Annotated in this window: 45 protein-coding genes (1 of these 45 running past the window's edge); 27 read left to right on the top strand and 18 right to left on the bottom strand. The window is 62.6% G+C overall.

Translation table 11 applies throughout. From position 1 onward, the window contains the following. Window positions 1-63: 63 nt before the first annotated feature. Entirely contained in the window at window positions 64-2,520 is a 2,457-nt protein-coding gene (locus RQ865_RS05810; protein ID WP_311478176.1) for an FtsX-like permease family protein, read from the bottom strand. Beyond that, window positions 2,517-3,272 carry an ABC transporter ATP-binding protein gene (locus RQ865_RS05815; RefSeq protein ID WP_311478177.1) on the bottom strand — a complete coding sequence of 252 codons (756 nt, stop codon included), beginning with the start codon at window positions 3,270-3,272 and terminating at the stop codon, window positions 2,517-2,519. The genes RQ865_RS05810 and RQ865_RS05815 overlap by 4 nt, the downstream gene beginning before the upstream one ends. A 234-nt stretch (window positions 3,273-3,506) precedes the next feature. Here RQ865_RS05815 and RQ865_RS05820 point away from each other — a divergent pair, with 234 nt between their 5' ends. Both RQ865_RS05820 and RQ865_RS05825 read left to right on the top strand, forming a co-directional pair. After that, window positions 3,507-4,751, top strand: coding sequence for a sensor histidine kinase (locus RQ865_RS05820; RefSeq protein ID WP_201612646.1), 1,245 nt, complete (start codon window positions 3,507-3,509; stop codon window positions 4,749-4,751). A 63-nt stretch (window positions 4,752-4,814) separates the two neighbouring features. Then, window positions 4,815-5,519 (top strand): response regulator transcription factor, encoded by a 705-nt coding sequence (locus tag RQ865_RS05825; protein ID WP_311478178.1) that lies wholly within the window; start codon window positions 4,815-4,817, stop codon window positions 5,517-5,519. On the opposite strand, the gene RQ865_RS05830 is transcribed toward RQ865_RS05825, so the two are convergent. Continuing rightward, window positions 5,491-7,368, bottom strand: a complete 1,878-nt coding sequence (locus tag RQ865_RS05830) for a heavy metal translocating P-type ATPase (protein WP_311478179.1) — start codon at window positions 7,366-7,368, stop codon at window positions 5,491-5,493. The two genes, RQ865_RS05825 and RQ865_RS05830, sit on opposite strands and share 29 nt — an antisense overlap. Window positions 7,369-7,468: 100 nt before the next feature. On the opposite strand from RQ865_RS05830, the gene RQ865_RS05835 reads away from it, so the two are divergent. Together RQ865_RS05835 and RQ865_RS05840 are read left to right on the top strand one after the other, a co-directional pair. Next, the gene (locus tag RQ865_RS05835) at window positions 7,469-7,966 is read left to right on the top strand and encodes a carbonic anhydrase (protein ID WP_201517720.1); all 498 of its coding nucleotides are present in this window, start codon (window positions 7,469-7,471) and stop codon (window positions 7,964-7,966) included. A gap of 22 nt (window positions 7,967-7,988) precedes the next feature. Beyond that, window positions 7,989-8,726, top strand: coding sequence for a triacylglycerol lipase (locus RQ865_RS05840; RefSeq protein WP_201612643.1), 738 nt, complete (start codon window positions 7,989-7,991; stop codon window positions 8,724-8,726). Here the strand turns inward: RQ865_RS05840 and RQ865_RS05845 are convergent. The 4 genes from RQ865_RS05845 to RQ865_RS05860 all read right to left on the bottom strand — a co-directional run bounded on the left by RQ865_RS05845 (window position 8,671) and on the right by RQ865_RS05860 (window position 14,586). Beyond that, the gene (locus tag RQ865_RS05845) at window positions 8,671-12,180 is read right to left on the bottom strand and encodes a DNA polymerase III subunit alpha (RefSeq protein WP_311478180.1); all 3,510 of its coding nucleotides are present in this window, start codon (window positions 12,178-12,180) and stop codon (window positions 8,671-8,673) included. The genes RQ865_RS05840 and RQ865_RS05845 overlap by 56 nt on opposite strands. Continuing rightward, the gene (locus tag RQ865_RS05850; RefSeq protein ID WP_311478181.1) at window positions 12,149-12,463 is read right to left on the bottom strand and encodes a DUF6504 family protein; all 315 of its coding nucleotides are present in this window, start codon (window positions 12,461-12,463) and stop codon (window positions 12,149-12,151) included. The genes RQ865_RS05845 and RQ865_RS05850 overlap by 32 nt, the downstream gene beginning before the upstream one ends. 145 nt (window positions 12,464-12,608) lie before the next feature. Next, window positions 12,609-13,820, bottom strand: a complete 1,212-nt coding sequence (locus tag RQ865_RS05855) for a phosphatase domain-containing protein (protein WP_311478182.1) — start codon at window positions 13,818-13,820, stop codon at window positions 12,609-12,611. A gap of 61 nt (window positions 13,821-13,881) precedes the next feature. Beyond that, on the bottom strand, window positions 13,882-14,586 hold the full coding sequence (locus RQ865_RS05860) for an SOS response-associated peptidase (protein WP_311478183.1): 705 nt from the start codon (window positions 14,584-14,586) through the stop codon (window positions 13,882-13,884). A 49-nt stretch (window positions 14,587-14,635) separates the two neighbouring features. On the opposite strand from RQ865_RS05860, the gene RQ865_RS05865 reads away from it, so the two are divergent. The 9 genes from RQ865_RS05865 to holA all read left to right on the top strand — a co-directional run bounded on the left by RQ865_RS05865 (window position 14,636) and on the right by holA (window position 28,622). After that, window positions 14,636-15,271 carry a DedA family protein gene (locus RQ865_RS05865; RefSeq protein ID WP_311478184.1) on the top strand — a complete coding sequence of 212 codons (636 nt, stop codon included), beginning with the start codon at window positions 14,636-14,638 and terminating at the stop codon, window positions 15,269-15,271. Between the two features lie 310 nt (window positions 15,272-15,581). After that, the gene (locus RQ865_RS05870) at window positions 15,582-17,003 is read left to right on the top strand and encodes a cytochrome ubiquinol oxidase subunit I (RefSeq protein ID WP_311478185.1); all 1,422 of its coding nucleotides are present in this window, start codon (window positions 15,582-15,584) and stop codon (window positions 17,001-17,003) included. Next, window positions 17,003-18,100 (top strand): cytochrome d ubiquinol oxidase subunit II, encoded by a 1,098-nt coding sequence (gene cydB, locus RQ865_RS05875; protein WP_311478186.1) that lies wholly within the window; start codon window positions 17,003-17,005, stop codon window positions 18,098-18,100. Before RQ865_RS05870 ends, cydB begins: the two co-directional genes overlap by 1 nt. A 138-nt stretch (window positions 18,101-18,238) precedes the next feature. Further along, window positions 18,239-19,885, top strand: coding sequence for a thiol reductant ABC exporter subunit CydD (gene cydD, locus RQ865_RS05880; RefSeq protein ID WP_311478187.1), 1,647 nt, complete (start codon window positions 18,239-18,241; stop codon window positions 19,883-19,885). Continuing rightward, entirely contained in the window at window positions 19,882-21,570 is a 1,689-nt protein-coding gene (gene cydC, locus RQ865_RS05885) for a thiol reductant ABC exporter subunit CydC (protein ID WP_311478188.1), read from the top strand. Before cydD ends, cydC begins: the two co-directional genes overlap by 4 nt. 96 nt (window positions 21,571-21,666) lie before the next feature. Then, on the top strand, window positions 21,667-24,201 hold the full coding sequence (gene leuS / locus RQ865_RS05890; protein ID WP_311478250.1) for a leucine--tRNA ligase: 2,535 nt from the start codon (window positions 21,667-21,669) through the stop codon (window positions 24,199-24,201). A 182-nt stretch (window positions 24,202-24,383) separates the two neighbouring features. Further along, a complete protein-coding gene (locus RQ865_RS05895; RefSeq protein ID WP_311478189.1) occupies window positions 24,384-25,157 on the top strand; it encodes a ComEA family DNA-binding protein in 774 nt (257 codons plus the stop codon). Next, window positions 25,154-27,520 (top strand): DNA internalization-related competence protein ComEC/Rec2, encoded by a 2,367-nt coding sequence (locus tag RQ865_RS05900; RefSeq protein ID WP_311478190.1) that lies wholly within the window; start codon window positions 25,154-25,156, stop codon window positions 27,518-27,520. The genes RQ865_RS05895 and RQ865_RS05900 overlap by 4 nt, the downstream gene beginning before the upstream one ends. Window positions 27,521-27,599: 79 nt before the next feature. Beyond that, entirely contained in the window at window positions 27,600-28,622 is a 1,023-nt protein-coding gene (gene holA, locus RQ865_RS05905) for a DNA polymerase III subunit delta (protein WP_311478191.1), read from the top strand. Between the two features lie 17 nt (window positions 28,623-28,639). Here the strand turns inward: holA and RQ865_RS05910 are convergent, their stop codons facing one another. The 5 genes from RQ865_RS05910 to RQ865_RS05930 form a co-directional block, all read right to left on the bottom strand. Beyond that, window positions 28,640-29,668 carry an agmatine deiminase family protein gene (locus RQ865_RS05910; protein WP_311478192.1) on the bottom strand — a complete coding sequence of 343 codons (1,029 nt, stop codon included), beginning with the start codon at window positions 29,666-29,668 and terminating at the stop codon, window positions 28,640-28,642. A gap of 174 nt (window positions 29,669-29,842) precedes the next feature. After that, entirely contained in the window at window positions 29,843-30,109 is a 267-nt protein-coding gene (gene rpsT, locus RQ865_RS05915; RefSeq protein WP_201517709.1) for a 30S ribosomal protein S20, read from the bottom strand. A 226-nt stretch (window positions 30,110-30,335) separates the two neighbouring features. Next, a complete protein-coding gene (locus RQ865_RS05920; protein WP_311478193.1) occupies window positions 30,336-31,904 on the bottom strand; it encodes a PTS ascorbate transporter subunit IIC in 1,569 nt (522 codons plus the stop codon). Window positions 31,905-32,006: 102 nt separating this feature from the next. Next, window positions 32,007-32,282 (bottom strand): PTS sugar transporter subunit IIB, encoded by a 276-nt coding sequence (locus RQ865_RS05925; RefSeq protein WP_201517707.1) that lies wholly within the window; start codon window positions 32,280-32,282, stop codon window positions 32,007-32,009. A 25-nt stretch (window positions 32,283-32,307) separates the two neighbouring features. After that, window positions 32,308-32,748: a PTS sugar transporter subunit IIA gene (locus RQ865_RS05930; RefSeq protein ID WP_311478194.1), complete on the bottom strand. Its 441-nt coding sequence runs from the start codon at window positions 32,746-32,748 to the stop codon at window positions 32,308-32,310. 236 nt (window positions 32,749-32,984) lie between these two features. Here RQ865_RS05930 and lepA point away from each other — a divergent pair, with 236 nt between their 5' ends. Beyond that, a complete protein-coding gene (lepA, locus tag RQ865_RS05935; RefSeq protein ID WP_311478195.1) occupies window positions 32,985-34,829 on the top strand; it encodes a translation elongation factor 4 in 1,845 nt (614 codons plus the stop codon). Between the two features lie 96 nt (window positions 34,830-34,925). Here the strand turns inward: lepA and RQ865_RS05940 are convergent, their stop codons facing one another. Beyond that, entirely contained in the window at window positions 34,926-35,786 is an 861-nt protein-coding gene (locus RQ865_RS05940; RefSeq protein WP_311478196.1) for a 3-hydroxyacyl-CoA dehydrogenase, read from the bottom strand. Between the two features lie 156 nt (window positions 35,787-35,942). Here RQ865_RS05940 and RQ865_RS05945 point away from each other — a divergent pair, with 156 nt between their 5' ends. The 3 genes from RQ865_RS05945 (at window position 35,943) to RQ865_RS05955 (ending at window position 40,776) form a co-directional block, all read left to right on the top strand. Then, window positions 35,943-37,448 (top strand): Hsp70 family protein, encoded by a 1,506-nt coding sequence (locus tag RQ865_RS05945; protein WP_311478197.1) that lies wholly within the window; start codon window positions 35,943-35,945, stop codon window positions 37,446-37,448. A gap of 60 nt (window positions 37,449-37,508) precedes the next feature. Then, window positions 37,509-39,890, top strand: a complete 2,382-nt coding sequence (locus RQ865_RS05950; RefSeq protein WP_311478198.1) for an ABC transporter permease — start codon at window positions 37,509-37,511, stop codon at window positions 39,888-39,890. Between the two features lie 100 nt (window positions 39,891-39,990). Beyond that, a complete protein-coding gene (locus RQ865_RS05955; RefSeq protein WP_311478199.1) occupies window positions 39,991-40,776 on the top strand; it encodes an ABC transporter ATP-binding protein in 786 nt (261 codons plus the stop codon). A 38-nt stretch (window positions 40,777-40,814) separates the two neighbouring features. Here RQ865_RS05955 and RQ865_RS05960 read toward each other — a convergent pair whose 3' ends face one another. Continuing rightward, window positions 40,815-41,717 carry a tRNA (guanine(46)-N(7))-methyltransferase TrmB gene (locus tag RQ865_RS05960; protein WP_311478200.1) on the bottom strand — a complete coding sequence of 301 codons (903 nt, stop codon included), beginning with the start codon at window positions 41,715-41,717 and terminating at the stop codon, window positions 40,815-40,817. 414 nt (window positions 41,718-42,131) lie between these two features. Here RQ865_RS05960 and dapA point away from each other — a divergent pair, with 414 nt between their 5' ends. The 9 genes from dapA to RQ865_RS06005 all read left to right on the top strand — a co-directional run bounded on the left by dapA (window position 42,132) and on the right by RQ865_RS06005 (window position 51,988). Then, on the top strand, window positions 42,132-43,106 hold the full coding sequence (dapA, locus tag RQ865_RS05965; RefSeq protein WP_311478201.1) for a 4-hydroxy-tetrahydrodipicolinate synthase: 975 nt from the start codon (window positions 42,132-42,134) through the stop codon (window positions 43,104-43,106). A gap of 63 nt (window positions 43,107-43,169) precedes the next feature. Next, window positions 43,170-44,903 carry a ribonuclease J gene (locus RQ865_RS05970; RefSeq protein ID WP_311478202.1) on the top strand — a complete coding sequence of 578 codons (1,734 nt, stop codon included), beginning with the start codon at window positions 43,170-43,172 and terminating at the stop codon, window positions 44,901-44,903. Window positions 44,904-44,990: 87 nt separating this feature from the next. Beyond that, window positions 44,991-47,840 (top strand): DNA translocase FtsK, encoded by a 2,850-nt coding sequence (locus RQ865_RS05975; RefSeq protein WP_311478203.1) that lies wholly within the window; start codon window positions 44,991-44,993, stop codon window positions 47,838-47,840. Then, window positions 47,833-48,486 carry a CDP-diacylglycerol--glycerol-3-phosphate 3-phosphatidyltransferase gene (pgsA, locus tag RQ865_RS05980; RefSeq protein WP_311478204.1) on the top strand — a complete coding sequence of 218 codons (654 nt, stop codon included), beginning with the start codon at window positions 47,833-47,835 and terminating at the stop codon, window positions 48,484-48,486. Before RQ865_RS05975 ends, pgsA begins: the two co-directional genes overlap by 8 nt. Further along, complete coding sequence (locus RQ865_RS05985; protein ID WP_311478205.1) at window positions 48,483-49,142, top strand: CinA family protein; 660 nt, start codon at window positions 48,483-48,485, stop codon at window positions 49,140-49,142. Before pgsA ends, RQ865_RS05985 begins: the two co-directional genes overlap by 4 nt. A 141-nt stretch (window positions 49,143-49,283) precedes the next feature. Next, window positions 49,284-49,604 carry a helix-turn-helix transcriptional regulator gene (locus RQ865_RS05990; protein ID WP_311478206.1) on the top strand — a complete coding sequence of 107 codons (321 nt, stop codon included), beginning with the start codon at window positions 49,284-49,286 and terminating at the stop codon, window positions 49,602-49,604. Between the two features lie 61 nt (window positions 49,605-49,665). Next, entirely contained in the window at window positions 49,666-49,896 is a 231-nt protein-coding gene (locus RQ865_RS05995; RefSeq protein ID WP_311478207.1) for a DUF3046 domain-containing protein, read from the top strand. Between the two features lie 259 nt (window positions 49,897-50,155). Then, window positions 50,156-51,220, top strand: coding sequence for a recombinase RecA (gene recA, locus RQ865_RS06000; protein WP_311478208.1), 1,065 nt, complete (start codon window positions 50,156-50,158; stop codon window positions 51,218-51,220). Window positions 51,221-51,355: 135 nt separating this feature from the next. Then, entirely contained in the window at window positions 51,356-51,988 is a 633-nt protein-coding gene (locus RQ865_RS06005; RefSeq protein WP_311478209.1) for a regulatory protein RecX, read from the top strand. Between the two features lie 34 nt (window positions 51,989-52,022). On the opposite strand, the gene RQ865_RS06010 is transcribed toward RQ865_RS06005, so the two are convergent. After that, entirely contained in the window at window positions 52,023-53,366 is a 1,344-nt protein-coding gene (locus RQ865_RS06010; RefSeq protein ID WP_311478210.1) for an aminotransferase class III-fold pyridoxal phosphate-dependent enzyme, read from the bottom strand. A gap of 31 nt (window positions 53,367-53,397) precedes the next feature. Here RQ865_RS06010 and RQ865_RS06015 point away from each other — a divergent pair, with 31 nt between their 5' ends. Further along, a complete protein-coding gene (locus tag RQ865_RS06015; protein WP_311478211.1) occupies window positions 53,398-54,255 on the top strand; it encodes a MurR/RpiR family transcriptional regulator in 858 nt (285 codons plus the stop codon). Here the strand turns inward: RQ865_RS06015 and RQ865_RS06020 are convergent. The 3 genes in view from RQ865_RS06020 to RQ865_RS06030 are tightly spaced (at most 37 nt apart) and all read right to left on the bottom strand, a layout consistent with a single transcriptional unit that may run on beyond the window. Next, the gene (locus RQ865_RS06020) at window positions 54,252-55,469 is read right to left on the bottom strand and encodes an amidohydrolase (protein WP_311478212.1); all 1,218 of its coding nucleotides are present in this window, start codon (window positions 55,467-55,469) and stop codon (window positions 54,252-54,254) included. The genes RQ865_RS06015 and RQ865_RS06020 overlap by 4 nt on opposite strands. Before the next feature lie 37 nt (window positions 55,470-55,506). After that, window positions 55,507-56,649, bottom strand: coding sequence for an amidohydrolase family protein (locus tag RQ865_RS06025; RefSeq protein ID WP_311478213.1), 1,143 nt, complete (start codon window positions 56,647-56,649; stop codon window positions 55,507-55,509). Further along, a protein-coding gene (locus RQ865_RS06030) for a glutamine synthetase family protein (protein ID WP_311478214.1) crosses the window boundary here: on the bottom strand, window positions 56,639-57,671 show its 3' portion. 281 nt of this gene lie beyond the right edge of the window; only the last 1,033 of its 1,314 coding nucleotides appear in the window; the start codon falls outside the window, past its right edge; the stop codon is at window positions 56,639-56,641. Before RQ865_RS06030 ends, RQ865_RS06025 begins: the two co-directional genes overlap by 11 nt.

Raw genomic sequence — 57,671 nt, forward strand, 5'->3', positions numbered from 1 at the left:
GTGCCAGCAAGTTGAAACTTGCTGGCACCCCGCAAACGCGGTTTGGGAAGAGCCTGCCCCCGACTAGTCGATTCGGGCAAGTGCCTGAGCTGGCGCCGTGTGAGCAGCTCGCCGTGCTGGGCCAATCGCCGCGATCATGCCAATCAGCAGCGCAGCAAGCACCAGGATCGCGACTCCGGCCCACGGAATGGCGATAATGGGCGCCACTGAATCGCTGGCAAGCAGGGAGCAGAACGCCGCGACACCCAGCGGAAGACCGATCACAATCGAAATCACCGTGCCGATGAGTGCCAGCGCGATCGACTCAATGAACACCATGCCGTGCACGCCGCGACGCTGCACACCCAGGGCGCGCAGGAGCGCGATTTCGCGGCTGCGTTCGGTAACCGAAAGCGCAATCACACTCGCCAAACCAACCGCCGAGATCACAACGGTGAGCGCCATCATCGCCAGCACAAACGCCGTCATAAACGTGGTCACCTGTTCGTAGAGCGCACGCGTCTGTACCGTGCCGCCAAAAGTGAGCGAGGGGTCGGTTTTGACGAGCTCATGCAGTTCTTCGGCCAACCGGGTGGCATTATTGCCCTCCATATCAAGCCACAGCTGCACTGGCTTCGCAGCCTGATCAAACCGGTTCAGCGCACTGCTCGAAACCACCGCGGTACTCGCCCCGCTATCGGTTTGCACCGATGCGCCCTCAGCGATCGGGTCGGGGTAGACCCGCAGCGTGAGCGCACTGCCATCGGGACGGACCACTTCTACGCTTTCGCCTTCGCGCAGATCGAGCGTGTCTTCAAACCGGCTCGGTGACAGCAGCATGACATCGTCATTGAGATGCTCGACAGTGCGGTCGGCCATCGAGTCTGGCAGCGCCACCAGATAGTCGACCTGCGATTGCGAGTTTTGCTCTGCATCCAGCCGCACTCCCGACACCGGCGTAACACCGGTGGCGTGCTGCAGGCCCCGCACCCGTTCGATTTGCGCCTCGCTGAGTGGTGAACCATCGACGGTCGTAACCACTGCATCCACCGGATACTTGCTGTCGAGCTCTGCAATCGAGGTTTGAGCGCCCGAGCTGATGGCGGTCAGCATGGCAATAACCAGGCTGCCGCCCAGTGCGATCGAGAGTACGACTGTGCCCGATCGACGCGCGGTGCGCACGAGGTTGTCACCCGCGAGCTTGGCTGTCGTGCCCATCGGCGCCAGGATGCGCGCGACCAGCGGTGAGATCACGCGCACCAGCAGCGGCACCAAAATAATGAGTCCGATTGCCGCGACCACTCCGGCTGCGAGCGCAATGAGCAGATCGTGCAGCAGCGCCGCCGCGGTGAGCCCCGCAGCACCGATGCCGGTGAGTATCGTGCCGACAATCCAACCGGCACGATTGCTCCGTACGGAGCCGCGCTCGGTGGTTGCTGACGCGCTGAGCGCCGCAATCGGCGGCAGCTTCCGCACGCTCACCGCCGGCGCCCACGCCGCAACCAGCGTCATCACGGTGGTGGCCGTGAACGCGGCGATAGCCCAGGTTGCCGGAACCGACAGACCGGCACCGCTCATCCCCACTAGCGTCGCCACCAAATAACCGACGCCGATACCGGCCGCAATACCAACCAGAGCCCCGGCCGCACCGGTGAGTAGCGCTTCGAACAGCACGGTGCGCTGCACCTGCTTGCCACTAGCTCCCACCAGTCGCAGTAGCCCGATTTCACGCAGTCGCTGCGCGAGTAGCACCTGGAAAGTGTTGCGGATCACCATTGCGGCGGCAATAACGGCAATGGCGGCAAAGGTGGCAAATATTGTGGCGAGCACGTTGGTGCTACCGGTCACCTGATCGACGAGCTCATTGACATAGTTGCTGGCGTCCGACGCCGTTGCATCAGCAAATTCGGCGTTGATTGCGGCTACCACATCGTCGGTTGCCGCACCCGGAGCGGTTTTTACCGCAAATGCGAACTCATTGGTCTCGTACGACGCTGGATGCACAAACACCTGCGGTTGCGGCTCGGTGCCATCTGGCAGCTGCAATAACCCAACCAGCTCGAGTTCGGTGACGGTGTCATCCCAGCTTCGCATCTGCAACGAATCACCAAGCTGCAGGTGCAGCTGCGAAGCGGTCTCGGCCGAGAGTGCGAACTCGGTTGCTGACTCTGGCAGATGCCCCTCGCTGAGCGAAAACCACTGCAATTGCGGGTCGCTATAGGCGGATGCGAGCGGGAACATTTGTTCGTCGCCGTCGATCGTGAACTGGGCCATCGACTGCATCATCGACTCGGCCGACTCCACACCCGGCACCGTGGCAATTTCGGCGCTGCCAACCTCATCCGTGTGAGTTTCGACGACGATGTCTGCTTTTGACAGCGGCGCCGCGATGTTGAGCCGGGTGGCCTGCATCATCGTGTCGACAAAAGTGCCCGTGGCCATGACGGCCATCGCCGCCAACAGTGCGGCAACAAAAACCGCCAATACTCGGCCGGGCGCGCGACGAACCTGTCGTGTGGCAAGAAAAAATGACGAGCTCATGCACCAACACCTGCCATCGTTGCCACAATCTGCTCGTACGAGGGGCGACGCAGTTCATGGGCGACCGCACCATCAACGAGCACGAGCACGCGGTGCGCGTAGGCGGCAGCTGCGGGATCGTGCGTCACCATGATGATGGTTTGGTTGCGGGTGGCCGCGGCGTCGCGCAGCGATGCGAGTAGTTCACGGCCGGTGCGCAGATCGAGCGCACCGGTTGGTTCGTCGGCAAAAACCACGGCGGGCCGGGTGATGAGCGCGCGAGCAACAGCCACCCGCTGCTGTTGACCGCCCGACAGCTCGTGCGGCAGGTGGTCGAGGCGATCAGCAATGCCGAGGCTTGTGGTGAGGGCCTGCAGCTCTGTTGGATCAACCTTGCGGTTCGCCAATTGCAGCGGCAGCACAATATTTTCGCGGGCAGTGAGGGTGGGGACCAGGTTGAACGATTGAAAAACAAAACCCAGCTGATCGCGACGAAGCTTGGTGAGTTCGCGGTCGCCCAACTGGTTGATCGATTGACCGGCAACCCACACCTCGCCGTCTGTTGGCGAGTCGAGGCCGGCGAGCAGGTGCATGAGCGTCGACTTACCCGACCCGGAGGGACCCATGATGGCGGTGAACTCGCCAATATTGAAACTGGCCGATACCCGGTTTACTGCAGTCACGGTGTTCGGGGGATTGCCAAAAACTTTGGTGAGGCCGCGGCATTGCACCGCGGCCGGTTGCGGATAGGCAGCTGCAGGAGACTCGTTCATGATGCCCGCTTTCTTTTCCGAGACTTGGATCGCGAGGGTTGAGCGCCGCGATTTTTTGGTCACGTTCATTGAATTGCGCTGCGGGGTGCGGTCGCATCCTGCCCGGGCATAGTGTTGCCACGCGGGGGCATCCTTCACGACCCGGTGAATCCCATACCCAGGTATGGGGTGGGCAAGTGCTATCGGTAGCAGCGCCCGAGCAGCTCGGGCCGTAGGGTTACTGTGAGGAGGGGCATGAAAGACGGGTTTATTGCGGTTGAACCGCAGCCGATGAGTGTGTTGCGAGCCGATGCGATTATCGCCGGTATTGCAGCGCTGTGTGCCGGCATCCTGTTTTTGCTGAGCGGTGCCTCCTCGTTCTCGCCGGCTTATGAAAACAAGCTGGCGCTGCTGTGCTTCGAGATGCTGGTGCCACTACTGCTGACGATCCGGCGGACGCATCCGGTGATGTTCGCGTATCTGGCCGCGGTCGTGGCCGGGGCGTCGCAATCGGCGGGGCAATACTTTGACATCGTCAGCGACCTGGTGGCGCTTGCCGGGGTTTATTCGGTGGCTGCTTTTGCTCCGCACAAGCTGCGGTTTTTGGGCTTCACATCGGCGCCATTTGCGCTCTGGATGATTTGGCACATCGTGTGGTTCGGGGGTGCTTTGCCGGGCCAGCCGGGCCAGGAAACCCGGGCCGGACTGTGGGAAATGCTGCCGGTTATGGGGCTGGTGCTGGTCGCGTATCTCGCAGCGTTTGGGCTGGGGCTCGCCAGGCGCGGCCGGCTCGAGGTGGCAGCTCGTGAACGCGAGCGGCAGCGGATGCTTGAGCAGGATGCGATGCGACTGACTGAACTTGCGGTGGCCGATGAGCGCGCCCGGATTTCACGCGAAATGCATGACATCATCGCGCACTCGCTCGCCTCGATCGTGACGCTTGCTGAGGGTGGGCGGTTCGCGGCGCGCGGCAATGCCGAACTCAGCGCCGAACTGTTCGACAAGGTTGCCGCCACCGGCCGGGATGCGCTCACCGATGTGAAGCGGCTGCTGCGGGCAGTCGATGAGCCGCAGCAGCAGACCCCGGCACACGGCCCGGCCGATATTGCCGAGCTGGTCGAACGGGCCAGGCTCGCCGGGCAACCCATTTCGCTGGAGGTTATCGGCGAACCGCGCGCGGTGCCAGCGGGGCTGGGGCTCGCGATTTATCGCGTGGCGCAAGAATCGCTCACCAATGTGCTCAAACACGCGCAGGGAGCTGCCACACTGCTGCGTTGCGATTGGCGCGACGAGCAGCTGATTTTTCACTGCGATAACGAGCTCACCGGCAGCTCCCTACTCTCCGGCAGCTCATTACTCAATGGTGCGGCGCCATCCGGTCGGGGATTACAGGGGATGCGTGAGCGGGTCGAACTCTTTGGCGGTACTTTCGAATCGGCAGTGGTGGGCAAGCTTTTTACCGTGCGCGCCGAGTGGCCGCTACCGGAAGCCGCCACGTAACCAAACCGGCATCAGCAGCCAGACAGCATGTGCATCCGAAACCCACGAGAGAAAGACACCGTCATGAGTGACGCAACGATACGGGTCCTTATTGCCGACGATCAGGCGCTGGTTCGGGAGGGCTTGGCGTTAATCGCTGGGTCGGCGCCCGATATTGAGGTGGTGGGCCACGCGGTTGACGGTCTGGATGCTGTGGAATCGGCACTGCGACTGCGCCCGGATGTGGTGTTAATGGACGTGCGGATGCCAAATATGGACGGCATTGAAGCCACCGAAAAGCTGCTGGTTCATGCCGGGGAGGCGGATGAAATTCGGGTGCTGGCGCTCACTACCTACGATTCAGAAGATTTTGCGCTGCGGATGCTTGAGGCGGGCGCTTCGGGATTTTTATTGAAGGATGCGCCGGGCGAGCAGCTGCTGCACGCCATCCGCACCGTGGCCGGCGGCAGCGCCATCATGGAGCCGCAGATCACCCGTGCACTCGTAGCGCGAGCGCACGCCGACGCCGACACCAGCGTTCCCGAAGCGCTGGTGGCGCAGCGTGACGCGCAGCTGGCCCAGCTCACCGCCCGCGAGCGCGAAGTGCTCGAGCTGCTCGTGGAGGGCGAGTCGAACGCGTCGATTGCTGCCAGCCTGTTTTTGGCCGAGGTGACGGTGAAGGCTCATGTTGGCCGCATCCTCGACAAACTCGACGTGCCCGACCGCATCCACGTGGTGATTTGGGCCTACGAAACCGGATTTATTTCACCGGCTGCGGGGCGTTCTTAAGCGGTTTGCTTGGTTTGGCGCCGGTGAGCGCGCGCAGGGCGTACAGGATGGCTGCCAGGTCGACGAGCTCTTGTGTGAGCGCACCCCACACGGCGGGGATGTACCCGAACGCCGCGATGGTCATCAGCCCGAGCGATAGCAGGATGCCGATCCAGATGGCTTCGAGTGCTACCCGGTAGGTGTGTTTGCTGGTGCGCACTGCCTGCGAAACGCGACCGATATCGTCGGTCATGATCACCGCATCTGCCGATTCACTGGCTGCGGTTGAGCCGCGGGCTCCCATGGCGATACCCACATCTGCGGCAGCGAGTACCGGTGCGTCGTTCACCCCGTCACCGACCATGATCACGGGCTTATTGGGCATTTCTGTCACCAGCTTGACCTTGTCGTTGGGCAGCAGCGCCGCATGCACCGAGGTGATGCCGGCCTGGCTGGCGAGCGCGTGGGCGGTATCGGGGTTGTCGCCGGTGAGCATGGCAATTTCGGTGATACCGAGGTCGCGCAGTTCAGCGACCGTCTGCGCGGCGTTATCGCGCAGTGCGTCGGCAAGAAGCAGCGTGCCGGCAAATTTGCCGTCAACCGCAACAGCCACCGAGGTTTGTCCCGCGGTGAGGGGATGCGAACGCGCTTCGGGTGCCGACTCTTGCACAAAACTGAGCTTGCCGACCACGACGGTGCGGCCATCGATTACCGCGGTGACGCCGTTGGTGGCGATTTCATGGGCGTCGTCACTGGTGGTGAGGGTGAGACCGCGCTGGGTTGCGGCATCGATCACGCCGGTGGCGAGCACATGCGATGAATACTGTTCGGCCGATGCGGCCAGCTGCAGCAGCTCATCAGCTTTGAAACCGGGTACGGGAATTACTTCGACCAGTTCGGGCTCACCGTGCGAAAGCGTGCCGGTCTTGTCAAACGCGGCTGATTTGGCGCGTGAGAGCGCCTCGATTGTGGCGCCACCTTTCACAATCACACCATTGCGGGCGCTGGCGCTCATGCCGCCCATGAAGGCAACCGGTGCGGCGATCAGCAGCGGACACGGTGTTGCCAGCACGAGCACTTCGGCAAATCGCACCGGGTCGCCCGATAGCCACCAGGCAAACCCAGCAATTGCCAGCGAGACGAGGGTGAACGGCACCGCGAAGCGGTCGGCCACCCGCGCTGTGGGGGCTTTGGATTCGTCGGCCGCTTTTACCAGCGCGATGATCTGCTGGTATTGCGATGATGCGGCGTCTGCTGTGGCGCGCACGCGAATGACTCGCTCGCCGTTGACCGATCCCGAGTACACCGCGTCGCCACGAGTGCGGGTTACGGGCAGGCTTTCGCCGGTGAGTGAAGATTCGTCGAATTCGGCCTCGTCGCTGAGCAGTTCGCAGTCGACCGGCACCACTTCGGCGGGCTTGATGAGCAGCAGATCGCCGGCCGCGACCTCGTTGATATCGATATCGTCAACGGCCGCGTCGGATGCATCGCTGCGCAGCCGGTGCGCCGTGTGCGGTGCCCGATCAAGCAGCGCGTTGAGGTCTTTTTGGGCTCGCTGTGCGGCGTAGTCTTCGAGGGCTTCACCACCCGAGAGCATGAGCACGATGATCATCGCCGCGAGATATTCGCCCACCGAGATGGAGGCGATCATCGCGACGAGTGCCAGGATGTCGAGCCCGAAGTGGCCACGCAAAATATCGCGCACCATATCGATCGCGGTGATCAGGATGATGATCGCGACATAGCCGGTGGCGATCCATTTGGCGGCCTGTGCTGCGCCTGCAAACTGACAGGACAGCACCACAACGAACGCCACGATCGTTGCCGCGACGATTGGGTACCGCTTAAAAAAATTCCCCATCTTTTGCATATGCCAATTATTTCGGGTATATTGCCAAGTTTCCAGCGAGGAAAGGCAAACCTAACCCGGTGTGAATGGTTGCGGTCGGGGTGCGGCGTACGCTGGAGTTATGACCGTCATTGATGATTTTGTCGCACACAACCTTGACTACGCCCGCACCTATCCGGGCCCGAAACCGCTGGAGCCGCAGAAGCGTGTGGCGGTGGTGGCGTGTATGGACTCGCGGCTGCAGATTTTCCCCATGCTCGGGTTGGATCTGGGTGAGGCGCACATTATTCGTAATGCCGGTGGCGTGATTACTGATGACATGATTCGTTCGCTCACGATTTCGCAGCGGATGCTCGGCACCCGCGAGATCATGCTCATCCACCACACCAATTGTGGTTTGTCGACCTTCACCGAAGACGAATTCGATGAACAATTGATGGCGAGCACCGGTGCACGAGCGCACTGGAAAGCCGAGTCGTTCCGTGATGTTGATGTGTCGGTGCGCGAGTCGATCCGCCGGATTTTGCAGTCGCCGTTCATCCTGCACAAGGATTCGGTGCGCGGGTTCGTGGCGGATGTTGAGACGGGGCAGCTGCGTGAGGTTCTTCCTGCGGAGTGACCGCGCCCGGCGCGATTCGCTGGTGTCGCATGTTCGCATTGCGCGCGGCGTGGTGGTCGATTCCGCGTTGTGGGCGCTGTGGCAGCTGCGGTCACTGTTGCCGCTGACGGTGCCAAAACATTGGCGCACCGGTGATGACACCGTGCTGCTGATTCCTGGGCTGGCAACAAATTGGCGGTTTATGCGGCAGCTGGGTGATGTGCTGGCGCACGCCGGTTTTAGGGTGGAGGTGTTGCCGCAGCTGGGTCGAATGACCGCGGATGTGTCGGATCTTGCCACTGAGGTGACGCGCGCGCTGCGTGCGAGTGGGCGGGAGCGTCCGGTAGTGCTCGTGACCCATTCAAAGGGTGGGCTTGTGGCCAAGCGCGTGTTGCTGCGCGATCCCGAATGTGAGCTGGTGGCGGGTGCGATCACGCTATCGGCGCCGTTCCAGGGCGCGGTGGCGGCGAAGATGGTGCGGGGCGAGTTTCGTTCGCTGCGGAATGTGGTGATGCTGCGTCCTGGTACCCCGTCGACGCTTGAATTGGCGGGGCGGTCAGAAGCGAATTCGCGGATCGTGACGATTTCACCGCTGATTGACGAGATCGTGGGGAAGCGCGGCCCGCTGCCCGGGGCGCGCAATATTGCGGTGAGCGTGATTGGCCACAATCGGCTGCTGGCGATGCCTCGAGTGCAGCAGCTGGTGGTCCGCGAGGCGCGCCGGCTCATGCGGCCGGATCGGTCTGCAGACACGAACGCCCCCGGGTCGTCGGGTCGCTAGCGGCATTCGCGCGCAGTGCCGTCCACGACTCCCAGAGCTGTTTGAGATCGAGGGCCTGCTCGGCGTTAATCGAAACACCGCGTTCGCCAGTGCGTCGAACCCGACCGCGAATCAGCAGCAGCGGCGTTCCGAACAGCACCTCGCCAGAGCGCCGCTGGGCATCCTCAAAAAACGTGGTGTCGGCGCATCCGCTACCGTCATCGACGCTGATAAACACCACCCGCTTGCCGGTGCGCATCGGCGGTGTTTGAGTGGCAACCCGCACCCCGGCAACGGTGACTTCGGTGCCGCCGCGCAGCTGCCCGAGCTCGCTCGCTGCAGTAACCCCGAGCTCGTCAAGTAGCGGGCGATAGCCATCGATCACATGCTCGCTGAGATCAAGCGCCAAAACCTCGAGTTCGGCGCGAACTCGCTCCCGCTTGCTCATCTCGAGCGCGCCAGCACTGGCCACAACCGGTGGTTGCTCGGCCGCGAATTGCAGCGGCAGCTCGAGCTCATCGGGGCGCCGCTTGCGCTGTGGTCGCCGGCGGCGCGCGCGAATCTCGGTGATGAGCTCGCCCCGCGTTGGTCGTGACGGTTCGAGCGAATCGAGCGCACCCACCACCGCCAAATTTTCGGCAAGCGACCGCGAGGGGCGGGCCCGTTCAAAAAAATCTCCGAGCGAAGTGAACGGCTGCTCGGTGAGAATGCGCGCCAGCTCGGCCCGGGTGATACCGCGAACATCACTGAGCGATAGCCGCAGACCTAGATCCCCCGAACGGGTCGCGGCCCCGGGCGGGGTGTCGTATACCCGCTCCACCACCACCCGATCGGTAGAGCGAGACACATCGAGCGGCAAAATCGGAACACCCATCCGGCGCGCATCCGCGAGGATGAGCCGCTTGGGATACATCCCGGGATCGTGAGTGAGCAGCCCCGCAAAAAACTCGGCGGGGTAGTGGGTCTTGAGCCACGCTGATTGCCAGGTGGGCAGCGCAAACGCGGCGGCATGCGCCTTACAAAACCCGAACGAACCGAACCCCTGCAACACCTCCCAGATGCGGTCAATTTGTCGATCAGTGAATTTTTGACGCCCGTGAACATCACGATTCGCCGCCGTCTCACGGCGAAAGCGCTGCTCAATCGATACCCCACGCTTTTCCATCAGCCGGCGCAGCTCATCGGCCTCGGCAAGATCAATTCCCATGCACTCGTGCAAAATATGCAGCACCTGCTCGTGATAGACCACCACCCCGTAGGTTTCGGCAAGAAACGGCCGAAAATTGGGGTGCAGCCATTCGGGCTGCGCAAACCCGTGCTTCACATCGAGAAACGGGCCCACCATATTGCCCTTCATGGGGCCGGGACGAAATAGCGAAATATCGGCGATGAGATCGTCATATCGATCGGGCTGCATCTTGCCGATGAGCTCTCGCTGACCGGGAGACTCAATTTGAAACATGCCGAGCGTGTGGGTTGAGCGGATTTGCTCGAACGTGGCCTCGTCATCTTTTGGAATTTCATCGATCAGCAGCCGCCCGCCGGTGGTCACATAGCGCGTATCGGGCGGTAAACCGCCGCGCACCGCGGCCTGCGCACCGTGGATGCGCTCAACCTCATCGAGCGCGTACGCGATTGCCGACTGCATCCGCACCCCCAGCACATCGAGCTTGAGCAGCCCCATATCGTCAATATCGTCCTTATCGAACTGGCTCATCGGGAAGGTGGCGGTGGCCGAAAACTCGGCACCACTGGGCTGCACCGGGGTGGTAGACAGTAGTGAATCGTTGCCAATCAGCACCCCGCACGGATGCATCGACAGATGCCGGGGGAGACGGTCAAGTCGCGCGGCCAGGTCGATCAGCAGGTCGATATCGCGGTCTTGCTGTGCCTGGATCGCGAGGTTCGCCAGTTCGGGTTTTTCTTGGAGCGCCTGCCGGAAAGCGCCCGCATCGAAACGCCATAGCGATTTGGCAATCGCGTCGATGCGCTCGGGTGCGATCCCGAGCGCAAGCCCGGCGTCGCGAGCCGCGCCGCGCGCACGATAGGTGGAGTGCATCGAAAGCAGTGCGGTGCGCTCGCGGCCGTAGCGCTGAAAAATCATGCGATACACATCGTGGCGGCGGGCCGATTCAACGTCGATATCAATATCGGGCAGAGTTGAGCGGCGGCGCCCCAGGAAGCGTTCAAAAAGCAGCCGGTGCTCGAGCGGATTGACATTCGAGATGCGCAGCAAATAGTTGACCAGGCTCGATGCCCCCGAACCTCGCGCCTGGTTGCGCACGCCCATTTCGTGGATGGCATCGGTGACATCGGCAACGGCGAGAAAATAGGTGTCAAAACCGAACTGGCGGATAGTGGCCAGTTCTTCGCCCAGGCGGTGCTCAATCAGGCGCCGTTCGTGGCTGCTCGCATCGGGAAACCGCTCGGTGATAGCGGCCCGGGTGCGCTGTTCGAGCACCAGTGCCGGGTCGCCGCGGATGCCGAGTACCTCGGGTTCGGGCACTTTGGGTTGCTGCCAGCGCAGATCGGTTTCGGGATCAAGCTGGCAGCGTTCGGCGAGCTGTTCGGTGGTGGCGAGCAACCGGTCGGCTGCTGCGGTGCGCAGTTCGGTGCGGGCCACGATCAGCTCGGCAAGCGCCCGCATTCGAGCGGGTGGTTTGAACCAGGCCTGGGCGTTGGGTTGTGGCACAAATGCCCCGAGCGGTTGAAGCTCAACAGCCGAGTCGAGCACATCACCGGTGAGCGCGTCGTCGGGTACGAGATAGCGCACCTGGTTGGTGAGCACGGCCGGAACCCGGTGACGGTGCGCGAACTCGAGCATGGTGACCGCGTGCGCGAGCGAGGCTAGTGTGCCCGGCTGGGTGAGGTGACACACGATTTCAACGGCCACGCCGCCCGGCAACTGCCGCTGCCAGTTTTTGAGCCGTTCGACCGCGGTGTCGGTGTCGCCGGCAGCGAGCGCGACCCCAACATCAGAATCGGGGCCGAGTAGCACGGTGCCAAGCGGTGCCCCGGCACTGTCGCGCAAAAACGGGGCAAACCTCCCCACCGGCAGCTGCGGTAGCCAATTGCGTCGAGCGGTGATGGCTGCGCCACGCGGGGGAGTGTGCGCGGCTGAAATGAGTCGGCACAGCCCCGCCCAGCTCTGCCCCGCGAACTGTCCGTGTGCAAGCACGGTGGCTCGAACGCTATTACGCCGCGACACCGACGCATCGTCTTTGGCTGCGCTGAGCCGAAGGTCAACGCCCACGATTGGCGCCAGGTTCGCTTCGATACAGGCGCGAATATGGCGCACGGCCCCGTAAAGACCGTCACGGTCGGTGATGGCGGCAGCCCCGGCTCCCGCTTCGGCGGCAGCCCGCACAAATTGCTCGGGTGCGGCGGTGCCGTATTGGGCCGAGAACGCGGACGCCACATGAAGATGGGTGAACGCAGACATTTCAGGCAAACAACCGGCGCTCGAGCTCGTCATCCCATGCCTGCATCAGCCGCCAACCATCAGCGGTATGCGCCAGGTCAAAAGTGCCGTCAAGCTGCAGCTCGCTACCAATCGGCACCGCATCCACCCGCCACATTTCGCGATCGAGCGACCGCATCCGGCCGCGCGGTGCGCGCCGCACCTCGAGCCACCAGCGCTCGCGGTCAAACCACAGTTCGGGCGCGGTCACCACCCCGTAGCTCACCCCGCGCCAAATAAACCGCACCGGGGCTCCCCGCGGTGAGAGCTCGACGCTGACCGGTTCTTCGATGATCATGACCCACCCCATCTTTCGAAAATATGTTCGAAAAAATCGTAGGGTGAGCCTACGACATTGTTCGCGGTGGTGCTAGAGCGAAATCGATGCTCGCGCAGCGGGCGCGCAAAACGGCCCCGTCAGGGGGGGCTTATGTGCGCGACGATTATTCGCCGGTTACCTCGGGTGATTTGGGGCGCGCGATCCGTCGGTCGCCGAGCGTCCGTGAGAGTGCCGCCAGATCGGCCGCATCCTGGTCGTCGTCGATCAGTCCAGCCTGGGCGAGCTGCCAGGTGAGATCGGCCCCGTTCGGGCCGGTGATCCACGGTATCGGCAGCCGTGACCGCCAACGCGCCGAAGATGAAGCAGTGCTACCGGCGAGCACCGATTCGGTGTTTGACAGCTGTCGAATCGCCACTGCGAGCACCGATTCAGGATACTGAGTGGCAAACTCGCCATAGATCGCCTCATCGTGCTGCCCATCATCACCAATCAGCAGCCATTGAATATGGGGGAACTCCTCGGCCAACCGGCGCAAACTGGTGCGCTTGTGTTCGGTGCCCGAGCGAAAAAGTCGCTTGGTGGTGGGGCCCCAATCGGTGAGTAGTAGCGGTCCGAAGGGGTAGAGGTTCCGCGCAAAAAAGCGCGAGAGCGTCGGCGCCACATTCCATGACCCGGTCGACAGATACATAATCGGGGTCGAGTCGCCGCCAAAAGTTTCAATCAGTCGCTGGTAGAGCACATTCATCCCCGGCACCGCAGCGCGGGCGTGCTCATCGAGTACAAAAGTATTCCAGGCCGCCAGCAGCGGTCGCGGCAGCGACGTGACCATTACCGTGTCATCCACATCCGAGATCAGCCCGTATCGCTGCTGCGGAGAAATGATGAACACCTGTGCGGTGGTCACCTCGTCATCGGCGCTGATGAGTTCAACCTCTTGCCAGCCTGGTGCAAGCTGGGCGGGCAGTTTGCAGTCAATAATGCCGCCGCGATCGGCCTCCACCAGATGTTCCACACCGTTGACGCGGATGCGAACCTCGCCATAGGGCACGGCAACCCGCACAAAACTCCGCCAGCCGCGCACCGACTTTTCTTTGCGTCGCTTACCGAAGCGCAGTGAGGGGAACCGTCGGCGCCCAGCCCGTCGCACAGCGACCGGCACCATTTGCGCGCGGCCAAGCACTCGCACCCAATCGGTTGAGCCGTAGCCGAGATAGGCCTCTACTGCTGCAACGTGTCCGCGTCGACGAGCGTGGCCCATCCGGGCACGTTTAATTGCATCCTCGATTTTGAAGGCGTTGTTCACCAGCAGGCGACTCACTGGCAGGTCTGCCAATCGTTCACGCAGCGAGATTGAGCGGCGGGGTTTAAAAAACACCCAAACATCCTCGCATGCAGTAAATAACGGTGGGTTTCGTGCCGGTCAAACCGGCGATCTATCACTGGGAGATAGGGGCGATGAGCCGGGCATCATTTTCGCGGACATTGCCCACCCGGCGGTCTACGCGGTCGATTTGCAGCTGTGCGGCGCGCGTTTGTGCGCGGTGGGCGAATTCTGCGACGAGTTCACTGTCACCGGGATGCGCGGGGTTGAGCCACTGGGTGAGGTCATCGTGATTGAGGAACACCGGGATGCGATCGTGTAGTTCAGCGAGCGGGCCCGCTGGTGACTGGCGGGTGAGAATTGTGGCGCTCAGCAGCCAGGAATTGTCGGGGCGTTGCCACCAGGCATAGAGCCCGGCAAATAGCAGCAGCGACCCGTCGGCGGGATGAATATAGTGCGGCTGTTTGCTGCCGTCCGCGGCGGTGCGCCACTCGTAGTAGCCGTCGGCCGGGATTGCTGCGCGGCGCTTGCGCACCGAGTCGCGGAAAGTGGGTTTTGCCGCTGCCGATTCGCTGCGGGCATTGAAAGCTCGCACGGCGACCGTTTCGTCCTTCGCCCAGCTGGGCACGAGCCCCCACTTTGCCGATTCCAATCGCCGGTGGCGCGTGCCATCGTCAGCCATTGTGTCGATCGCCACCGGGATCTGGGTGGTGGGTGCAATGTTGTATGAGACCGGTGCCGGATGCTCGGTGACAATATCGGCATCCAGTTCGGCTGCGAGCTCGGCGCTGGCTCGTGCCACTACAAATCGACCGCACATATTGCCAGCCTACGCAGCTGCTCGCAGCGAACTGTGTGAAACTGGTTGGATGCTCAACGACCTCATTGACTGGCTGATCACCTCGGTGCAGGCCATCGATCAGGGGTGGCTCATTGCGATCGCCGGGCTGGCGATTTTGCTCGAGACGAGCCTGTTTGTGGGGCTGCTCGTTCCCGGCGATAGCGTGCTGTTGCTGGCTGCAACCGGGGTGACTGGATGGGGGAGCTGGGGTGCGCTGGTGGCGGTCGCGATCTGCGGGGCACTCTTGGGTGAGTCACTCGGGTTTGCGCTCGGCCGCTGGATCGGCGGGCCGCTGCGCAACTCGCGAGCCGGGCGGCTGATTGGTGAACGCAATTGGGAGCTGGCCGAACGCTATCTGCAGCGTCGCGGTGCGCTCGCGGTTTTTGTCTCGCGTTTTTTGCCGGTGCTGCACTCGGTGGTGCCGGCTATGGCAGGGATGGCGGGGATGCCGTACCGACGCTTCATGATGGCCACGATTCCGGCCTGCGTGCTGTGGGCGCTGGTGTATGTGTCGGTCGGATCGATTGCGGCGGCAAGCTATAAGACGATCGGCAGCCAGCTCAATTGGGCCGGTGTGGTGTTTGCCGGGGTCATTTTGCTGTTCGTGCTGGTCTCTTGGCTGGTGCGACGGAAATTGCAGCGCGCGGTGGAATCTGAGGTGTGATCAGCCTGGCCGTACAGTAACTCCGGCCGGCGCCGGGCCAACTTTGACCGCAGCATTTCTACTTAGTGAATTTTTGGCATTTCACTTGACATCGAGTGAAGTGCCAAATTTTTTGTGCAGATTCATCTTGATATCGAGATGATTGGTGTCTTGTTTTGCGATAAATCCCAGGTCAGATAAATGAACCTCATTGCCAAGTGGTTGTCTTTGCAAGCTGTGAATTTGGGCTAATATTTGTTGTAGTTCGCTGTGAGTAACCCACTTGCGCGAAAAACACTGCGGCAGTACGACTTGCAGTCTGGAGGTCTCTGTGGAATCACTACTCGACCCGCTTGTATTGTCTCGATGGCAATTCGGGCTCACCACTATCTACCACTTCCTGTTTGTGCCGATCACGCTGGGTATGGTGCTCGCGGTTGCGATCTGGCAGACGGCGTGGACCCGCACCGGGAAGGTTGTGTATCTGCAGCTGACCCGCTTCTTCGGCAAGATGTTCCTCATCAACTTCGCGATGGGTATCGTCACCGGTATCGTGCAGGAGTTCCAGTTCGGGATGAACTGGTCAAACTACTCGCGCTTCGTGGGTGACATCTTCGGCGCACCGCTCGCCTTTGAGGGGCTGCTCGCCTTCTTTATGGAGGCCACCTTCATCGGGCTGTGGATCTTCGGTTGGGACCGGCTGAAGCCGCGCGTGCACCTCGCAACCATCTGGCTGACCGTTGCCGGCACCTGGATCTCGGCCTACTTCATCCTCGCGGCCAACGCCTTCATGCAAAACCCCGTCGGTTACGAGTTCAACCCGGCCAACGGTCGCGCCGAGCTCGTCGACTTCGGCGCCGTGTTGCTCAACCCGGTTGCGCTCTGGCAGCTGCCGCACACGCTGACCGCCTCGGTCATGCTGGCAGCCACCATCATCGTGGCCACCGCCGCCTGGCACCTCAAGCGCGGGCAGCACATTGAGACCTTCCGCCCCGCACTCAAGTTCGGTCTATGGGCCGTGCTCATCTCGGGCCTTGGCATCATGCTCTCGGGTCACGGCCTCGGTGTCGCAATGACCGAAACCCAGCCCATGAAGATGGCCGCCGCCGAAGCGATCTGGGACAGCAAAACCGGTGCTGACGCATCCTTCTCGCTCTTCTCAATCGGTACCCCCGACGGTTCCGAAGAAGTCTGGTCGCTGCGCATCCCGTACCTGGCCGGCTTCCTCGCCACCAACACCTTCTCGGGCACGGTTGAAGGTATTAACGACCTGCAGGCTCAGTACGTCGAAATGTTCGGCCCCGGTGCCTACTACCCGACCGTGTGGATTACCTACTGGTCGTTCCGCTGGATGATGTTCTTCGGCTTCCTGGCCATGTTCGTCGCCCTCATCGGCCTGATCGTGACCCGCAAGGGCTACGAAACCAAGCCGTGGATGTGGAACGTCGCGATTGCGAACGCCACCATGCCACTGTGGGGCATCATCATCGGTTGGATTTTCACCGAGATGGGTCGCCAGCCGTGGATCGTGTTCGGTCTCATGAAAACCGAAGACGGTGTCTCGCCCAATGTGACCGGCCTCACCGTGCTGCTGTCACTGATCGGCTTCACGCTCGTGTACGGCATCCTCGCCGTGGTCGAAGTGAAGCTGCTGCTCAAGGCCGCCAAGTCTGACCCCATGCAGGTGGAAAAACACACAGACGGCACCGTTGAGTCGGTTGAAAACGTCAAGGTGAAAGCGAGCGTCTACTAATGGATCTGAATATCCTCTGGTTCTGGATTGTCGGTTTCCTCTTCATCGGATACTTCGTTCTCGACGGATTCGACTTCGGTGTGGGAATCGCGCTGCCGTTCATCGGTAAAGATGACACCGACCGGCGCATCCTGATTAACACCATCGGCCCCATCTGGGACCTCAACGAAACCTGGGTCATCGTCGCCGGTGCCTGCCTGTTCGCTGCCTACCCCGAGTGGTACGGCACGATCTTCGCCGGCGCCTACCTCGCCCTATTTGTCATCCTGCTCGCGCTGATCGTCCGCGGTGTCTCGTTTGAATACCGACACCAGGGCAAGGGCGAACAGTGGACGCGCTGGTTCGACTGGATGATTTTCTGGGGCTCGGCGATCCCGGCCCTGCTGTGGGGTGCCGCCTTCGCCAATATCGTTCGCGGCATGCCCATGGAGCAGATGACTGCGGGCGGTATCGACACCACCGGCGAACTGCTGTTCAACTTCAACTACACGGGCACGTTCTTCGACCTGCTCAACCCCTACGCACTGCTGGGTGGTTTGACCACGCTGGCGCTGTTCTTCTACCACGGTCTGGTGTTCATCACCCGCAAGACCGACGGCGAACTGCGCGACCGTGCCAGGCAGGCCGCCACCTACGTGGGCCTTGCGGTTGCCGTGCTGGCTATCGCCTTCCTGGGCTGGACGGTAGTTGCCTACTACAGCGTGCCGACGCTCATCTTTGCCCTGCTGGCAGTGGTGGCTTTTGTCGGCTCGTGGCTTGTCAACCTGAAGGGGATGGACGGCTGGGCTTTCGGGCTCGCGGTTGTGACCGTGATCGGCGCCGTCGCCGCCCTGTACTCGACCCTGTTCTTCTCGCACGGTGGTGAGCACCTGCTCATGAAGAACCTGACCGAGGGTGGCCTCGACATGACCATCTACAACGGTGCGGCAAGCGACAAGACACTCGGCATCATGAGCTGGGCGTTCTTGGTCATCATGCCCTTCGTATTGGCCTACCAGGCCTGGTCGTTCTGGGTGTTCAGCAAGCGTCTGCGCCGCGTCGATTTCGAACGCAAGGTGGACGCTGTCGAGGTCGAACACGAACCGGCTACGGCCTAATCTGCCACAGTGCAAACCGCCCGCGTGTCCAAATGGATGCGCGGGCGGTTCGCTTTTGCGGCCCGGTTGGTACCAGCGGTTTGACCGCCGGCAGCGAGCCGTGCGGCTACAGCTCGCGGAAGATAGGCTGGGAGCATCGTGAAACCTCTTGATCCTCGACTGCTGCGCTACGCGAGTGCTTCGCGTTCGTTCCTCGTTATTGGGGCCGTACTCGGGCTCGTGCAGACCGCCGCCATGATCGGGTTTGCCTGGTGCATTGCGGTGGTGGTAACTCGGGCGATCGCCGGGTATCGGTTGCCCGAGCTGCTCTCGGTGTTGGCAGTAGCGCTCGGCTGTGTTGCGGTGCGGGCGCTCGCCCAGTGGGGTACTGAGCTCGCCGGTGCTCGGGCCGCAGCCGCCGCAAAAACGCAGCTGCGCGGCCAGGTGATGAGCGCAATCACGCAGCATCCGCGCATCCTCAGCGGGCGCTCGAGTGCAGAAATCACCACGCTCACCACGCACGGCCTTGACGCGCTCGACCCATATTTCGGGAAATTTTTGCCGCAGCTGCTGCTCACCATGATCGCCACCCCGCTATTGATTGTCGTGACCTGGTTTCACGACCCGGTTTCGGCGATCACCGAGGTGCTGACACTGCCGGTGATCCCCGTGTTCATGATCCTGATTGGGCTCGTCACCACCCGCGTGCAGCGCCGCCAGCTCGACTCGCTCACGGGACTCGCGAACGCCTTTCTCGAACTGGTTGAGGGGCTTTCGACGCTCAAAATCTTTGGTCGAGCCAATCGGCAGCGCGAGCGGCTGCAACACATCACCGACGATTACCGCCAAGACACCCTCAAAGTGCTGCGAGTGTCGTTTTTGTCGGGATTTGCGCTCGAACTTTTTGCCTCACTATCGGTGGCGCTGGTCGCGGTGCAGATCGGTATTCGGCTCATCGACGACGAAATGCCGCTGCTGGTGGGACTGTTCGCGCTCATCCTCGCCCCCGAAGTTTTTGCGCCGCTACGCCAGGTGGGCGCGCAATTTCACAATGCATCCGAGGGAGTGGCAGCCGCCCAGCAGGTGTTTGCGCTGCTCGAAGCGGGAGCCCAAGACCAAATCGATACGCGCGCTGTCGCTGCGCCAGCAGGCGCGGGGGATGCGTCAGGGCTGCAGCTGCGCAATGTGCACGTTGCCTACGGCGAGCACACGGTGTTGCGCGACTTTAGCGCGAGCTTCAAGCGCGGCGAAATAACCGCGCTCAGCGGCGAATCGGGCGCCGGTAAATCGACCCTGTTCGGCTACATCATGGGGCAGATCGACGGTGAGGGCGAACGCCTGCTTGACGGGCAGCTACTTGGGGCCTCGGATGCCACCAGCAAGATCGCCTGGATGGGCCAGCGCGCGGGGCTGCTGCAGGGAACCGTGCGCGAAAACCTTGCGCTGGGCGAAACGGTAGCAAGTGATGACGAGCTGCGGGAGGCGCTGCGGCTGGCAGATCTCGAGTGGCTTTCGCTCGACCGGGAGCTCGGTGTGGGTGGCAGCGGGCTTTCTGGCGGGCAGGCGCAGCGACTGTCACTCGCCCGCACCATCGCCCGCGCCCGAGCTCGAAACTGTGCGGTGGTGCTCTGCGACGAACCCACCAGCGCACTCGACACCGAGCGCGAACAGACCGTCATCCGGGCTCTGCGCGCCCTAGCCGACGAGGGGCGGATCGTGGCGGTTATTAGTCATCGCCGCGCCGTAATCGATGCCGCCGACCGGGTGCTGACGCTGCAGACCCTCGCGGTGGAGGAGCGCGCATGAGCAACAAACAGTCGGCACTTTTTGACCGCATCCTCGAACTTGCACCAGATGAGCGGCGCGTCCTCGGGCTCGCAATGCCACCGCTGCGGCGGTTTTGGCCCACGCTCACCTGGGGCCTGCTGTGGGCGATTTCGGTTGTCGCGCTGCTGGCAACGAGCGCCTACCTGATTACGCGCGCCTCGCTCATCATTCATATTTTGTGGCTCGGCATCGCAATTGTGGCGGTGCGCATGTTCGCGATCGGCCGCGCCGTTTTTCGCTATCTGAAGCAGCTGTTTGGACACGATGCTTCGCTGCGGCAGCTCGCGGCGATTCGGGTTGGGCTCTACGAGCGGCTTTTGCCGCTGGCTCCGGCGGGGCTCGGGCGAACCCGCCGCGGCGATCTGCTCACGCGGCTGGTTGACGATGTTGACGAGCTGCAGTTTTTGCCGATGCGGGTGGCCGAGCCCATCGTCACCTCGGTGCTGGTTTCGGTATTGGCGGTGATCGGGGTATCGCTCGTGTCGCTGCCGGCTGGACTGACGCTGCTGGTGTGCCTGGTGGTGTCATTTGTGGTGGCCACATCGGCACAGCTGGCCATCTCGGGCCGCCAAGACCGTGAAATTGCGCCGCTTCGCGCCCGCCTGGGTGATCTGGTGCACGACACCATCGCCAACCACGAGGTGCTGCGCACCTACGGCGCACTCGAACCGCAGCTGGCGCGGATGCGCGCGGCCGATGAACACCTGCGCCGGGCCCTGCAGCGCTCGGCCGCAGGGTCGGGCCTCGTTGCCGGTGCCATGACCCTGTTTTCGGGCGTGGCCGTTGTGGGGGCGCTTTTTTGGGGCGTCAATCCGGTGGTCGAGGGAACGCTCATCCCCGAACTTTTGACACTGATCGCGCTGGTACCGATGGCGCTATTTGAGGTCTTTGCGCAGGTGCCGCAGGCGGTTGCTGCCTGGCGCAAGGTGCGCGTGGCGGCGCAGCGCATCGCCGAGGTGGCGCCGGACACGATCCCCGCCGAAATTCCGCAGCCGGGTGGTGGCGGTGCATCCCTACCGGCGGGGCCGCTGCCGATTTCGCTGCGCGGGGTCGCGGGTCGCTGGCCTGGTGCGGCGGATTCGGCTTTTGCCGCCCTCGATGTTGAGATTCCGGCCGGGGCGAGGATGCTCGTGTCGGGTGATTCGGGTGCCGGTAAAACCACGCTCGCCAACCTGCTCGTGCGGTTTATTGATTACACCGGCAGCTACCGCATTGCCGGGGTAGAAGCTCGTGAGATTGACGTCGACGAGCTGCGCCGAGGGGTCGGGCTTATCGAACAGCAGGCGCATATTTTTAACGAGTCGATCCGCCAAAACCTGCTGTTTGCGCGTGACGACGCTACCGATGTCGAGCTCGAAGCGGTGCTTGAGCGCGTGGGGCTGGGCGAGTGGATGCGCGCGCGTGGTGGGTTGGATGCGCCGGTTGGCGAGCGTGGCTCGCTCGTGTCGGGTGGCCAGGCACAGCGCATCGCGCTCGCGCGCGGGCTGCTGGCTGATTTTCGGGTGCTCGTGCTTGACGAACCCACCGCCAATGTTGATCCGGGCCGGGCCGATCAGCTCATGGCCGACCTCGTTGCAGCAGCGGGAGACGACCAGACCCTGATCATCATTAGTCACACCCCGATCGACGAGACGCTCATCACCCAGCGCCTGCGGTTGGGGTAGTGGCGCTCGCGGGTGACGTACCCGCATCCCGCCAGCCCGCTGCGCCGCTACGATAGGGAGGTTGGCAGACAACCCATCACGAAAGAAGTGAACGCAGTGACCGCTGAGCGTGACGACGACCGCAACAGCTACGACTTCCGGCACCTCGAAGCCAAGTGGCTTCCGGTGTGGGAAGAACTGCAGCCGTTCGCCGCGAATGACGACGGCGATGACCGGCCGCGCAAATACGTGCTCGACATGTTCCCCTACCCATCGGGCGATCTGCACATGGGGCACGCCGAACAGTACGCGCTCGGCGACGCGGTGGCACGCTACTGGCGCCACCGTGACTGCAACGTGCTGCACCCCATCGGCTGGGACTCATTCGGTCTGCCGGCCGAAAACGCGGCCATCAAACGCGGCGGTGAACCTCGCGATTGGACCTACGGCAACATCGCCCAGCAGCGTGACTCGATGCGCCGTTACGCGGCCAGTTTCGACTGGAACCGCGTGATCCACACTTCCGACCCCGAGTATTACCGCTGGAACCAGTGGCTGTTCCAGCAGATGTACCGCAAGGGCCTGGCCTACCGTAAAGAATCGCTCGTGAACTGGGACCCGGTTGACCAGACTGTGCTCGCCAACGAGCAGGTGCTTGCCGACGGTACTTCGGAACGTTCGGGCGCAATCGTGGTGAAAAAGAAACTCACCCAGTGGTTCCTGCGCATCACCGACTACGCCGACCGGCTGCTCGACGACCTCGACAAGCTCGAAGGGCACTGGCCCGCGAAAGTGCTCACCATGCAGCGCAATTGGATCGGCCGCTCGCACGGCGCCGACGTCGACTTCGTGATCGAAGGCCGCGATGAGCCTGTGACCGTGTTCACCACCCGCCCCGACACGCTCTATGGCGCCACCTTCATGGTGGTCGCCCCCGATAGCGAACTGGCTGCCGAACTTGCCGCCGGTGCCTCGCCCGAAGTGCAGGCACGGTTCGAGGCCTACCTTGATGAAACCCAGAAGCTTGGCGCAATCGACCGGCAGAGCACCGAGCGACCCAAAACCGGGATTTTTCTGGAGCGTTACGGCATCAACCCGCTGAATGGCGAACGGCTGCCGATCTGGACCAGTGACTATGTGCTCGCCGACTATGGCCACGGCGCGATCATGGCGGTGCCGGCGCACGACGACCGCGACTTGGCGTTCGCGCGTGCTTTTGATCTGCCGGTGCGGGTGGTCGTCGACATCACCCAGGGCGAGGATGCACCGAAGGATGCAGACGGCAACGCACTTTCGTTTGTCGAGGTTGATCCGGCGGTCACCGGTGTCGCCACCACCGGCGACGGTGTGCTCGTCAACTCGGGCCCGCTGAACGGTCTGCACAAGACCGAGGCGATCGCCAAGGCAATCGAGGTGCTCGGCGAACGGGGCACCGGCCGTGCCGCCAAAAATTTCCGCCTGCGCGACTGGCTGATTTCGCGGCAGCGCTACTGGGGCACCCCCATCCCGGTGATGTATGACGAAGACGGCAACGAACTGCTCGTCCCTGAAGACCAGCTGCCGGTGCTGCTGCCCGATGGCGAAGGACTCGACCTGAAGCCCAAGGGCACCTCGCCACTGGGTGCCGCAACCGAGTGGAAGACCACGCAAACCCCCGACGGTAAACCGGCCGTGCGCGACACCGACACGATGGACACCTTTGTTGACTCGTCGTGGTACTTCCTGCGCTTCCTCTCGCCGAACGACAACACGCAGGCATTCGATCCCGCAGCCGCCAAACGTTGGGCTCCGATCGACCAGTACATCGGCGGTATTGAGCACGCGATTTTGCACCTGCTGTATGCCCGGTTCATCACCAAGGTGCTGTTCGATCTGGGCTATGTCGACTTTGATGAACCGTTCTCGGCGCTGATGAACCAGGGCATGGTCATCTATGACGGCTCGAAGATGTCGAAGTCGAAGGGCAACACGGTGCTGTTGAGCGATGAGCTGGCAGCGCACGGTGTGGATGCGGTGCGCACCACGATGCTGTTTGCCTCGCCTCCCGAAGAGGACGTCGACTGGAAGGATGTTTCGGTTGCCGGTTCGGGCAAGTTCCTTGCGCGCGCCTGGCGGGTGGCACAGGATGTGGCCAGCGAACCCGGCTGCAATTTCGCATCCGGCGACCGCGATCTCCGCCGCGCGGTGGCGCGTTTTTGGGATGAAGTGCCGAAGCTTGCCGAGACGTTTAAGTTCAATGTGGTGATTGCCCGCATCATGGAGCTCACCAACACGGCCCGCAAGGCGATCGACTCGGGCCCCGGTGCCGCCGACCCTGCCGTTCGCGAAGCTGCCGAAGCAATCGCCATGGTGCTCGACATGTTCGCGCCCTACACGGCAGAAGATATGTGGGAGGCACTCGGCCACGAGCCGTCGGTTGCCAAGGCGATCTGGCCCGAGGCCGACCCCGAGCTGCTCGTGCAAGAGTCGGTGACCGCGGTGGTGCAGGTGAACGGCAAATTGCGTGACCGGCTCGAGGTATCGCCGTCGATCAGCGACGCTGAGCTGCAGGAACTCGCGCTCGAATCAGCCGGCGCCAAGCGGGTGGTTGGTGATCAGGAGATCCGTAAGGTGATCGTGAAGGCACCGAAGTTTGTGAACATCGTCGTCTAAATACGACCGATGGATGTGGGGCGCAGCGGATGCTGTGCCCCACACTCGTTTTTGGCGGCACTTTTGCGCCGCCACTGAGAGCCGTGGTCGTGGTCTGCCCGGTATCACTGTGAATAGTGGCTTATCCACAGCGACCGCCAGTTGGCAATTGCCGACGAGGCAAAAACACTAGGTTCACGGCCATGAATACAGGCGATGCATCCGACGTACGCAGCACCGCAACAGAGAATGGCGACGCTACCAATAGCGAGGGTGCCGACCGCCCCGCTGCGGTCGCCGCAGTCGATTTGGATGCGCTTTTTGGGGCACCCGAGCGGCCCCGGTTGCGGGTGTCGTTTGGGGGCACCGTAGTGATTGCGCTGGTAGTGGCCGCGGTCGTGGTGCTGATGGTCGCGCTGCAGCCTCGTGCCGCCGAGGGATTGCCGACGCTTGAAACCACCGCCGCCCCGGCACCGGGCGGTGCCCCGAATAGCGGTTTCGTAGGCGCCGAGGCGCCGCGGCTGCTCATCCATGTGCTCGGCGAGGTGCAGCAGCCCGGCGTGTACGAGCTCGCCGCTGAATCTCGCGTGGTGGATGCGGTGTCGGCAGCCGGTGGGTTCACCGAGCGGGCGGATACCGGCAGCATGAATCTTGCCCGCAAACTCACCGACGGCGAACAGGTGTACGTGACCGCGGTGGGCGAGACCCGCCCGCCAAACGCTGATGCGCCGGTTGACGGAGGCCCCGGTGCCGGCAGCGGGGCGGGTGGTGGCTCTGGCAGTGGCGGCCTGGTGAACCTCAACACCGCAACGGCGCCCGAACTTGAGACGCTCCCGCGCATCGGGCCGGCAATGGCGCAACGCATCCTCGACTATCGCACCGCCAACGGGCCTTTCACCTCGGTTGATGAGCTCACCGATGTTCCCGGTATCGGTGAGGCCACGCTCGAGGGGCTGCGCGAGCTGGTCACCGTATGAGCGAGCGCTCGGAACCTGCCGCTTCGGCGCCGGGCGGCCCCGATCTGCGGCTGCTTCCCCCGGCCGTGACCGCCTGGATCGCCGCAGCGGTGGCGGTCACCGACCCGCAGCTGGCGACCGCGCTGGGTTTTGGCAGCGCGCTACTTGCCGCCGTTGCGATCGGCGCTGGTGTGAGGCGGCCACAGTGGCGGGCGCTGAGTGCAATGCTCGTGATCGCACTCAGCGCCGCGGCACTCGTGTGTACCTCTGCAGCCATACGCGGGGCCGACCGGCTTCCAGACGCGGTTCGAGAAACAGCCACCGCGAGCAAATCGGCGCAGATCACGGCCACGGTCACCGCGCTGCCTCGAGCCAGCGGCGCATCCGTTCGGCTTCGAGCGCAATTGGTGACACTCAATGACGAGGCGGTGGATGCGCCGGTGCTGCTTTTCATACCCACCGGCGATGACGAACCACCGCCGATTGGTGCGCTCATTTCGCTTCGCGGCAACCTGCAGCTTGTCGACCCCGGCGACCGCGTTGTCGCGCTGGTGTTCGCGCGCGAACCGGCCGATGTGGTCGCCCGGCCGCATCCGCTGCTGGAAGCTGGCGATCTGCTGCGCAGTCAGTTCTTGGCCTCCGCACAGCCGCTGCCGGGACCCGGCAATATGCTCGTGCCCGGCCTCGCGGTGGGGGATGAGCGGCTCGTGAACGATGCGCTCGATGACGATATGCGGGTGGCATCCCTCAGCCATCTCACCGCGGTAAGCGGCTCAAATATCGCGCTCATTGTGGCTGGGATGCTCGTCCTTGGCCGGTTGGCGGCGTGGCCGCGAACGGTTCGGATCGGCGTGGCCGCACTGGCACTGGCCCTATTTGTGCTGCTCGTCACCCCTCAGGGTTCGGTTATTCGTGCCGCCGCAATGGGCCTAATCGTGCTCGCGGTTGACGCCGCGTCCCGACCGGTGAGCGGCGTGCCGGTGCTCGCGCTGGCGATCATTGTGCTGCTGGCTGCCGATCCGTGGCTGGCACGCGACTACGGTTTTGCGCTGTCGAGCGCAGCTACGGCCGGGCTGTTGCTCGGCACCCGACCCGCACAGCGGCTGCTCGAACGATGGCTACCACCGTCAATTGCGCTGTTGATAGCGGTGCCGCTCGTGGCGCAATTAGCCTGCCAGCCCATCCTGTTGCTGCTGGATCCCCAGGTGCAAACCTACGGGGTGCTGGCGAATCTGCTCGCAGCCCCTGCTGCGCCGCTTGCCACTGTTGCCGGACTGCTGGGGTGTCTGATCGGCGTGATCGTGCCGCCACTGGGGACGGTGCTCATGTGGGTGGCGTGGCTGCCGGCGCAGTGGATCGGGCTTGTAGCGCAGGCGGTGGCCCGGTTTCCGCTGGCAACTGTGCCCTGGCTGCCCGGAGCAGCAGGGGCACTGCTGTTCGCGCTGCTGATAGCGGCGGTGGCGATCGTCGTGTGCAAACCGGCGGGAGGTAAACGCGCGCGGATGCTGCGGCAGCTGGTCGCATTCGGGCTGAGTGCGGCCGTCGTGATCGCCGCCGCCAGTGTGGCGTTTGGTGCTGCTGTGCTGCGACGCGATCTGCCGCAAGATTGGCGGGTTGCGGTGTGCGATGTGGGGCAGGGGGATGCGCTGCTCTTGCAATCGGGCGGCAGACACATCCTGATCGACACCGGCGAAGATATTGAGCTGCTTGCATCCTGTTTGGAGAGATTCGCGGTGACCGAAATCGACCTGCTCATCGTGAGCCATTTTGACCGCGACCATGTCGGTGCGCTGCGTGAGCTCACGGCGCCAGTGCGTGAAGCCTGGGTGCCCGATACCGAGCAGGCACGCGTCGAGCCCGACACCGCCCTGCTGCACTCGCGGGGCGTGATCGTGCGGTTTGCGGCAGCTGGGGACCAGCAGCGCCGCGGCGAATTCGACCTGCAGGTGCTATCTCCCAAGCGGCGCGGTGCGGCACCGTCGCGCACAAAAGATAATGACGGCAGCCTCGTGGTGCTCGCGAGCCCCAACGAATCGTGCCGGCAGGCCTGCTATTCGGTGCTGCTGCTCGGGGATGTGGGAGAGGTGAGGCAGCGGGCGATCGCAAAACAGTGGCCATCACTGCGGGCCGACCTGCTGAAGGTGTCGCATCACGGCTCGGCCGACCAATCGGCTGAACTCACCTCGCAGGTGCGTGCCCGGTTGGCGCTGATTTCGGTGGGTGCCGATAATTCGTACGGGCACCCAACGAGTGAGGCGCTCGCGGCACTCGGGGCTGCGGGCACACCGTGGCTGCGCACCGATCAGCGCGGCAGTTTTGCGGTGTATGAGCAGCATGGGCAGCTGCGGATTTGGGTCGAGCGGAAACAGGTGCCGCGCCCCTGACCGGTTGGTGCAGTTAGCGGCAGCCGCAAGCCGTGGCACGTAGAGTTGAAGCCATCACACATGTAGCGGGGAGGTGCCGGTGGCAGCACGAGCAAAGCAGGGCGGTCGAAGCAGGGCAAAAACCGCCATCGCTCAGGGCAGCTGGCGTGCGCCTGAAATCGCGCCGGTCATGCTCATTTCGGGCCCCGAAGACTTCTTCGCCAATGAAGCTGTGGCCTCGATTCGCGCCCAGCTGCGTGCCGCCGACCCGGCGCTTGAAACCTCAGAAATCGACGCCAGTTCGTATGTGCCGGGCGAACTGACCACCCTGGTGAGCCCGTCGCTATTTATGGAGCCACGACTGGTGGTGTGTCAGCGCGTGCATCAGTGCGCCGACGAGTTTTTGCAAGAGGCGCTTGACTATGTGACAAACCCGGTGGAAGGCACCGTTGTGGTGCTGCGGCACGAGTCGGGGGTGCGTGGCAAGAAACTGCTCGATCTCGTGCGCGCCAATGCCGGCTTCGTTGAGATCAATTGCGTCACTCCGAAAGCACACGAGCTTCACGAGTTTGTCACCACCGAGTTTCGAGCGCAGCAGCGACGCATCCAGCCGCAGGCCGCCGCGGCCCTGGTGGCCGCGTTCAACACCGACCTGGCTGAGCTTGCCGCCGCCTGCCGGCAATTGATGGCGGTGAGTGACGACCGCGAGATCAGCACCGAGCTGGTTGAGCGCTACTACGGCGGCCGGGTCGAGACCACCGGGTTCAAGATTGCTGACGCGACTATCGCCGGGCAGCTGGCGCAGGCGCTGAGTCTCGTGCGGGCCGGGTTCGACACCGGGCTGAACCCGGTGCCGATGGTGGCGGCGATCGCGATGAAACTGCGGCTGATGGCAAAAGTTGCCGGGCTTGCGGGCACTGATGCACAGCTCGCCTCACAGGTGGGGGCGGCGCCGTGGCAGGTTGGGCAGGCTCGCCGTGAGCTTTCGGGGTTCACCGAGGTGCAGCTCGGGCGCGCCATCATGCTCTGCGCCGAAACCGATCACATGGTGAAAGGGCTCTCGCGCGACCCCGAATTCGCGGTTGAGCGACTCGTGCGCAAAGTGGCCGCGCGAGAGCTGTAACGCTACGCCTCTTGGCGCTAGCGCCGACGCGGCTGCTGCTGCGTAATGCAGTGGATGCCGCCGCCGAAAGCGAAAATATCGCGTGCATCCACCAGCTCGATCACGCGGTCGGGATAGCAACGCTGCAGAATATCTGCCGCAACCGCATCGTGCTCATCATCAAAAGCACACAGAATCACCGCGCCATTGCACACATAGTGGTTGATATACGACCAATCGACCCAGCCGTGGTGATCACGCAGCGTCTTCGGCGCCGGCACCGGAATCACCTCGAGCCGCTCGCCGCGCACATCCACCGCGTCGCGAAGAGTTGCCTGCAGCTGCTCGCTGATCAAATGATCGGGATGCGCCCGGTCGCGCTGATCATGCACGAGCACCCGACCCTCACCAGCGAAGCACGCGATGATGTCGACATGACCGCGGGTGCCGAAGCTGTCATAGTCACGAGTCAGGCCGCGCTCAAACCAGATCGCCTCACTCGCACCGATAGTGCGCACGAACTCGAGTTCAACATCCGCCGCCTCGAGGTTCGGGTTACGGCCCGGGTCAAGCTGCACGGTTTTCGTGAGCAGCACCGTCCCCAGACCATCCACGTGGATACCGCCGCCCTCGTTCACGAGAGACGAATCGATCACCGGAGCCGCGGCCTGCTCGGCGATGAAGCGCCCCAGCTTCGCGTCATGCTCGTATGAGGCCCAGTCTTGTGCACCCCAGCCGTTGAACACCCAGTCGACCGCCACCAGCTCGTCTTCCGCAAACGCGAAACTTGGGCCTGCGTCGCGCAGCCAGGCGTCGTCAAGCTGATGCAGCACTATATCGATCTCGCTGCCGGCCTGTGCCCGCGCCTCATGCTCATCACCGGGATCAACGACGAGCGTGACCGGTTCATACTTGGCGATAGTGCGAGCCACATTCAGCCACGCGGTGCGGGCACGTTCGAGGTCAGCGCCACCGCGTTCACCGAAGGTGTCGTTTGGGGGAGGGAAAGCCATCCAGGTGCGCTCGTGCTCGTTCCACTCGGCGGGCATGATGGGCGATGCGGTCATCGACGACTCCTTTGTCGGCACAGAAGTTCCAGCGGCGGCATATGGCCGGATTTGAAGCAATCGTATCTTGCCCGGTTGGTTGCGTGGTTGTGCAGCGTGTAAAACGGCCGGAAACTCACCGGGAAACGAAAACGGGGAGCATCGCGATGATGCTCCCCGTCAGCTGCAGCGTGCTTAGGCGCTGAGCGAGTTCACGCGCTTGGCGATCGCCGACTTCTTGTTGGCGGCCTGGTTCTTGTGGATGACGCCCTTCGAGACAGCCTTGTCGAGCTTCTTCGAAGCGTGGGCCAGAGCGGTCTGGGCGGCCTCGAGGTTGCCGGCTGCAACGGCCTCGTTCACGCGACGAATTGCGGTGCGCAGCTCCGACTTGCGGGCCTTGTTGCGTTCGGTTGCCTTGCGGTTGGTCTTAATGCGCTTGATCTGCGACTTAATGTTTGCCACGTTGAGTCTTTCCTCGTACGAAATAGATGATTTTCGGTTCGCACCTTGCGGTAGAGGGGCCGCGCGGCGCATCGCGTCGAGTGGGGTACGCGTAAGCCAAGCATCCATCCTACCAGGATGTGCGGCCGAAATAAGCTCCGAGTCGAAAGTCGACCGGAACGGATGCGGGCCCGTATCCGAGGTAGATAACGGGCCCGCATCGAGAAGGGGGAGCGGTCAGTTGCCGCTAGGCGTCGGCTGTTTCGTCAGCCTCAGCGTTTTTGGCGCGGGCACGTTCAGCCTTGGCGGCTTCGCGTTCGGCTTTGGCGGCTGCAGCCTGTTCGGCCTTAACCTCGGCGACGAATTGGGCGTGCGCCTCACCGGGCATCCAGCCCTTGTTGACCACCTTGACCTGCCAGAGGATGGCGAGGGTAAGGATGACCGCACCGATCACGAGCGTGATGATCGCGGTGGCCACAGCCGAACCGCTGAGCACACCGGCACCGATGAGCGAACCGAACCAGCCGAAGTCGGCATCACCGTAGGTTGAACCGGCAAGCGCCTGCTGGTTGAACATCGATGCGACCCCGTTCATCACCGCGTAGAGCAGCGCCGGCAGAATCGTGATGATTACACCGTTGACAAACCCACCCAGCACGGCGCCGCGGCGACCACCGGTGGCGTTGCCGTAGACGCCGGCACCACCACCGCAGAAGAAGTGCGGAACCATGCCAGGCAGGATGAGCGCGAAGCCGAATGCGGGCCCAAGCCAGGTGGCCAGCAGCACCAGCATCACCAGACCGCCCACGAACGACGAAATGAAACCGATAAGCACGGCGTTCTGACCATAGGGGAACACGATCGGGATGTCGAGGGCCGCCTTGGCGCCCGGAACCACCTTCTTGGCGATGCCCTGGAAAGCAGGGATGAGCTCGCCCAGGAAGGTGCGCACACCGTAGAGGATCACCGAGACCCCAACACCGAACTTGAGACCATTCATGATCGCGGCCATCACGAACCCGCCGCCGTCGGTGGCGTCGAGAATCGCGTAGGTTTCTGGGCCGATTGCGATGAGGCCCCACACGGCAAACACCACGTAGATGAGCACCATCGACAGGGCGGTGGCGACCATCGAGTCGCGCAAGAACGACAGCCCCTGCGGGAACTTAATGTCTTCAGTCGAGCGTGAGTTGCGGCCCACGGCCTGGCCCACGGCACCAGCGGCAATGTAGCCGAGCGACGAGAAATGGCCGATTGCCACGGTGTCGTTACCGGTGACTCGTTTAGTCCATGGATGCGCGAACGCCGGCATTGCGGTCATCATAATTGCCAGCAGCACGGCGCCGATCAGCACGGCAATCCAGGCTCCGCTGGCACCGAACGACAGCGACAGCAGCACCGACAGCAGCATGGCCATGAACACCATGTGGTGACCGGTGAGGAACACGTAGTTCAGCGGGGTGAAGCGGGCGATCAGTAGCATCAGCAAAAAGCCGAGCGCCAGAATGTAGGCGCTATTGGCGCCGAAATCTTTCGCGGCCATTGCCGTGACGACCTCATTGGTGGGAATAACGCCTTCGGCTCCGGTTACGCCCAATACGAGCTTGCCGAGCGGCTCAAGCGAGTCGACCACAACGCCGGCACCGGCATCGAGGATCAAGAAGCCGAGCGTTGCTTTGAGGGCGCCACCGATCACCTGTCCGGCGCTTTTGCGAAGTGCGATCAGACCGACCGCCACGATAATGCCGACGAGGTAGGCCGGCACGTTGAATATTTGCTGTCCGATGAAGTTGAGCACTTCAACGAGCCCATTCATGGCTGCATTCCTTTCCGGTAGTCCGAGCGTTCGGCTCGGTACAGCTGAGCCGGCTTGCCGTCACCGGCGGAGTCGGTCGCGGGCTGCGCGGCCGGGTGGCAATTAGAGGTCGAGCGCTGCCGCGAGCTTTTCGCGCACTTCGTCTTGGTCAACGAAGTTGTTGACGACGGCGATGGGGGTGTCGATATCACCGAGCTGCGGTGCGAGTTCGGCGCTGGTCATCACCAGGTCGGCACTGGCAGCGGCGCCGCGTGCTGATGAAATATCCGAGGCTTCAACATCTGCGGTTTCGCCGAGCGCTTCGAGCGCCTGGTCGATGTTCATTTTGAGCAGCACCGAGGTGCCGATGCCCATGCCGCACACTGCGATGATTTTCATAGTGGGTCCTTTCTTATGGCGCTGATTAGCCGAGCAGCGCTGAACGAATTTGTTCGGGGTCGTTGGATGCGCGCAGTCGTGCGAGCGTGTCGGGATTGGCGAGCACGCCCGCGAGCTTTGCCATCACCTGCAGGTGTTCGTCGTGGTCGAGGGCGGCAAGGCCCACTACCAGGTCGACCGGGTCGTTTGTTTCGCTGCCGAACTCAACCGGTTCGGCAAGGCTCACCCAGCTGAGCCCGGTGCGACGCACCTGCTCTGAGGGGCGCGCGTGTGCGAGCGCGAAGCCCGGCGCGATAACGATGTAGGGGCCGAGATCTTCGACGGCCTTAATCATGGCGTCGGTGTAGGCGTCGGTGGCGATGTCACCGGCGACAAGCGCATCACCTGCGGCCTGAATGGCAGCGCGCCAGTCGACTGCTGGCACGGCAAATCGGATTGCTGTGGATGGAAGTAGATCGGCAGACATCAAACCTCCTGGAACACTTGGTGAGAAGCGGTCAGCCACTAGCAATTCTAGGCGCTCCGCCAAGCCTGGGGTAGTCAAACGCCTAGAGAATTACGACCGGCCCGCAATTTTTTGTAGAAAGGCTTGCATTTGCAAAGTTAATTCCGTTGGTTTTGCTGCTCAGGCCAAGCTGCAGTGTGCGACGCGATAGCGCGTGTGGAGGTTCCGATCAGAAGCATGGGAGAATGGCCGGTACCATGCCGAACACTCCTAAGATCTTGCAGCCGCTGGCCACGCCACCCGACCGCATCCGAAATTTTTGCATCATTGCCCACATCGATCACGGCAAGTCGACCCTTGCCGACCGCATGCTGCAGCTGACCGGATCGGTTGAAGATCGCGTGATGCGCGCCCAGTACCTCGACAAGATGGAACTCGAGCGCGAACGCGGCATCACGATTAAGTCGCAGGCCGTGCGCATGCCGTGGCACGTGTCGGGAGATGACTACATCCTCAACATGATCGACACCCCCGGTCACGTTGACTTCAGCTACGAGGTGTCGCGCTCGCTCGCAGCCTGCGAGGGCGCGGTGCTGCTCGTGGATGCTGCCCAGGGAATCGAGGCGCAGACGCTCGCGAACCTCTATCTGGCGCTCGAAAATGACCTTGAAGTCATCCCGGTGCTCAACAAAATCGACCTGCCCGCGGCCGACCCCGAGCGCTATGCCGAAGAGATCGCCAACCTGCTCGGCGGTGAGCCCGACGATGTGCTGCGGGTGAGCGGCAAGACCGGGATGGGCGTGGATGTGCTGCTCGACCGCATCGTCGACCGCATCCCGGCACCCGATGGTGACCCCGATGGCGACCCGCGCGCGCTGATTTTTGACTCGGTTTACGACTCGTACCGGGGCGTTGTGACCTATGTGCGGATGGTTGACGGGCACCTCACCGATCGCGCAAAAATTCGGATGATGTCAACCGGCGGCACGCACGAGCTGCTCGACATCGGTGTTTCTTCTCCCGAGCCAACTCCGGCCAAAGGCCTCGGCACCGGTGAAGTGGGCTTCCTCATCACCGGTGTGAAAGATGTGCGCCAGTCGAAGGTGGGCGACACGGTCACTTCGGCCGCACAGCCTGCTGACGAAGCGTTGCCCGGTTATGTCGAACCCAAACCGATGGTGTTTTCGGGGCTCTACCCGATTGACGCCGGCGACTATCCCGAACTGCGTGAGGCGCTCGACAAACTCAAACTTGAGGATGCGGCGCTCAATTACGAACCCGAAACTTCGGTTGCGCTCGGCTTCGGTTTCCGCGTGGGCTTTTTGGGCCTGCTGCACCTCGAAATCATTACCGAGCGGCTCTCGCGCGAGTTTGATCTCGACATCATCACCACGGCGCCATCGGTGACCTACGACGTCATCACCGAAGACAAAGAAGAGCACCACGTCACCAACCCGTCGGAGTTCCCCGAGGGCAAGATTCTTGAGGTGCGTGAACCGGTGGTGCGCGCATCCATTCTGATGCCGAAGGACTACGTCGGTAAGGTCATGGAACTGTGCGAGTCGCGCCGCGGGTCGCTGGTTTCGATGGACTACCTCTCGGAAGAGCGGGTTGAGCTGCGCTACACGCTGCCGCTGGGCGAGATCGTGTTCGACTTTTTCGACCAGCTGAAATCGCGCACCCAGGGCTATGCCTCGTTTGACTACGAGCCGGTTGGCGATCAGGCTGCCGACCTAGTGAAGGTCGACATTTTGCTGCAGGGCGATCGGGTGGATGCATTCAGCGCGATCGTGCACCGCGACAAGGCCTATAGCTACGGCACCATGATGGCCGAGCGGCTGCGGAAGCTTATTCCTCGGCAGCAGTTCGAGGTGCCGATTCAGGCGGCGATTGGTGCGCGCATCATTGCCCGCGAAAATATTCGCGCGATCCGTAAGGATGTGCTCGCCAAGTGCTACGGCGGTGACATTTCGCGTAAGCGCAAGCTGCTTGAAAAGCAGAAGGAAGGTAAGAAGCGGATGAAGATGGTGGGCCGCGTGGAGGTGCCACAGGAAGCCTTCATCGCCGCGCTATCTGGCGACGTGGAGAGCAAGCAAAAGTAGCCTTTGCGTTCCCTGCTGGTACGTGTAAGCGCTGCTGAGGCGCAAGCGTAGAGGGGCACATCGCCGAAGCGGTGTGCCCCTCGCTGCGTTAGATCGCTAGTTGTACTTGTAGAACCCCTCACCGGTTTCCCGGCCGAGCTTGCCCTTGTCGATGTACTCCTCTTTGAGGAGCTTGGCAAATGCCTGCGCTGCCGGGGCGGGGTTGGCCGACGTGATGTTGTAGGCGGTGTTGAGCCCGACCACGTCGAAAATTTGGAACGGTCCGAGCGGAGCGCCGGTCGCGATACGCCAGGTTTTGTCGATGGTCTCGGCATCGGCGACGCCGCCAACGAGCAGGCCCGCACCAGCGTTCAGGAACGGCACCAGCAGCGAGTTCAGCACGTATCCTGGCTGCTCTTTCAGCACCTTGATGGGCACCATCTTGATCTCTTCCGCGAACTCCACGACGGTGTCATAGACAGCCGGGTCGGTCTTATCGGTGCCCATCACCTCGGCGGTGTTCAGGCGCCAAATGTGGTTGGCGAAGTGCAGGGCCAAGAACTTGTCGGGGCGGCCGGTTGCATCCATGAACGAGCTCGGCAGCAGCGTCGACGAGTTGGTTGCGAAAATCGTGTGCTCCGGCGCGACCTGCGCGAGCTTCTCGTAGGTGCTGGTCTTGATTTCCGGAACTTCAGGAACCGCTTCGATAACGAGGTCGGCATCCGCCGCGGCGTCAGCGAGATCGGTGGTGAGCTTGATTTTGTCGATGGTGGCATCAGCCTGGCCTTCGGCAGCGCCGGGATAGTTGTCGGCGCGGTAGGCCGCCGCCCATCCGGCAAATCGCTTGCGCGCTGTTGCGAGGGCCTCGTCGCTGATGTCGTAGGCGGTCACCTCGAATCCGCAGTAGGCGGTTTGGAATGCGATCTGCGATCCGAGTACACCGGTTCCGAGCACGGTAACTTTGCGGATGTTCGTCATAGCGACACTCACTTTCAACTATTGGTGATGTGCGGTGGCAATCTCCTGCCAATTTCGACGGTACTCCTGGCCTCTGGACGGTGCTTGAAAGGCCGGTTAACCGGAGACGAATTACGGCGGCACCCTCGCGTTGCCTGCGCTTGCTAGCGTGACAGCATGCGCTTCGGAATCGACTTCGGCACCACTCGAACCCTGATTGCCGCGGTTGACCGTGGCAACTATCCGATCATTGGAATCGATGACCACGACGGTGACCAGCACGAACATATCCCGAGCGTTGTGGCGCTCGACGGCGACCGCATCGTCTGCGGCTGGGAGGCGCTCAAACACGCGCAGGGGCGGCCGCTGCTGGCGCGCTCATTCAAACGCCTGCTGGCGCAGCCGCGAGTCACTTCCGAAACCCCCGTCACGATCGGCGGCACGCAGCGGCCGCTTGGCGAGGTGCTGCTGGCCTTTGCATGGTACGTCACCGACCGCATCCGCAACAGTTCGGTAATGGCCGGGCGCGATGACGAACCGATTGAAGCGATCGTGGGGGTGCCCGCCAACGCGCATAGCGCGCAGCGGCTGCTCACACTGGATGCATTTGTTCGCGCCGGCGTGAACGTGCTGGCGCTGATTAACGAACCGAGCGCCGCGGCGTTTGAATACACGCACCGGCACCCGCGCGCATTGAATTCGAAGCGCAAGAGCCTCGTGGTGTACGACCTCGGCGGGGGAACCTTTGACGCCTCGCTGGTGCGCGTCAATGGCACCGATCACGAGATTGTGCGTTCGCTCGGTGTGGGGCAGCTCGGCGGCGATGACTTTGACGAGGTGTTGGTTGATCTCGCGCTCGAACATGCGGGACGGGCAGGGGATGTGTTTGGCGACCGGGCGCGCGGGCGGCTGCTTGACGAAGCCCGCACCGCAAAAGAACGGCTCGCGCCGCAATCGCGTCGACTGGTGCTCGAACTCGATGATGACGATGTGGCGGTGCCGGTGGAGGAGTTTTATGAAGCGGCGAAACCCCTCGTGCAGCGGACGATCACCGCGATGCGGCCACTGATCGGCGAGGACGAGCGGGCAACGCTGCACGACACCGAGATCGCCGGAATCTATCTCGTGGGTGGTGCCAGTGGGCTGCCGCTCGTGCCGCGAGTGCTGCGGGAGGAGTTTGGCCGCCGCGTGCATCGATCACCGTACCCGTCTGCATCCACGGCGATTGGCCTGGCGATCGCAGCCGATCCCGATTCGGGATACCGACTGCGCGATCGGCCCTCGCGTGGCATCGGGGTGTTCCGTGAGCGTGACTCGGGGCGCGAGGTGGCGTTCGACCCGCTGGTGTTGCCAGGGGCTGAACCGGGACCGGACGGTGAGTTTGTGGCGGTGCGTCGTTATCGTGCCGCGCACAATATTGGCTGGTTCCGTTACGTCGAATATGCGGCACTGGATGCTGCTGGCGAATCGACGGGTGACCTCGCCCCGGTGGCGTCCCTCGCGGTGCCGTTCGACCCCGAGCTGCGCGACGGGCGTGACCTGAGCGGCGTTGAGATCGAACGTCGCGATAACGGCCCCGAGGTGATCGAAACCGTGCGGGTGGACGCGAACGGGATCACAAGCATCCGAATCGAGCTGCCCGAACAGGGCTATGTGGTCGAGCGCAGTGTGGGGCTGGGTTGATCGGGGACAGCCATCTGGTTTCAGGGCAACGGCTGGGTGCTCAACTAAGAGAAATGACTCATGAACCTCAAATACGCGCTCAATGACCTGCGGCGAAATCCCGGTGTCAACCTGGCACTGCTGCTTGTGCTCGTGCTCAGTTCGTTCTTAATGGCCACTGGTGCGATGGTGCTGGAACGTACCGTTGGGGCAGTGAATGCGCTGTTCACAGTCGCTCAACCGCCACATTTTCTGCAGATGCACCGTGGCGATTACGACCCGGATGCGCTGGAGCGTTTCGCTGCCGAGCATCCCGAAATCGATGCCTGGCTGATTGAAGAAATGGTCGGGTACGACAGTGCCGCGCTCACCTGGTCGCGGCCTGGCACGGGTGAGTCGGGAGAGTTTTCTGAGAGCCTGATCGACAACCTGTTCGTCACCCAAAACGCCGAGTTTGACTTCTTGCTCGACGAGGTCGGAGAGATCGTACAGCCGGCGGTAGGGGAGATCTACGTACCGGTGGCCTACCAGCAGCGTTTCGCGTTGAAAGCCGGCGACGAGCTGCACATCCAAACCGAGGAGGGAGCCCAAACGCTGACGATCGCCGGATTTGTGCGCGACTCACAAATGGCATCCTCGCTGTCTTCCGCAACTCGTTTTGTAGTCGCCGACGCCGATTTCGCTACCCTTCGTGCCGACGGTGGTATTCCCGCGATCATCGTCGAATACCGCCTCGAGGACGCGAGTCAAGCGAGCACCTTCCAGACTTCCTATGAGCGCGATGAGTCGCTGCCGAAAAACGGCCAGGCGGTTACGGGTGACATGATCCGCATGATCAACGCGATTAGCGATGGGCTAGTAGCGGTCGCACTAATGTTTGCGAGCCTGCTGCTCATTGCGATCGCCCTGCTCAATGTGCGCTTCGTGATTCGCGGCACGCTCTACGACGAAGTGCGGCAGATCGGGGCGATGAAGGCGATTGGTTTGCCCAACCGCACTATTTCGGGGCTCTACCTGTCGAAATATGCGGTGATGACCGCGACTGCCGCCGTCGTTGGCGGTGTGCTGGCTATTTTTGCGACGCAAACCCTCACCCGTGGTATTCAGTCGAACTATGCGGCGGCACCGGTTACGGTGGCAACCGTCCTTGCGCCGGTGGTTGCACTGATGGGAGTGGCGCTTATCGTGCTCGGTATCGCGCGCGGCGTACTGCGAGCCATCAACCGCATCCAGGTGGTAAGCGCATTGGTGCACGGCTCAACCCTCGACGAGCGTCGCACCGCGCGGCGGGCGAAGCGGTTGGCGCGCAGCGTGCGCCGCTCGGCATTCACGGGCTTGCGTGGCGGCAACATTAACCGTCGGCTGGCACTGATCGACCTTCGGGCCGAGCGCGGCCAGTGGGTGCTGCTGCCACTGGTGTTTTTGCTCGCTGCAGTGCTGATGACCCTGCCCACCAATCTGCTCACCACCTTCCAAAGCCCGAAGTTTGTCACCTATATGGGGGCGCCCGAGGCCGACCTGCGTATCGACCTGCAGTTCACGGCTGAGGCGGCGCGGATACACGGCGAGCTGTCACCCGCGCTCGCGGCCGATGACCGGCTCATTAGTGTGCGTGAATACGCCAACGAGCTCGCCGAGGTGAAAGGCACCGAAGGGTGGGAATCGCTGCGGATTGAAGTTGGCGACTACTCGGGTAGCGGCATTGAATATCTGCACGGTGAGCGCCCCGAAACCGGAGAGATTGCACTGTCGGTGCTCAACGCCGACGAATACGGGGTGGGTGCCGGTGATGCACTCACACTGCGTCGTGGCGGTGAAACCGTGACACTGACGGTCAGCGGAATCTACCAGGACGTAACCAGTGGTGGGCGCACCGCGAAACTTCAGGGTGAACCCGTTGGTGTGGTCACCGGATACGTCTACTTCGCAACCGTTGCCGCCGGTGAAGATGCGGCCGCTCTGGCTGCCGAACACGATAAACGGTTTCCGGGTGCCGCCGCCGTGCCGATGCGTGAGTATGTACAACAAACGCTGAGCTATGTGACGGATGCGTTCGCGAGCGCCGCGATGATTACCCTCGTGTTTGCGCTTGGTGTCGTGGCACTGATCACTAGCCTCTTTTTGGGTCTTCGGCTCAGCCGCGAACGTCGCCGCGCCGGGGCACTTTCGGCGCTCGGCTTCTCTGGAGCGGAACTGTCGTGGCAACTTCGGTTCAAAGCCGGCGTCACTATCGTGCTCGGGGGCGTGGTCGGTGTGCTTGTGGCCGCTTCGCTCGGAGAGCTCTTTGTCGGAGTCGCTATCTCGGCGAGTGGCCTGGGAATTGCCAGCCTGAAGTTCATCCCCAATCCGCTGCTCGTGTACGTCGTCTACCCGCTGCTGCTAATCGCAGTCGGCATGCTTGCGGCAACAGCCGTTGCAGCACGATTGCGGCGCAATGACACCAGCGCGTGGCTGCGTGCCTAACCAGAACGAGCCCGCAGCTGCCACTTAGCCATAACCTTCCCTAACCACACCGAACATCCTTGACCCGAGAGCCAGGCTTGCTGCCGAGAAATGAGACAAGATGACCACTGTTAGCGCCCGACCGGTTGTACGTCCCGCGCTCAGCGCCAGCGGGCTCGAAAAGACCTACTACTCAACCGAACCGCCCACACAGGTGCTGTATGGCATCGACCTTGAAGTGCGTGAGGGCGAGTTTCTTGCCGTGATGGGTGCCTCGGGGTCTGGCAAATCGACACTGCTGTATGCAATGAGCGGGATGGATCGGCCCACATCGGGCAGTGTGCGGCTCGGCGACCGAAACCTCACCGAACTTAACGATCGGCAGATGAGTCGTGTGCGGCTCACCGAGATGGGGTTCATCTTCCAACAGGCACACTTTCTTCCCAACCTCAACGTGCGCGACAACATCCTGCTACCCGCACTCAAAGCACAGCCAAAGGGGCGCACCGAAGTAGAAGCTCGCGTCGACGACCTGCTTGCTCGTTTCGGTGTCGACCACATCGCCCATCACGGCATCACCGAAGTATCAGGTGGTCAGCTGCAGCGGGCATCCATCTGCCGCGCCCTTGCCACCGAGCCCAAAGTGCTGTTCGCTGATGAACCCACCGGTGCGCTCAACAGCCGCATGACCACCGAAGTGATGGATGCACTCTCTGATGTGCACCGCGACGGCACCACCATCATGCTCGTCACACACGACCCCTCGAGCGCCGCCCGAGCCGATCGCGTGGTGTATCTGCGTGACGGCTTCCTGGTCGATGAGCTGGTGCTGGGGAGCTGGAGCGCCGAGTGCGCGGCCGAGCGCGAAGATCAGCTGCTGAGCTGGCTGCGCGCCAACGGATTCTAGGGATCGTGTTACCGCAGCCCTGAGTTTGTCTGCGCCGGCTAGCTGCGGCGCACCCCGACAATGTCGTGCGGCGGGCGACCGGCGTCGTGGCCGCGCTGCTCAAAGTGGGTGAGCATCCGGCCCTCGAAGCGCGGCGCGAAGCCACCGCGCTCGGGTTCGCGGTCTTCGCGGTCGGGGCGCTCGCCGACGTGCGGATTGGTGAAGTGCTCGCTGCCTTCAACCACATCCCGCATCTGCCAGGCATAGTCGCGCCAGTCGGTTGCGAGCCGCCACACGCCGCCGGGCTGCAGCACGCCGGCGACCGTGTTTGCAAACAGATCGCTCACCAGGCGGCGGCGGTGGTGTCGCGCTTTGCGCCAGGGATCGGGGAAAAACGTCCACACCTCGAGCGCGCGAGGATTCGCTGACCCCGGCCGGCTCGGGTCGACGCTGCCGGTGGTTTTGCCGGTGCCGAGGGCCGTCACCCCGAAACCGCCGGCGACAAACGACGGATCGTCAACAATTTCGAGCCCGAACACCACCGGTAGGGCTTGGGCAGCATCCGCCTCGAGCACGCGCACATTCGTGACACCGGCGCGGGCTGCGTTCGCGACGCAGCGCGCCACGCCCGGGCCCCAGCCTTCGACGGCGAGAAAATTGCGTTCGGGATGCTGCTGCGCTGCGTGCACGAGCTGTTCGCCGTTGCCGGGGCCGATTTCGACAATCAGCTCGGCATCGCGGCCGAACGCTTCGCGCAGGTCGATGAACGCGTCCTCGGCGATGGATGCGGTCGCGCCGCCCTTGGGTGCCGGGATGATGTAGGTGTCGCCGTGTTCGGCGAGCACATCCTCGAAGTCTTTGGCCATGCGCACCTGTCCGCGCATCGTGAACGAGCGCACTCGCTGGCGGCGTTTGCTGTCGGCGGCGGTTTTTGGCTGATTTTGCGATGCGTCCTCGTGCATCCCCCCATTGTCGCCGAAGTCCTAGCCCACCGCCGCACCCGCCGCATCTGTCGCATCTGTCGCATCTGTCGCAACTGCCGCATCCGTCCGCTGCCCCGCGCATCTTCTGCATCCCCGCACGCGCCGTGCATGCCGCATCCCGCTCCGCATCCAAGCCCTACAGAAATTTGTTTCCTGACCTCATCCCAGTGCTGATTTTTGTTTCCTGGCCTCATGCGAGAACTGAACTTTGTTTCCTGGCTGCACAGCCAGCCGCGAAGACACACAAATCCCGCAAGATGCAGCGTTTTGCAGCCAAAAAACAGAAATCAGGAAACAAAAATCTGATCGCAGGAAACAAAAATCCGCAGTAACAGCCAAGAACAGAACTTGCAGCAGGGATGGGGGATGCGGCGGGCGCGCTAATCTGGAGGGGTGACTGCTCAAAATCCTTTCGGCCAGGTTCTAGTTGCACTCATCACCCCCATGGACCATGAGGGTGAGGTCGCCTGGGCTGACGTCGAACGACACGTTGAAGCAGTGGTCGCTGGCGGCGCCGACGGCATCGTCGTGTCGGGCACCACCGGCGAAACCTCCACGCTCACCGACGCCGAAAAGCTCAAACTTGTGCGCGTTGCCAAACAGGTGGCAGGCGACCGAGCCAAGGTCATCCAGGGCGGCCCCTCAAACGAAACCGCCCACGCCATCCAGCTCGCCAAACAGTCTGAAGCGGCCGGTGCCGACGCCATCATGGCGGTCACGCCCTACTACAACAAACCCACCCAGGCGGGCGTGCTCACGCACTTCCGCATGATCGCGGATGCGACCGACCTGCCGATGGTGCTCTACGACATCCCCGGCCGCACCGGCATCCCCATCGCCTACGAGACCATTGTTCGCCTCGGTAAACACCCGAATATCCTCGCGGTAAAAGACGCCAAGGGCGACCTCGCGCAGGCCTCACGGGTGATGAACGAAACCGATCTGCTCTATTTCTCGGGTGATGACCCGATGGTGTTGCCGTCGCTGTCAATCGGGATGTCGGGGCTGATCGGCGTCACCGCAAATATTGCGCCGCAGCCGTACCGAGTTATGGTGGATGCGGTCAATCGCGGTGATCTGGCAGCGGCTACCGAACAGCACCGGCTGCTCGAGCCGCTGGCGCGAGCCACGATGACCCACGTTCCCGGTACCGTTTCGACCAAGTACCTGCTGCACGGCCTGGGCCGAATCTCGACCCCGCGCGTGCGGCTCCCGCTCGTTGGACCCGAAGAGTGGGAGGCAACCCTCATCGAAGATGATGTTGCCAAGGTACAGGGCCTCGACGGAATCGACTTTTCAAACTTCCGGCCCGATCGCAACGCTGCCGCTGGTGGCGCGCTGCCAAGAATCGCGGGCACCACGCGCTAATCGCGCCCCATCAGCAGTGCCGTCTGACCAGCCGGGCGCACTTCGCTCAACGACAGGTACTTCATGACACAAAACACAAAATCTACTCGCGACGCTGCCGCCAACGAGGCACGTCAGGCGAAGCTTCCCAAACTCAAGCGCGATGTGCTGCGCATCATCCCGCATGGCGGGCTCGGCGAAGTCGGCCGCAATATGACCTCGTTCGAGATCAACGGCAAGCTGCTGATCATCGACTGCGGTGTGCTGTTCCCCGAATCGACCCAGCCTGGTGTTGACCTCATCCTGCCCGACATCGAATCGGTGTATGAACGGCTCGACGATGTGGTGGGAATCTTCCTCACTCACGGCCACGAAGATCACATTGGCGGTGTGCCATATCTGCTGAAACGCAAACCCGATATTCCGCTGATCGGCTCGCCCCTGACGCTGGCGCTGGTCGAAGCGAAGCTGCGTGAGCATCGCATCCGCCCCTTCACTCTGACCGTGCACGAGGGCGATGTGGAAGAGTTTGGGCCGTTCCGCTGCGAGTTCATCGCCATTAACCACTCGATTCCCGACTCGCTCGGCGTGCACGTCACCACCGCAGCGGGTAATTTCATCCACACCGCCGACCTCAAAATGGACCCAACCCCGCTGGATGGGCGACTCACCGATCTGCGTGCCATGGGGCGGATGGGGGAGGCGGGCGTCGACCTGTTCTTGTGCGATTCGACGAATGCCGAAGTGCCGGGCCATTCGGGATCGGAACGATCGGTCGCCCCGGCCATCCACGAGGCGGTTCGCACCGCGAAAGGGAAGGTGTTGGTCGCCAGCTTCGCCAGCCACGTGCACCGCGTGCAGCATGTCATCAACGCCGCCGCCGAAAACCACCGCAAGGTGGCGCTTGTGGGCCGTTCGATGCGACGCAATATGGGCATCGCTGCCGACCTCGGCTACCTCAATGTGCCAGAGGGGCTGCTCGTGGATGAAAAGACCGCGCTGAGCCTGCCCGACCACCAGGTGGTGTTTGTGTGTACCGGTTCGCAGGGCGAAACCCTCGCGGTGCTCAACCGCATCGCCCAGGGCAACCACAATATTTCGGTGCGCGAGGGCGACCGGGTTGTGCTGGCATCGAGCCTCGTGCCCGGCAACGAGGTACCAGTGTCGAACATGATCAACAACCTCATGAAAGCCGGCGCCGAGGTGCTGCACAAGGGCAACGCCCACGTGCACGTTTCGGGGCACGGGTTCGCCGGTGAACTGCTGCAGGCCTACAACGTCGTGAAACCCAAATACGCCATGCCGGTGCACGGTGAATACCGGCACCTGGTGGCGAACTCCAAGATCGCCCAGCTGTCGGGCACCCCGTCCGACAACTGCGTGATCACCGAAAATGGTGGTGTGATCGACCTCGAAAACGGTGTGCCACGCAAGGTCGGTCAGGTGCCGGTGGGATTCGTTTACGTCGACGGTAAAACCGTCGGTGCGGTGACCGAAGACGACCTGAAAGACCGCCTCACGCTCGCAACCGAGGGCTTCATCTCGATCTATGTGACGGTCGACCCCAATGAGGGCGAGATTGTTGCCGGCCCCGAGATTCACGCGCGCGCGTTCGCTCCCGACGACTCGGTGTTCGAGTCGATCCTGCCGCAGACCCGGAAAGCGATTGAGGATGCGCTCGCGGACGGTGTGCGTGACCAGTATCGACTCTCGCAGTCGATTCGCCGGGTGGTTGGCCGTTGGGCGGGCACCAAGCAGCGTCGCCGGCCGATGATTGTGCCGATCGTGATGTTCTCGGATGAGGTTGCAGCCGAATAGTTTTGCGATGTCGCCGGGTTCGGTAAGTAGTACCGAACCCGGCGCGCGTGGCTGCTGAATGTCGGGGGCGCCGGTAGCCTGGAAACCATGTCCACGTCCGAGTCCAAGCGCGGAGCAAATTCAACGCGCACGAAAAAGCAGGGCGCCTCGTCGTCGAAAATGAACGATACGCGGGTGCAGTTCACCGACGATGAACTCGGTTTTGGTGCGCGCGCCTGGAACGGTTTCGCGCACGCTATCGGCGGTGCGGTGCGGTCGCTCGGACGCGAAACACTCGCCAAAGAAGACCGCCGCGACACGGCCCCAACGGTTTTTCTGCTGGCCGCCATTATTGGTGCGGTGATGGTGTGGTTTCTGCCGCTGCATCCGGTGGCACAGACACTCAATGCATTCACTTTTGGTGGCCTGTTCGGAGTGATTTCTTATGCGATGCCGGTTGTGCTGGTGTCGCTGTCGCTCTGGCTCTACTTCCGTCCGGCGAGTATTTACAGCAATGGTCGCGTGTTTGCGGGCGTATCTATCGCGCTGTTTTCGGCGGCGGCAATCGCGCACCTGGCTGCTGGGCAACCGCAGCCGGCGCAGGGGATGCCCGCTATCGCTACGGCGGGCGGCATTTTCGGCTGGATTTTTGGGGCACCGTTGGGGTTTCTTATCACCCCGATTCCGGCGATCGTGTTTTATGCGCTGGTTTTCTTGTTGAGCATCTTGATTTTGACCAAGACTCCACCGAAGAAGATTCCGCAGCGCAGTGCCGAGATGTGGCAGTGGATGTTTGGTGGCCGGGTCGCAGAATCCGCCACTGAACCGACCCCGAATGCGGGCGACTCGGCGAGCGCGGCAGCAAGTGACGACCTACCCTGGTGGCGTCGCAACAACACCGGCCGCGAAGTTGATCCCGCCTACGACACCCCGATTGTTGATCCAACTGATCGTGAGGGTGCCGAAACCACGAGCCTCAAACCCGCGAAACCGAAGAAGCGTCGCGGCCGCCGCCGCGACAACCTCGGCGGCGTTCAGCCGCCGCACGAAACTAGCCGCATCGACGAGTTCGATGACCTGTTTGCTGAACACCCCGAGCCGGGTGAGTTTGAACCGCCGGAAGCGGGGCAGGAACCGACACAGGTGCTCCCAGAAATGCCGCGCAGCGGCGGTTCTGCGGCCGACCAGCAAGCCACCACGGTGCTGCCCTCACTACCGGGCACACCGGCACCTGCGCCGACCCAGGCAGCGTCGGCCGTTGCAGCCACCTCTAAAGCGAGCACGACCGGTGAGCCAACCGAAGCCGACGCGCTTGCCGCGGTTGCTGACGACGAAACCGCCTCGTGGGATAGCCGCGACGACGCATCCGACGACTACATCTTGCCCACCTCAAGGATGCTGGAACGCGGCGCCGAACCCAAGACTCGCACCGATGCGAATGACGAGATTATCCGCGCGCTCAACGAAACCTTCCGCTCGTTCAAGGTCGAAGCCAAGGTCACCGGTTTCTCGCGCGGGCCAACCGTAACCCGCTACGAGGTTGAGGTGGCGCCGGGCACCAAGGTTGAAAAGGTGACGCAGCTGTCGAAGAACATCGCCTACGCGGTGCGCTCGAACCAGGTGCGCATCCTGTCACCGATTCCCGGTAAATCGGCGATCGGTGTCGAGATTCCCAATACCGACCGCGAAATTGTGCGGCTGGGCGACGTGCTTGCCTCGCAGAAGGCGCTGAAAGCAACCCATCCGATGACGATTGGCGTGGGTAAAGACGTTGAGGGCGGCTTCGTGGTGGCCAACCTCGCGAAGATGCCGCACCTGCTTGTGGCAGGTTCGACCGGTTCGGGTAAGTCGAGTTTCGTGAACTCGATGATCGTGTCGCTGCTAATGCGCTCGAAGCCTTCCGAGGTGCGCATGGTGCTGGTCGACCCCAAGCGGGTGGAACTCACCCCGTATGCGGGGGTTCCGCATCTGATCACTCCCATCATCACCAACCCGAAAAAAGCCGCCGAGGCGCTGCAATGGGTGGTGAAAGAGATGGAGATGCGATACGACGATCTCGAGAGCTTCGGCTTCCGGCATATCGACGACTTCAACGCGGCTATTCGAGCCGGCGAGGTTGAGGTGCCGGAAGGGTCGAAACGTAAGCTCAAGCCGTATCCCTACCTGCTGGTGGTGGTTGATGAGCTTGCCGAACTGATGATGGTGGCGCCCCGAGATGTTGAAGACTCGATTGTGCGCATCACCCAGTTGGCGCGTGCCGCCGGTATTCACCTGGTGCTGGCAACCCAGCGACCGTCGGTGGATGTGGTGACCGGGCTGATCAAGGCGAACGTTCCCTCACGACTGGCGTTCGCGGTTACCAGCTCAACCGATAGCCGTGTGATTCTCGACCAGGTTGGTGCTGAGGCGCTGATCGGGCAGGGTGACGGGCTGTTTTCGCCCGCGGGGCAAAAACCCATCCGTGTGCAGGGCGCCTGGGTGGATGACGCTGAGATTCATGCCGTGGTGCGTCACGTCAAGCAGCAGGCAAAACCCGAGTATCGCAAGGATGTGGAGGCTGCAGCGGCCAAGCGTGAGATCGATAGCGATATTGGCGACGACCTCGAGCCGCTGCTGGCAGCGGCCGAACTCGTCATCAATTCGCAGTTCGGTTCGACCTCGATGCTGCAGCGCAAATTGCGTGTGGGCTTCGCCAAGGCCGGTCGGCTCATGGATCTACTCGAATCGCGTGAGATTGTCGGCCCTTCGGAAGGATCAAAGGCTCGCGATGTGCTGGTGACACCCGAAGAGCTACCGTCGGTGTTGGCGATGCTGCGCGGCGAAGACCCGCCCGCCAGTGCCGAGCCGAGTGCCGACCCGTATGGCGGCGACGCGGTGGCTGCACAGTATGAGCAACTTGAAGAAGTTGAGGTCGATGATGACAGCGAAGATGCGTGGGGATTGACCGGACGTGACTGACGAACAAGCAGCGCTCGCGGCAGCATCACAGCGACCGCGCGTGTGGCGAGCTGGTGAGGGGCCGGTGAGTGTGTGGTCGGTGCCGAACCTCATCACCTATGTGCGCATCCTGTTTGTGCCGGCGCTGGTGGCCGCGCTGATTATTGATGGCGGCGAGCACGGCGGGTGGCGCTGGGCGGCCGCGACGATTTTTATTGTGGGCATCGCATCCGACGCCGTCGATGGCCACCTTGCTCGCAGCCGCAACTTGATTAGCGATGTTGGCAAACTGCTCGATCCGATCGCCGATAAGGCGATCACCGGCACCACTATGGTGATGCTGTCGATTCTGGGCGAGCTGCCCTGGTGGGTGACCATCGTCATTCTCGTGCGCGAACTGGGAATCACGATCTGGCGGCTGATCGAGGCGCGTCGTATCGTGCTGCCGGCCGGACGCGGCGGCAAGCTCAAAACCATTGTGCAGGCGGTCGCACTATCGCTCGCGCTGCTGCCGCTACCCGCACTCGTTGGCGATTGGATGCACTGGGTCAATACGCTGTTTATGAGCGCGGCGCTCATCCTGACGGTTTGGTCGGGGGCCGATTACCTCGTGCGCGCATACTGGAAGAACGAACGTCTACGCCCGAGCGCGGAGGAGTCGCGATGACCGAGCAAACTTCAACTGAAAACCCGCTGCCGAGCGAACAGGTGCCGCCGGGTCACGACGACAGTGCGGCGCTGCCAGAGCTGCCGGATGTGCCGGTGCTTCACGACCGCAGCGGCAGCCAACGTAATGAGCCGATGACGGCCACTACTAAGCTCGCCGACCTGCTGCTACGCACCGGCATTTCAGTTGCGACCGCCGAATCGCTCACCGGCGGTGCGCTGGCGGCAGAACTCGTTCGCGTGCCCGGTATTTCAGCGGTCTATAACGGCGGGGTGGTTGCCTACGCGTACGACGTGAAGACGAACCTGCTGGGGGTTGAACGCGATCTCTTGCTCACTCGCGGTGCCGTCAATGACGAGGTGGCCCTGCAGATGGCCCGCGGTGCGCGTGAAGCCTGCCGGATTGATGATGTGCCCGCCGATGTTGGTGTGGCCACCACCGGTGTCGCCGGGCCCGAACCATCGGATGGTGAGCCGGCGGGCATCGTGTATGTGGGGTTGTCGACACTGTGGGGTGAGCGGGCGTTTCGGCTTGATTTCACCAACCTTGTGCGTGCAGACGACCCAGTTGGGTCTCGGCAGCGGATCCGGTTCGCGACGGTTGAGGCGGCGGTTTACCAGCTGACCGAGTACCTCGTTGCGCAGGCGAACGACTAACGGGTTCTTCTTCTGGCGTCATTTTCTGGAAGTTTGCTGAGGGTTTCGGCATCCTGGAATGAAAACTTGGCACTCGAGGTTGTAGAGTGCAAGTTCTGACGGCTGAACGGAATGGCAGCGTCACAATTTTGGAGGACATACATGGTGCTTGCACGACACGAGATGGGCGAAGTGCTTCGCGACGTCCGGCTGCGCCGTGGCGACACACTCAGACAGGTGGCAAGCCGCGCAGCGGTTGCCCTCGGTTACCTGTCGGAGATTGAGCGCGGCCAGAAAGAACCGTCGAGTGAGATTCTTGCTGCGGTTGCCGATGCACTCGACACCCCGCTCTCGGAGATTTATCACGCGGTTGGCGATCGTATTGCCGCGCGTGAACGCGATCAGCGCCTGGTGGGCGTTATTCCCGACACGGTGCCCGCTGAACTGATTGCCGAGGTTGGGCCGATCGAGTCGATCGCCTAGTTTCACTCGCATACCCGAAACGCCACGGATTTCCGTGGCGTTTTCGCGTTAGGCTGACGGGATGCGATTGAGCGAGTTTCAGCGGGCAGTGCGCGATGAGTTTGGTGAGTCATATGGCGAATCAATCGTGCGCGACATGGTGCTCGATGAGCTGGGGGATCGCACGGCAAAGCAGGCGCTGGGTGATGGTGAGGCGCCGCGAGCAGTGTGGTTGGCGCTTTGTGCAGCGATGGACGTGCCAGAGAGCCGCCGGTACGGTGTCGGCCTGCTCGAGCCGAAAAAACAATGCTGAGTGGGGTCGTTTGAGCGGTGTTGCGCGACACGCCGCCCATAAAAGTTCGAACGGGTGTTCGAAAGCGGGTACTCTAGCCCGCGTGCCCTGTGGAAACTGAGCTATCCACCGAGACGTGCCTGGCCGGGAACAATGTCGGAGGCTGCGGCTACCGTGACGGTATCGGTTGAAGCAGGTACACAACGCCTTGTCGAAGCGCTCTCTATCAGCGCGAGACAGCCTGCAGGCGACAACACCACTAGCTATTAAGGAGCAGCAGATGCCCGCACCCAAAGATCGTGAAAAAGCACTCGAAACAGCCCTCAGTCAGATCGACCGCCACTTTGGCAAGGGCACTGTTATGCGCCTCGGTAGCGATGAGCGCGCGCCCGTAGAAATTATCCCCACCGGTTCTATCGCCTTGGATGCGGCACTCGGCATTGGCGGTCTGCCGCGCGGCCGAATCGTTGAGATTTACGGCCCCGAATCATCGGGTAAGACGACGGTGGCGCTGCACGCAATCGCCAATGTGCAGCGGGCCGGCGGTATCGCCGCATTCGTTGATGCCGAGCACGCACTCGACCCGGTGTATGCCGAAAAGCTCGGTGTTGATATTGATCAGTTGTTGGTGTCGCAGCCCGACACCGGTGAGCAGGCACTGGAGATCACCGACATGCTGGTGCGCTCGGGTGCCGTTGACCTCGTGGTTGTCGACTCGGTGGCAGCGCTGGTGCCGCGCGCCGAAATTGAGGGCGAGATGGGCGACTCGCATGTTGGTTTGCAGGCGCGATTGATGTCGCAGGCGCTGCGCAAGCTCACCGGTGGATTGAGCCAGACCAAGACCACCGCGATTTTCATCAACCAGCTGCGTGAAAAAGTGGGCGTGTTTTTCGGCAGTCCCGAAACCACCTCGGGTGGTAAAGCGCTCAAGTTCTACGCTTCGGTGCGGCTCGATATTCGTCGTATTGAGACGCTCAAAGACGGCGGTAACGCGGTTGGTAACCGCACCCGCGTGAAGGTGGTCAAGAACAAGATGGCCCCGCCATTCAAGCAGGCCGAGTTCGACATCCTGTTTGGTGTTGGTATTTCACGCGAGGGGTCATTGATCGACTTCGGTGTCGATCACGGCATCGTCAACAAGTCGGGGGCCTGGTACACCTACGAGGGTGACCAGCTTGGCCAGGGTAAAGAAAACGCTCGCCGCTACCTGCGCGAAAACCCCGAGATTGCCGCAGAGATTGAAGACAAGATTCTCGTGGCGCTCGGTATTCGCGAAGACCCGAACGCGGTAGACGCCGACCCCGAAACCGGTGAAATTCGCGAGGCCGAGAAACTCGGCGCCTAGCGAGCGCGGTTGCTGCGGTGGGTGATCGCAAGCGTGACCGCTCGTGATCACCCACCGCCCGCACCGCAGTAGCCAAACAGCAAGTACCTTCCCTGCCTCAAATGGTCGGGGATAGCACACCGGATGGGCAGAGTTTTGAGCGACGAACATTTCGCCGAGGTAATTCAGTTCCCGGGTGCGAAAGCTTCACCTGAGAAGCTTCGCGAAGCAATACGTGAACTGGAACAGCAACAGGTACCGCGACCAGATGAACGCGGGGCCACTGTCACCATGTTTCCGGGCACGAGCGACGATACCGGGCTGCTACATGATGCTGAGGATGCGCTGGTGCGGGCACTCGCACGCTCCCCAAAATCGGTTGCAGAGGCGCATGAGCTGCTGCAGCGTGACTACGAAACGATTGGGGAGGGCGACCGTTACCTGATCGTTCAGCGGATGCTCGAGCTGGAATACCTCGATGATGCCCGGTTGGCTGCACAATTACGCGACGGCCGGTTTGCGCGCAAGCAGCTGAGTCGTAGCGCCATGGAGCGTGAGCTGCGGGCGCGCGGCATCGACAGCGGCACGATCGAACAGGTGCTCGCGCAGGTCGACGGCGATGATGAGTATGAGCGGGCGCTTGATCTCGCCCGTGAGCGGGCGCGCCGGAGCCGCTCGCTCGACTACGACACTGCCTATCGGCGCATCCACGGCTATCTTGCCCGCCGCGGCTTCGGGGGCGAGACCGCCTCGCGCGCGATCCGCGCAGCGCTCAACGAAGGAGCGTAAGCGCGCACGCCTCATCTAATGCGGGTTTCGTGGTCTACCAGCCCTCGAATTGCGCCACATCCTCGGGGTCAACACGGCCCTGCGCCACATCATCAATCGCAACCAACAGACGCTGGATGCCCGCAAGTAGCTCAGGCTCGGTGATGGTGAGCGCGGGGGTGCATTCGAGCACATTGTCACGCACCACATAGACCACCGGGCCAAGCTCCCACGCGCGATAGGCGGCCATCGAGGCAAATGTCGAGCCGTCAATCCCGCCCAGGCCATCCAGCTCGATTCCGACCAGCAGCCCCTGGCCACGAACATCCGCAATGGCGGCTGCTCCCGGCCGGTCTGACTGCCGGTAGCTGGCAAGCTGCCCGGCAAAAATCGCCCCGAGCCGGTTCACCTCATCAAATAGCGCGGGTTGCGCCAACACACCGAGCGCAGCATTAGCGGCGGCGCAGGCCACCGGGCTACCGGCAGCGGTGAGCAGCGCCGAAGCCACCGGTGCGCTCAACAGCTCGCGCGAGCCGACCACAGCCGACACCGGTAGGCCACCACCGAGCGACTTGCCGAGCGTAACGATATCGGCCGCCGCATCTTCTCGCTGATGCGCGAGCAAACGGCCCGTTCTACCCAACCCGACCTTGACCTCATCGATGATCAACAATGCGCCGTGACGATCGCAGGCGGCACGCAGTCGAGACAAAAACCCTTCGGCCGGCACCCGCACCCCACCGTCACACTGCACCGGCTCAACGATGACCGCGGCAAACTCGCCGGTGCCAAGCGCCCGCTCAAGCTTTTCGCTGACCTCATCCAGCTGCGAGGCAGTTTCGGGGTAGGGCAGCAGCAACCGGGCCGCGTTTTCCGTGGCATCGGGGTCTGCCATCCCCGACGCCTGCTGCGATACGCCGAGGCCACCGTGATAGCTGCCGTCGAACGAAATAACGCGCGATTTGCCGGTGTGGTGTTGCACGGCTCGGATCGCCACATCATTCGCGTCGCTGCCCGAAAGCCCAAGATATGCCCGCGGCTCACCACGCACCGGTATGAGAGCACAGAGCTTCTCGGTCAGCTCGGTCGACCACAGTGTTGCCGCCGAAAGGCAGGATGCGCCGCCCTGGTTGCGGATTGCACGTTCGACAGCCTCAACCACAACGGGGTGCGAGTGACCGACACCGGATGCGGTCCAGCTGGCCGAAAAGTCAATGAGCGTTCGATTCGAGGCCGTGGTGAGCGTCGCACCGCGGCCACCGCTCACGGTCAGTGGAAAGAACCGCAATTGTTCGATTGCGGCGAGGGATTGCTGTTCGCGCAGGTACTCCCGCATCTCAATTTCGCGCTCTTGCGCGGTGATTTCTTGAACGGTATCTGGTGTGGGGAGGGCCATCATTGACTCACTTTCGCTCTCATAGGATGGAAATATGACGCTTCAGGGAAGAAACGCGGCAGTGGGTGAGCGGCTGGTTGCCGAAGATCTGCACCTCACCGCTTCGGAAAGACGTGTCGCGCGGGCACTGCTGCTCGATTACCCTGCAGCCGGATTGAATACGGTGGCGAGCCTCGCAAAAGCATCCTCGGTGAGCGGCCCCACCGTGATGCGCTTCGTAAAAACTCTCGGGTTTGACTCATTTCGAGACTTTCAAGAAGCGCTGCGCAGCGAACTGGGCCCGCGCGAAGCCTCGGCCCTGTCGCAATCGGCGCGAAACCACCGGGGGAACGAACGGCAAACGCTCATTGATGGGGTGAGCGAGAGCGTTACTCGCACCCCCGACAGCGAGCTGCGCACAGCCGTGCGGTTGCTCACCGACAGCGGCCGTCAGGTGGTGGCGGTTGGTGGCGACTACTCCCAAATCGCTGCGCGACATCTGGTGCTGCAGCTCGCGCCAGTGCGGCAGCGGGTGCGAACACTGCCCTCTGAGACGGTGCTCATCGCCGCCGAGATTGCGGATATCTCGAAGGGGGACGTCTGGTGCATCTTTGATGTTCGGCGCTACCGGCCACGCACCTACCGAATCGCTCAGGCTGCGGCCGAGCGCGGCGCCAAAATCGTGCTCTTCACCGACCGCTGGCTTTCGCCAATTGCGGGTTTTGCCACCGTCGTGTTCACCGCGCAGGTCGAATCGGCCGGACCAACCGACACAGCCACACCGCTGCTGGCGGTGACCGAGGTGCTGTGTGAACAGGTCGAACGCAGCCTCGGCAAACAGGGGGTCGCACGGCTTGAACACGTCGACCCCCTGCGAGAAGCGATTGAACCGAGCCAACTTCGCGACGATTAGCGTTTTTGAATCTGCTGAACGGCCGCAACATAGCCGCAGGCCATGGTCTTCGCGACCCGCAGCACCGCATCATCATCGGGCAGGAACGTGGCGTCGTGCAGCGACGGGCCGTCCTCGACCGTGTCAGGGGTGGCAACCCCCACAAACGACATGGTTGAAGGGTATTGCTGGCTGTAGAACGAAAAATCATCGGCGCCGAGCGATCGCATTGCTGGCGCCACCTCGAGCTCGGCTTGCCCGAGTAGGCCTTCGAGCGCATCGCACAGCGCAGCGTCATTGAACAAGACCGGTTCGCCCTGCACTACAGTGGTGGTTGCGGTGACCCCGTACGCCTCGGCCTGGTGGCGAGCAAACTTGGCAACGGCATCACCGATCACCGCCGCGTCTTCGTTCTGTGTTGTGCGAAGCATGGCGTGCAACATGCCCTTACCGGGCAACACGTTTGCGGCACCCGAATCGGCGATCATCCGGCCAACGCTCAGCAGCGCCGGGGCAAGCGGGTTGACCGTGCGCCGCAGCACCTCGGGTAGCCCGAGCGCGATTGCCGCGAGCGCCGAAGCCACATCTGCGGCATCGTGCGGATAGGCGCCGTGCCCTGTGCGGCCGTCCACCTCGATGCGAATCTCACCGGATGCCGCATTGACGGCCCCGGCCCCGGTGGCGACCTGCCCGGCGAGCACGCGGGGATGCACGTGCGCTCCGATCACATGGGCGACATTCAACGTGTCAAGCACGCCGCTATCGCAAATATCGCTAGCTCCCGAGGGATAGGCCTCTTCACGGGGCTGCAGCAGCGGCACCACGGCGTAGGGGAGTGTCACGCGTTTGGCGGCGCGCACAAACGTGGCGAGCGCGGCCATATGCACATCGTGGCCGCAGGCATGCATCGCCCCGTTTGTGGCAGCCCACGACAGCCCCGTCTGCTCGGTGACGGGCAGCGCGTCGAGTTCGCCGCGGATGGCGACAGCTGGCCCGTCTGCGGGGCCGAATCGGCAGTAGCCGCCGGTTTCAGCTACCGGGGTGAAATCGAGTTCAGTGGCCCGAGCGATCCGGTCACGGCTGTCTGCCTCGTCTCCCGAAAGGCGCGGATGCTGGTGGAGTTCGCGGCGCAGCTGCAACGCAAATTCGCGCTCGTTTTCGATTTCGGTAACAAGCTGTGCCAAAAGCTGGGCCGAGGCGGTGTCGCCCTCACGTTGATTGCCGGTTGCGGTCAAGTCGATGCTCCTATTCGTGCTCACGAATTAAAATTCGTCAGAGGTTGTATGCGCGCGCGGCGTTGTTGTATCCGATCATTTTGGCAACGCGCATGGCTTCTTCGAGCGGCCAATCGTCGAGTTCGATGAATCGGTTGAGCGTCGAGGCGAGTCCCCGCCGGAAGAGCAGCGTGCCGAGGTAGTACAGCTCGCTCGCGCCGAACGCATCACTCGAAAATAGTGCCTTGTGAAACGGGGTGAGCTCGAGCGACTCGGCGATGACGGCCTCAGAGCGTGAGCCCGTGTAATTAATTGCGAGCCCAACATCGCAGTACACGTGTGGGAACACATCCGCCAGGTAACCGGCTTCCCGATGGTAGGGGTAGCAGTGCAGCAGCATAAACCGCGCCCCCGAGTCAACGGCTGCGCGCAGCAGCCTGGTCAGTAGCAGCGGGTTGCAGCGGTGCAGGTCAACGTCGTCATCGCCGTAGCCGATGTGCAGCTGGATTGCGCATCCGCGGTCGATCGCGAACCACAGCAGCGCGCGAATCAGCACGGGATCATCCAGGCGTGGATGTGAGGCGGTAAAGCCGCGCATCCAGTCGCCAGCCGCAGTGTTGATTTCTGCTGCGGTGGGTCGGTCGGGGCAAAAATCGAGGCCGCAGCGGTAGGCCGCGATCGATTTCACACCGACCGCCGACTTGAGCCGCAGTTCAAGCTCGGTAACTATGGCATCGAACAGCTGCTCGGGGTTACCGCCCGCCGCGGCGTGTGCCAGCGCCACCTCTTCGGCGATGCGCTCAAGGCGAATAATCTCCACGCTTTCTGCGGATGCGAGCGCAGCGGTCTGCGTTGCCGACGAAATCGTGTCGGGTGCGTGCCCGGTTTCGATACCGAGCAGGTCGATGCCGGCGGCTTGCAATAGGCGGGTGTTCACCGTCTGGGCGCCGAGCTCTTGCCGGCGCTGAAGGTAGTCTTCGGGGCTGGCGAACGCCGGCAGATCAAGCACTGGTGCGCAGTGCCTGCGAATGGCAAACCCAACCTGGGTGTCGAACCGCGTGCATCCCGCAGCTGCTGGCCGTGATGATTCTGAAATCAGTGCTTCAAACTCTTCGCGACCGAGGTCGTGTTCGACCACGCCGTGGCAGTGGTGGTCGAACAGTCGTAGTGAGTCGAGGTTTTCGATCTGATTAGTAGACACGCGAGTACACCTCACACTGCTCGGCAAGGCTGCGGCCCTGTACGAACACGTTTTCATCGTGTTTCACCGCAATGAAGGTTTCGAGGAATGAGGCCGGGAACCACGACCGGACGACATCGTTCGACTTGAGCAGGTCGAGCGCCTCGTTGAGTGAACGGGGCAGCTGGGTGAGACGGCGGTGCTCGCCCTCGAGGTCGAGGTCGCCGATGATGACTTCTTCAGGATCGAGGTTTTCACGCAGCCCCTGCAGACCCGCGCGGTAAATAACGCCGAGCAGCAGCCACGGGTTCGCGCCGATGTCGCTCGCGCGAAACTCAAAGTGCAGCTGGGGTGCTGGGTCACGGCCGGCAATTTCATTGGTCGGGCAGATGCGCAGCAGGGCTTCGCGGTTTTGCAGGCCGAGGAACGACCGAGCGGTCGACCAGTTGTTCGGAGCGAGCCGTTCGTAGCTGGTAACCAACGGCGCAAACAGGGCGGTGAGTGCCGGAGCATATTTGATGATTCCGGCAGCGAATCGGCCAGCGAGCTCTGAAAGCCGACCCGGGCGGTTGGGGTCGAAGGTGAGGGTTTCATCATCGAGATTGTTGAGCGAGAAGTGAACGTGCACGCCATTTCCGCCCGACCCGGGAGCGACAACGGGAGCGAACGAGGCTTCGCGACCGTGGGCGTCGAAGAGCTCGTAAACGATTTCGCGCAGCAGCACGGCGCGGTCGCCGGCGGTGATGGGATCGGTGGGTTTGACGGTCACCTCGTACTGGTGCTTGGCGTATTCGGGCAGCCAGTTCTCGGGGCGCAGTCCAGCGTGGTGCAGGATGCTCATGAGCTGCGTGCCGATCGGTTCGAGGCGGCGGAACGACTGGAATGAGAACGGATGCGAATCTTCGGTTGCGCTCAGGTCGACGAACTCGTGTTCGAAGGTGGCGCTGCTGGTGATGCTGTAGTCGTCGCGCAGTTCTTGCAGCGCGTTGCGTAGGAAGGTGCGTGGGCAGGCTTCCCAGGGGGTGCCGTTGGTTTCAACGAGG

Source organism: uncultured Gulosibacter sp., from assembly GCF_963509965.1.
In the GTDB taxonomy this organism is placed as follows: Bacteria; Actinomycetota; Actinomycetes; order Actinomycetales; family Microbacteriaceae; genus Gulosibacter.

What these genes read in the sequence shown, in the direction of transcription:
- RQ865_RS05810 (WP_311478176.1), bottom strand. Translation starts at nt 2,520, where the DNA reads ATGAGCTCGTCATTTTTTCTTGCCACACGACAGGTTCGTCGCGCGCCC.
- RQ865_RS05815 (WP_311478177.1), bottom strand. Translation starts at nt 3,272, where the DNA reads ATGAACGAGTCTCCTGCAGCTGCCTATCCGCAACCGGCCGCGGTGCAA.
- RQ865_RS05820 (WP_201612646.1), top strand. Translation starts at nt 3,507, where the DNA reads ATGAAAGACGGGTTTATTGCGGTTGAACCGCAGCCGATGAGTGTGTTG.
- RQ865_RS05825 (WP_311478178.1), top strand. Translation starts at nt 4,815, where the DNA reads ATGAGTGACGCAACGATACGGGTCCTTATTGCCGACGATCAGGCGCTG.
- RQ865_RS05830 (WP_311478179.1), bottom strand. Translation starts at nt 7,368, where the DNA reads ATGCAAAAGATGGGGAATTTTTTTAAGCGGTACCCAATCGTCGCGGCA.
- RQ865_RS05835 (WP_201517720.1), top strand. Translation starts at nt 7,469, where the DNA reads ATGACCGTCATTGATGATTTTGTCGCACACAACCTTGACTACGCCCGC.
- RQ865_RS05845 (WP_311478180.1), bottom strand. Translation starts at nt 12,180, where the DNA reads ATGACGAGCTCGAGCGCCGGTTGTTTGCCTGAAATGTCTGCGTTCACC.
- RQ865_RS05850 (WP_311478181.1), bottom strand. Translation starts at nt 12,463, where the DNA reads ATGATCATCGAAGAACCGGTCAGCGTCGAGCTCTCACCGCGGGGAGCC.
- RQ865_RS05860 (WP_311478183.1), bottom strand. Translation starts at nt 14,586, where the DNA reads ATGTGCGGTCGATTTGTAGTGGCACGAGCCAGCGCCGAGCTCGCAGCC.
- RQ865_RS05865 (WP_311478184.1), top strand. Translation starts at nt 14,636, where the DNA reads ATGCTCAACGACCTCATTGACTGGCTGATCACCTCGGTGCAGGCCATC.
- cydB (WP_311478186.1), top strand. Translation starts at nt 17,003, where the DNA reads ATGGATCTGAATATCCTCTGGTTCTGGATTGTCGGTTTCCTCTTCATC.
- cydC (WP_311478188.1), top strand. Translation starts at nt 19,882, where the DNA reads ATGAGCAACAAACAGTCGGCACTTTTTGACCGCATCCTCGAACTTGCA.
- RQ865_RS05895 (WP_311478189.1), top strand. Translation starts at nt 24,384, where the DNA reads ATGAATACAGGCGATGCATCCGACGTACGCAGCACCGCAACAGAGAAT.
- RQ865_RS05900 (WP_311478190.1), top strand. Translation starts at nt 25,154, where the DNA reads ATGAGCGAGCGCTCGGAACCTGCCGCTTCGGCGCCGGGCGGCCCCGAT.
- RQ865_RS05910 (WP_311478192.1), bottom strand. Translation starts at nt 29,668, where the DNA reads ATGACCGCATCGCCCATCATGCCCGCCGAGTGGAACGAGCACGAGCGC.
- RQ865_RS05920 (WP_311478193.1), bottom strand. Translation starts at nt 31,904, where the DNA reads ATGAATGGGCTCGTTGAAGTGCTCAACTTCATCGGACAGCAAATATTC.
- RQ865_RS05925 (WP_201517707.1), bottom strand. Translation starts at nt 32,282, where the DNA reads ATGAAAATCATCGCAGTGTGCGGCATGGGCATCGGCACCTCGGTGCTG.
- RQ865_RS05930 (WP_311478194.1), bottom strand. Translation starts at nt 32,748, where the DNA reads ATGTCTGCCGATCTACTTCCATCCACAGCAATCCGATTTGCCGTGCCA.
- lepA (WP_311478195.1), top strand. Translation starts at nt 32,985, where the DNA reads ATGCCGAACACTCCTAAGATCTTGCAGCCGCTGGCCACGCCACCCGAC.
- RQ865_RS05940 (WP_311478196.1), bottom strand. Translation starts at nt 35,786, where the DNA reads ATGACGAACATCCGCAAAGTTACCGTGCTCGGAACCGGTGTACTCGGA.
- RQ865_RS05945 (WP_311478197.1), top strand. Translation starts at nt 35,943, where the DNA reads ATGCGCTTCGGAATCGACTTCGGCACCACTCGAACCCTGATTGCCGCG.
- RQ865_RS05950 (WP_311478198.1), top strand. Translation starts at nt 37,509, where the DNA reads ATGAACCTCAAATACGCGCTCAATGACCTGCGGCGAAATCCCGGTGTC.
- RQ865_RS05955 (WP_311478199.1), top strand. Translation starts at nt 39,991, where the DNA reads ATGACCACTGTTAGCGCCCGACCGGTTGTACGTCCCGCGCTCAGCGCC.
- RQ865_RS05960 (WP_311478200.1), bottom strand. Translation starts at nt 41,717, where the DNA reads ATGCACGAGGACGCATCGCAAAATCAGCCAAAAACCGCCGCCGACAGC.
- RQ865_RS05970 (WP_311478202.1), top strand. Translation starts at nt 43,170, where the DNA reads ATGACACAAAACACAAAATCTACTCGCGACGCTGCCGCCAACGAGGCA.
- RQ865_RS05975 (WP_311478203.1), top strand. Translation starts at nt 44,991, where the DNA reads ATGTCCACGTCCGAGTCCAAGCGCGGAGCAAATTCAACGCGCACGAAA.
- RQ865_RS05985 (WP_311478205.1), top strand. Translation starts at nt 48,483, where the DNA reads ATGACCGAGCAAACTTCAACTGAAAACCCGCTGCCGAGCGAACAGGTG.
- RQ865_RS05990 (WP_311478206.1), top strand. Translation starts at nt 49,284, where the DNA reads ATGGTGCTTGCACGACACGAGATGGGCGAAGTGCTTCGCGACGTCCGG.
- RQ865_RS05995 (WP_311478207.1), top strand. Translation starts at nt 49,666, where the DNA reads ATGCGATTGAGCGAGTTTCAGCGGGCAGTGCGCGATGAGTTTGGTGAG.
- recA (WP_311478208.1), top strand. Translation starts at nt 50,156, where the DNA reads ATGCCCGCACCCAAAGATCGTGAAAAAGCACTCGAAACAGCCCTCAGT.
- RQ865_RS06010 (WP_311478210.1), bottom strand. Translation starts at nt 53,366, where the DNA reads ATGATGGCCCTCCCCACACCAGATACCGTTCAAGAAATCACCGCGCAA.
- RQ865_RS06015 (WP_311478211.1), top strand. Translation starts at nt 53,398, where the DNA reads ATGACGCTTCAGGGAAGAAACGCGGCAGTGGGTGAGCGGCTGGTTGCC.